Origin of the sequence: Vibrio sp. RE86 (assembly GCF_013114545.1) — a bacterium.
Taxonomy (GTDB): Bacteria; Pseudomonadota; Gammaproteobacteria; order Enterobacterales; family Vibrionaceae; genus Vibrio.
Window position 1 is genome coordinate 57,672 of record NZ_VTXI01000017.1, and the last position, 46,034, is coordinate 103,705.

General features: G+C 45.2%; 43 protein-coding genes and 1 tRNA gene (1 of these 44 only partly in view). 33 read left to right on the forward strand and 11 right to left on the reverse strand.

The genetic code is table 11. The features are described 5' to 3' along the window. From pyrH to F0231_RS15765, 19 genes are all read left to right on the forward strand, one after another. On the forward strand, positions 1 to 642 hold the 3' portion of the coding sequence (pyrH, locus tag F0231_RS15675) for a UMP kinase (RefSeq protein WP_171760642.1). The gene continues 90 nt to the left of window position 1, outside the view; 642 of the gene's 732 nt are visible here — the last part of the coding sequence; its start codon lies off the left edge, out of view; its stop codon occupies positions 640 to 642. A 96-nt stretch (positions 643 to 738) separates the two neighbouring features. After that, entirely contained in the window at positions 739 to 1,296 is a 558-nt protein-coding gene (gene frr / locus F0231_RS15680; RefSeq protein WP_171760643.1) for a ribosome recycling factor, read from the forward strand. Positions 1,297 to 1,392: 96 nt separating this feature from the next. Further along, positions 1,393 to 2,148 carry an isoprenyl transferase gene (locus tag F0231_RS15685; protein ID WP_171760644.1) on the forward strand — a complete coding sequence of 252 codons (756 nt, stop codon included), beginning with the start codon at positions 1,393 to 1,395 and terminating at the stop codon, positions 2,146 to 2,148. 11 nt (positions 2,149 to 2,159) lie between these two features. Continuing rightward, positions 2,160 to 3,002 (forward strand): phosphatidate cytidylyltransferase, encoded by an 843-nt coding sequence (locus tag F0231_RS15690; protein ID WP_171760645.1) that lies wholly within the window; start codon positions 2,160 to 2,162, stop codon positions 3,000 to 3,002. A 42-nt stretch (positions 3,003 to 3,044) separates the two neighbouring features. Next, the gene (gene ispC / locus F0231_RS15695) at positions 3,045 to 4,253 is read left to right on the forward strand and encodes a 1-deoxy-D-xylulose-5-phosphate reductoisomerase (protein WP_171760646.1); all 1,209 of its coding nucleotides are present in this window, start codon (positions 3,045 to 3,047) and stop codon (positions 4,251 to 4,253) included. Continuing rightward, complete coding sequence (gene rseP, locus F0231_RS15700; protein ID WP_171760647.1) at positions 4,250 to 5,608, forward strand: sigma E protease regulator RseP; 1,359 nt, start codon at positions 4,250 to 4,252, stop codon at positions 5,606 to 5,608. Before ispC ends, rseP begins: the two co-directional genes overlap by 4 nt. 37 nt (positions 5,609 to 5,645) lie before the next feature. Continuing rightward, a complete protein-coding gene (gene bamA, locus F0231_RS15705; protein WP_171760648.1) occupies positions 5,646 to 8,057 on the forward strand; it encodes an outer membrane protein assembly factor BamA in 2,412 nt (803 codons plus the stop codon). Positions 8,058 to 8,073: 16 nt separating this feature from the next. Next, positions 8,074 to 8,583 carry an OmpH family outer membrane protein gene (locus tag F0231_RS15710; RefSeq protein ID WP_171760649.1) on the forward strand — a complete coding sequence of 170 codons (510 nt, stop codon included), beginning with the start codon at positions 8,074 to 8,076 and terminating at the stop codon, positions 8,581 to 8,583. A gap of 8 nt (positions 8,584 to 8,591) precedes the next feature. After that, the gene (gene lpxD, locus F0231_RS15715; RefSeq protein ID WP_171760650.1) at positions 8,592 to 9,623 is read left to right on the forward strand and encodes a UDP-3-O-(3-hydroxymyristoyl)glucosamine N-acyltransferase; all 1,032 of its coding nucleotides are present in this window, start codon (positions 8,592 to 8,594) and stop codon (positions 9,621 to 9,623) included. A 148-nt stretch (positions 9,624 to 9,771) separates the two neighbouring features. Further along, complete coding sequence (gene fabZ, locus F0231_RS15720) at positions 9,772 to 10,224, forward strand: 3-hydroxyacyl-ACP dehydratase FabZ (RefSeq protein ID WP_171760651.1); 453 nt, start codon at positions 9,772 to 9,774, stop codon at positions 10,222 to 10,224. Between the two features lies 1 nt (position 10,225). Next, entirely contained in the window at positions 10,226 to 11,014 is a 789-nt protein-coding gene (lpxA, locus tag F0231_RS15725; protein ID WP_171760652.1) for an acyl-ACP--UDP-N-acetylglucosamine O-acyltransferase, read from the forward strand. A gap of 91 nt (positions 11,015 to 11,105) precedes the next feature. Continuing rightward, on the forward strand, positions 11,106 to 12,248 hold the full coding sequence (lpxB, locus tag F0231_RS15730) for a lipid-A-disaccharide synthase (RefSeq protein ID WP_171760653.1): 1,143 nt from the start codon (positions 11,106 to 11,108) through the stop codon (positions 12,246 to 12,248). Positions 12,249 to 12,252: 4 nt separating this feature from the next. Beyond that, a complete protein-coding gene (rnhB, locus tag F0231_RS15735; protein ID WP_171760654.1) occupies positions 12,253 to 12,870 on the forward strand; it encodes a ribonuclease HII in 618 nt (205 codons plus the stop codon). A gap of 90 nt (positions 12,871 to 12,960) precedes the next feature. Continuing rightward, entirely contained in the window at positions 12,961 to 16,440 is a 3,480-nt protein-coding gene (gene dnaE / locus F0231_RS15740; RefSeq protein ID WP_171760655.1) for a DNA polymerase III subunit alpha, read from the forward strand. A gap of 37 nt (positions 16,441 to 16,477) precedes the next feature. After that, a complete protein-coding gene (gene accA, locus F0231_RS15745) occupies positions 16,478 to 17,437 on the forward strand; it encodes an acetyl-CoA carboxylase carboxyl transferase subunit alpha (RefSeq protein ID WP_171760656.1) in 960 nt (319 codons plus the stop codon). A 95-nt stretch (positions 17,438 to 17,532) separates the two neighbouring features. Next, positions 17,533 to 18,852: a tRNA lysidine(34) synthetase TilS gene (gene tilS, locus F0231_RS15750; RefSeq protein WP_171760657.1), complete on the forward strand. Its 1,320-nt coding sequence runs from the start codon at positions 17,533 to 17,535 to the stop codon at positions 18,850 to 18,852. A 50-nt stretch (positions 18,853 to 18,902) separates the two neighbouring features. Continuing rightward, positions 18,903 to 19,217 carry a cytochrome c gene (locus F0231_RS15755; RefSeq protein WP_171760658.1) on the forward strand — a complete coding sequence of 105 codons (315 nt, stop codon included), beginning with the start codon at positions 18,903 to 18,905 and terminating at the stop codon, positions 19,215 to 19,217. 110 nt (positions 19,218 to 19,327) lie between these two features. Continuing rightward, on the forward strand, positions 19,328 to 19,666 hold the full coding sequence (gene glnB, locus F0231_RS15760; RefSeq protein WP_004415234.1) for a nitrogen regulatory protein P-II: 339 nt from the start codon (positions 19,328 to 19,330) through the stop codon (positions 19,664 to 19,666). Positions 19,667 to 19,721: 55 nt separating this feature from the next. After that, complete coding sequence (locus tag F0231_RS15765; protein WP_171760659.1) at positions 19,722 to 20,591, forward strand: endonuclease/exonuclease/phosphatase family protein; 870 nt, start codon at positions 19,722 to 19,724, stop codon at positions 20,589 to 20,591. On the opposite strand, the gene F0231_RS15770 is transcribed toward F0231_RS15765, so the two are convergent. The 3 genes from F0231_RS15770 to gloB form a co-directional block, all read right to left on the reverse strand. Further along, entirely contained in the window at positions 20,559 to 21,245 is a 687-nt protein-coding gene (locus F0231_RS15770; RefSeq protein ID WP_171760660.1) for a YIP1 family protein, read from the reverse strand. The two genes, F0231_RS15765 and F0231_RS15770, sit on opposite strands and share 33 nt — an antisense overlap. After that, entirely contained in the window at positions 21,242 to 22,801 is a 1,560-nt protein-coding gene (locus F0231_RS15775) for a LysM peptidoglycan-binding domain-containing protein (protein WP_171760661.1), read from the reverse strand. The genes F0231_RS15770 and F0231_RS15775 overlap by 4 nt, the downstream gene beginning before the upstream one ends. 70 nt (positions 22,802 to 22,871) lie before the next feature. Continuing rightward, on the reverse strand, positions 22,872 to 23,630 hold the full coding sequence (gloB, locus tag F0231_RS15780; protein WP_171760662.1) for a hydroxyacylglutathione hydrolase: 759 nt from the start codon (positions 23,628 to 23,630) through the stop codon (positions 22,872 to 22,874). 33 nt (positions 23,631 to 23,663) lie between these two features. Between gloB and F0231_RS15785 the strand changes: the two genes are divergently transcribed. After that, complete coding sequence (locus F0231_RS15785) at positions 23,664 to 24,404, forward strand: class I SAM-dependent methyltransferase (protein WP_171760663.1); 741 nt, start codon at positions 23,664 to 23,666, stop codon at positions 24,402 to 24,404. A gap of 10 nt (positions 24,405 to 24,414) precedes the next feature. Here the strand turns inward: F0231_RS15785 and rnhA are convergent, their stop codons facing one another. Further along, the gene (rnhA, locus tag F0231_RS15790) at positions 24,415 to 24,879 is read right to left on the reverse strand and encodes a ribonuclease HI (protein ID WP_171760664.1); all 465 of its coding nucleotides are present in this window, start codon (positions 24,877 to 24,879) and stop codon (positions 24,415 to 24,417) included. 56 nt (positions 24,880 to 24,935) lie between these two features. Between rnhA and dnaQ the strand changes: the two genes are divergently transcribed. Beyond that, entirely contained in the window at positions 24,936 to 25,670 is a 735-nt protein-coding gene (gene dnaQ / locus F0231_RS15795) for a DNA polymerase III subunit epsilon (RefSeq protein WP_171760665.1), read from the forward strand. An 8-nt stretch (positions 25,671 to 25,678) separates the two neighbouring features. Continuing rightward, positions 25,679 to 26,929, forward strand: a complete 1,251-nt coding sequence (locus tag F0231_RS15800; RefSeq protein WP_171760666.1) for a TIGR03503 family protein — start codon at positions 25,679 to 25,681, stop codon at positions 26,927 to 26,929. Positions 26,930 to 27,020: 91 nt separating this feature from the next. Here the strand turns inward: F0231_RS15800 and fadE are convergent, their stop codons facing one another. Then, the gene (gene fadE, locus F0231_RS15805; RefSeq protein ID WP_171760667.1) at positions 27,021 to 29,471 is read right to left on the reverse strand and encodes an acyl-CoA dehydrogenase FadE; all 2,451 of its coding nucleotides are present in this window, start codon (positions 29,469 to 29,471) and stop codon (positions 27,021 to 27,023) included. Between the two features lie 303 nt (positions 29,472 to 29,774). Here fadE and lpcA point away from each other — a divergent pair, with 303 nt between their 5' ends. Continuing rightward, positions 29,775 to 30,356, forward strand: a complete 582-nt coding sequence (gene lpcA / locus F0231_RS15810) for a D-sedoheptulose 7-phosphate isomerase (RefSeq protein WP_171760668.1) — start codon at positions 29,775 to 29,777, stop codon at positions 30,354 to 30,356. Positions 30,357 to 30,729: 373 nt separating this feature from the next. After that, positions 30,730 to 31,575 (forward strand): class II glutamine amidotransferase, encoded by an 846-nt coding sequence (locus F0231_RS15815; RefSeq protein ID WP_171760669.1) that lies wholly within the window; start codon positions 30,730 to 30,732, stop codon positions 31,573 to 31,575. 251 nt (positions 31,576 to 31,826) lie between these two features. On the opposite strand, the gene F0231_RS15820 is transcribed toward F0231_RS15815, so the two are convergent. Together F0231_RS15820 and tsaA are read right to left on the reverse strand one after the other, a co-directional pair. Then, entirely contained in the window at positions 31,827 to 33,542 is a 1,716-nt protein-coding gene (locus tag F0231_RS15820; RefSeq protein WP_171760670.1) for a proline--tRNA ligase, read from the reverse strand. An 85-nt stretch (positions 33,543 to 33,627) separates the two neighbouring features. Continuing rightward, positions 33,628 to 34,323 (reverse strand): tRNA (N6-threonylcarbamoyladenosine(37)-N6)-methyltransferase TrmO, encoded by a 696-nt coding sequence (gene tsaA / locus F0231_RS15825; protein ID WP_171760671.1) that lies wholly within the window; start codon positions 34,321 to 34,323, stop codon positions 33,628 to 33,630. Positions 34,324 to 34,441: 118 nt separating this feature from the next. Between tsaA and F0231_RS15830 the strand changes: the two genes are divergently transcribed. The 4 genes from F0231_RS15830 (at position 34,442) to F0231_RS15845 (ending at position 37,497) form a co-directional block, all read left to right on the forward strand. Further along, a complete protein-coding gene (locus F0231_RS15830) occupies positions 34,442 to 34,705 on the forward strand; it encodes a type B 50S ribosomal protein L31 (protein ID WP_171760672.1) in 264 nt (87 codons plus the stop codon). Beyond that, complete coding sequence (ykgO, locus tag F0231_RS15835; RefSeq protein WP_004744821.1) at positions 34,705 to 34,830, forward strand: type B 50S ribosomal protein L36; 126 nt, start codon at positions 34,705 to 34,707, stop codon at positions 34,828 to 34,830. The genes F0231_RS15830 and ykgO overlap by 1 nt, the downstream gene beginning before the upstream one ends. Before the next feature lie 387 nt (positions 34,831 to 35,217). After that, positions 35,218 to 36,804 carry an AbgT family transporter gene (locus tag F0231_RS15840; protein WP_171760673.1) on the forward strand — a complete coding sequence of 529 codons (1,587 nt, stop codon included), beginning with the start codon at positions 35,218 to 35,220 and terminating at the stop codon, positions 36,802 to 36,804. Positions 36,805 to 36,972: 168 nt separating this feature from the next. Beyond that, positions 36,973 to 37,497, forward strand: coding sequence for a cytochrome b (locus F0231_RS15845; RefSeq protein WP_171760674.1), 525 nt, complete (start codon positions 36,973 to 36,975; stop codon positions 37,495 to 37,497). A gap of 74 nt (positions 37,498 to 37,571) precedes the next feature. On the opposite strand, the gene F0231_RS15850 is transcribed toward F0231_RS15845, so the two are convergent. From F0231_RS15850 to metN, 3 genes are read right to left on the reverse strand one after another with little or no spacing between them, the layout of a single operon-like run. Then, the gene (locus F0231_RS15850) at positions 37,572 to 38,381 is read right to left on the reverse strand and encodes a MetQ/NlpA family lipoprotein (protein WP_171760675.1); all 810 of its coding nucleotides are present in this window, start codon (positions 38,379 to 38,381) and stop codon (positions 37,572 to 37,574) included. A 42-nt stretch (positions 38,382 to 38,423) separates the two neighbouring features. Then, positions 38,424 to 39,101, reverse strand: a complete 678-nt coding sequence (locus tag F0231_RS15855) for a methionine ABC transporter permease (protein ID WP_171760676.1) — start codon at positions 39,099 to 39,101, stop codon at positions 38,424 to 38,426. Further along, positions 39,091 to 40,125: a methionine ABC transporter ATP-binding protein MetN gene (gene metN, locus F0231_RS15860; protein WP_171760677.1), complete on the reverse strand. Its 1,035-nt coding sequence runs from the start codon at positions 40,123 to 40,125 to the stop codon at positions 39,091 to 39,093. The genes F0231_RS15855 and metN overlap by 11 nt, the downstream gene beginning before the upstream one ends. Before the next feature lie 350 nt (positions 40,126 to 40,475). Here metN and gmhB point away from each other — a divergent pair, with 350 nt between their 5' ends. The 5 genes from gmhB to treC all read left to right on the forward strand — a co-directional run bounded on the left by gmhB (position 40,476) and on the right by treC (position 45,803). Then, a complete protein-coding gene (gene gmhB, locus F0231_RS15865; RefSeq protein WP_171760678.1) occupies positions 40,476 to 41,027 on the forward strand; it encodes a D-glycero-beta-D-manno-heptose 1,7-bisphosphate 7-phosphatase in 552 nt (183 codons plus the stop codon). A 47-nt stretch (positions 41,028 to 41,074) separates the two neighbouring features. Further along, positions 41,075 to 41,419 carry an MliC family protein gene (locus F0231_RS15870; protein ID WP_171760679.1) on the forward strand — a complete coding sequence of 115 codons (345 nt, stop codon included), beginning with the start codon at positions 41,075 to 41,077 and terminating at the stop codon, positions 41,417 to 41,419. 67 nt (positions 41,420 to 41,486) lie between these two features. Next, a complete protein-coding gene (treR, locus tag F0231_RS15875; protein ID WP_171760680.1) occupies positions 41,487 to 42,434 on the forward strand; it encodes a trehalose operon repressor TreR in 948 nt (315 codons plus the stop codon). Positions 42,435 to 42,620: 186 nt separating this feature from the next. After that, positions 42,621 to 44,045, forward strand: a complete 1,425-nt coding sequence (gene treB / locus F0231_RS15880) for a PTS trehalose transporter subunit IIBC (RefSeq protein ID WP_171760681.1) — start codon at positions 42,621 to 42,623, stop codon at positions 44,043 to 44,045. 75 nt (positions 44,046 to 44,120) lie between these two features. Beyond that, on the forward strand, positions 44,121 to 45,803 hold the full coding sequence (gene treC, locus F0231_RS15885; protein WP_171760682.1) for an alpha,alpha-phosphotrehalase: 1,683 nt from the start codon (positions 44,121 to 44,123) through the stop codon (positions 45,801 to 45,803). Positions 45,804 to 45,930: 127 nt separating this feature from the next. Here treC and F0231_RS15890 read toward each other — a convergent pair. Continuing rightward, positions 45,931 to 46,015: transfer RNA gene (locus F0231_RS15890), tRNA-Tyr, on the reverse strand. Positions 46,016 to 46,034 lie beyond the last annotated feature (19 nt).

The following is a 46,034-nucleotide window of genomic DNA, read 5'->3' on the forward strand; positions in this document are numbered from 1 at the left end:
CCAGCGGTTCTTGATCGCATGGCACAAGAAGTAAAAGAGTTAGTTGAACTTGGTGTTCAAGTGGGTGTGGTTATCGGCGGTGGTAACCTATTCCGTGGTGCAGGCCTTGCTGAAGCAGGTATGAACCGCGTTGTTGGCGACCACATGGGTATGCTAGCAACAGTAATGAATGGCCTAGCAATGCGTGATGCGCTTCACCGTGCATACGTAAATGCTCGCGTAATGTCAGCAATCCCTCTAAAAGGTGTGTGTGACGACTACAACTGGGCAGACGCTATCCGCGAACTACGCCAGGGCCGTGTGGTTATCTTCTCAGCAGGTACTGGTAACCCATTCTTTACGACAGATTCTGCTGCGTGTCTACGTGGTATCGAAATCGAAGCTGACGTAGTTCTAAAAGCGACAAAAGTAGATGGTGTATTTACGGCTGACCCGGTAGCAAACCCAGACGCAGAGCTGTATGATAAGCTATCATTCAACGCTGTTCTTGAAAAAGAGCTGAAAGTGATGGATTTGGCAGCATTTACACTGGCTCGTGACCACAAAATGCCAATCCGCGTATTCAACATGAATAAACCAGGCGCACTTCGTCGCGTGGTAATGGGTGAAGCAGAAGGCACGCTAATCAGCGACGCAGAGTAATTCCAATCACCGCAGCACTGTGTTGCTGCGGTATTGCCTTTTGAAGACTCCCGAAAAGGCTTTCTTCGAGAAAGATTTACACATTAAGGTGATATTGTGATTAACGAAATCAAACAAGACGCTCAAGAGCGCATGGAAAAAAGCGTAGAAGCGCTAAAAAACAACCTGTCTAAAGTACGTACAGGCCGTGCACACCCAAGTCTACTTTCTGGTATTTCAGTAGAGTACTACGGTGCACCAACGCCTCTAAACCAAGTAGCAAACGTTGTTGCTGAAGATGCACGTACACTAGCAATCACAGTATTCGACAAAGAGCTAACGCCAAAAGTTGAAAAAGCGATCATGATGTCTGACCTAGGTCTAAACCCTATGTCTGCTGGCACCATCATCCGCGTTCCACTTCCACCGCTAACAGAAGAGCGTCGTAAAGACCTAGTTAAGATCGTTCGTGGTGAAGCTGAAGGTGGCCGTGTTGCTATCCGTAACATCCGTCGTGACGCTAACGGTGAACTAAAAGCACTTCTTAAAGATAAAGAAATCTCTGAAGACGAAGATCGTAAAGGTCAAGACGAGATTCAAAAGCTAACTGACGCAGCTGTTAAGCAGGTTGACGAAGTATTAGCATCAAAAGAAAAAGAGTTGATGGAAGTCTAATTCTCCATAATCTTTCTATATAAATAGCGCTGTGCTCGCAGCACAGCGTTTTTTTATGCTAGTCTTTGTCCCCTGCTGATTATCTATCAATGTTTTATGCATAACTCACAACTCTCCCCTGAATTACTCCCTAAACATATTGCAATCATCATGGATGGCAACGGCCGCTGGGCAAAAGCGCAAGGTAAACCTCGTGTCTTTGGTCACAAGAATGGTGTTGCAGCAGTCCGTAAAGCGATTTCTACATCGGCAAAACTAGGCATCAAAGCAATTACTTTATTTGCCTTTAGCAGTGAAAACTGGCGCCGCCCTGAAGAAGAAGTCGGTGTGCTTATGGAGTTGTTTATCACAGTGCTTTCTACGGAAGTAAAAAAACTGCACAAAAACAATTTACGCCTACGAGTGATTGGTGATACCTCACGCTTCAATGATCGCTTACAGAAAAAGATCGCTCAAGCTGAAGCAATGACGGAAGCGAACACTGGCATGGTTATCAATATTGCGGCTAACTATGGCGGCAAATGGGATATCATGCAGGCGACAAAAGCAATTTCAGCTAAGGTTGCCGCAGGTGAGTTGAATCAAGAAGATATTAGTGAAGAGCTAATTACTGAGCACCTCACAATGGCAGATTTACCTGAAGTTGATTTGATGATTCGAACCAGCGGAGAGTGCCGTATTAGCAACTTCATGTTGTGGCAGATGGCCTACGCTGAAATGTACTTTACGCCGATTTACTGGCCTGAATTCGACGAAAATAGCTTGATAGAAGCAGTGACTTGGTTTGTTAATTGTGAACGCCGTTTTGGCTGTACTGGTGAACAAGTTAAAGCTCTGATGGAAAGCGAATAAAGGATTAAAGTTTGAAACAACGAATTATAACCGCTCTTATCCTTGCTCCACTGGTCATTTTAGGGATCTTCAAACTCCCTCTGGCACTTTTTGTGGTTGCGATGGCCGCTGTGACCATGATTGGCTACTGGGAATGGACTCAGTTCGTTGATGCCAAGTCTCGTATTATGGCATTGATTCCAACGGTCGCAGTTAGCGCAGCCAGCCTTTGGGCTATCCCTTTTGATGCGCTAAGCCTAAATCTTGTGACTGACTCTCACTACGCAATTTTAGCGATTGGTTCAATATGGTGGCTAGCCGCGAGCGCGCTGGCGATCTCTTACCCTAAATCTTCCGCTCTTTGGCAAAACTCATCACTTTTACGCCACGCTTTTGGCGTGCTCACTCTGTTGCCATTTTTCTGGAGTGTCCTATTACTTAGAGCCGAAGGCATTCAGCTCGACCCTTACCATGGCGCTAAGTTAGTGCTTTATGTGTGCTTTATTGTATGGGCAGCTGATAGTGGTGCTTACTTTGCGGGTAAGAGCTTTGGTAAACATAAGATGGCCCCTCATGTGAGCCCAAATAAGACTATCGAAGGTCTGGTTGGCGGTATCATTACTGCTCTGTTGGTCGGTTGGGGCACTGCGCAGTGGTTTGATATTCAATTTAGCAGTGCTTTCGCGATGATCGGAATTACTTTGGTGACAGTGGTTATCTCTGTATTGGGTGATTTGGTTGAAAGTATGTTCAAACGTGTCTCTGGAATCAAAGACAGCAGCAACATTATTCCAGGCCACGGCGGAGTATTAGACCGAATCGACAGTCTAACAGCTGCGTTCCCTGTTTTTGCTTTCCTATACTTCATATTTTAAGGCAGGCTTCGGCCTGCTTTCGACTCAGCTTGGTTTCTTGCTATGCGTAAGCTAACGATTCTTGGTGCTACGGGCTCTATTGGTGCTAGCACTCTTAAAGTTATTGAACAAAACCCTGACAAGTTCACGATTGTCGCGCTCGCGGCTGGGCGTAATGTCGCCAAAATGCGTGAACTATGCCAAAAATGGCAGCCGAAATTTGCGGTGATGGCTGATGACAATGCAGCAAAAGCATTGAAGCTACAGCTAGCTGAACTCAAATTAAGCACTCAGGTTTTGTCTGGTGTGGATGCAATGTGCGAGATCTCTTCGATGGATGAGGTCGACACTGTGATGGCTGCTATTGTTGGGGCCGCAGGTTTGCTACCAACCATGGCTGCTGTCAAAGCGGGTAAACGCGTATTGCTGGCCAATAAAGAAGCCTTAGTGATGTCAGGGCAGCTGTTTATAGATGCCGTAGAGCAACATGGCGCTGAGCTAATGCCAGTCGACAGTGAGCATAATGCGATTTTTCAGTGCTTGCCGAGTGATATTCAAACCAACCTTGGTCGCTGCTCATTAGAAGAGCAAGGCATTCAACACATCCTTCTAACTGGCTCTGGTGGTCCGTTCCGCTATAGTGATATCGCAACGCTTAGCGATGTGACGCCAGAACAAGCCATTGCTCACCCTAACTGGTCTATGGGGCCTAAAATCTCAGTTGACTCGGCAACCATGATGAACAAGGGCTTAGAGTACATTGAAGCGAAATGGCTCTTTAATACTCGTCGTGAACAGTTGAAAGTCGTGATCCACCCTCAGTCGGTGATTCACTCAATGGTCCAATATCGTGACGGCTCTGTTTTAGCTCAGATGGGTGAGCCTGATATGGCAACTCCTATTGCTCTAACGCTCTCTTATCCTGAACGCGTCTCTGCGGGTGTCGCTCCTCTCGACTTTACTAAAGTGGGTGAGTTGACATTTTTAGAGCCTGACTTTGCTCGTTACCCATGTTTGAAGCTTGCCATTGATGCTTGTTATGAAGGCCAGCATGCAACGACGGCGTTGAATGCTGCGAATGAAGTTGCGGTTGATGCCTTCTTGAGCCGAAAGCTACGCTTTACTGACATCGCCGTAGTCAATGAATCTGTTGCTAACAAAATCTGTGCATCTAGCAGTCAGTCACAGTGCAGTGACTTGGAAAGCATTATAGAGCTAGATAGAATGGCGAGAGAGTTAGCGGTAACTATCGTAAGTGAGCGTAAGCTATGACAGGTATTTTGTGGAACTTTGCTTCCTTTATCGTTGCACTCGGCATTTTAGTTGCTGTCCATGAGTTTGGTCACTTTTGGGTTGCACGCCGTTGCGGTGTAAAAGTCGAAAAGTTTTCTATTGGCTTTGGTAAGTCGATTTGGAGTAAGGTCGGCTCCGATGGCACTGAATACAGTGTGTCCGTGATTCCTCTTGGTGGTTACGTTAAGATGCTCGATGGTCGTGTTGATGACCTTAAAGGTGACGAGCCTCTTTATGCATTCGACCGTAAGCCGCTTTGGAAACGTACAGCGATTGTAGCAGCAGGGCCAATATTTAATTTCTTGTTTGCCATCTTTGCCTACTGGCTGGTCTTCCTTATCGGTGTACCTGCTGTTAAGCCAGTGGTTGGGCTAGTAACGCCATATTCTATTGCTGCAGAAGCAGGCCTTGAATCAGGGATGGAACTTAAATCGGTTTCTGGCGTCAAAACTGCGGATTGGGAATCGGTGAATATGGGGTTAATTTCTCATATTGGTGATAAACAACTGACAATGACAGTCGCACCTGCCGATGGAGTTGGTGTTGAAGAGTTAAAAGTTTTCGACCTGACTGAGTGGAACTTTGACCCAGAAAAAGAGTCTGCTATGTCAGCACTCGGATTTGTTCCATTCACCCCAGAAATCACAGCTCGCTTAACCAATGTTTCTCAAGATGGAGCGGGTGCTCGCTCAGGCTTAGAGAGCGGCGATGTGATTACTGACATTGAGGGTGTGAAGATCGCGGATTGGCAGCAAGTTGTGGAAGCGATTCAGCAACATGCTAATACACCTTTGCAGATCCAAATTGAACGAAATGGTCAACCCGTTACGTTAACACTTACGCCAGACAGTCGAGAGCTTTCTGATGGACGAGTAATTGGTTTTGCGGGAATCGCACCTGAGGTCGCAGAATGGCCAGAAAATTATCGCTTCGACCTGCAATTTGGTGTAATTGATTCAATCGGGAAAGCGGTTGAAAAGACAGGTCAGGTCATTAGCCTGACAATCAGCATGTTGAAAAAGTTGATTGTTGGCGATGTTGGATTGAATAACTTAAGTGGACCTATCTCGATCGCAAAAGGAGCCGGTACGACTGCCGATTACGGCTTAGTCTACTTCTTAGGTTTCCTTGCATTAATCAGTGTGAACTTAGGGATTATTAACCTTGTACCGCTGCCTATGTTAGACGGCGGACATTTATTGTTTTTTGCTATTGAGGCTGTAATAAGACGTCCCGTCCCTGAAAAAATTCAGGAAATGGGTTACCGCGTTGGCGGTGCGATTATCTTCTCTCTTATGGCAGTGGCAATTTTCAATGATTTTGCTCGTTTGTAGTGAGCAAAGGTTGAAGTAAGGAATAACTAAAACAAATATGGCGATTAAAAATATTCTGTTTGCATCTTTGTTAGCGACAAGTGTCAGTGCAAACGGTGCCGAGAACTTCGTAGTTCAAGATATCCAGATTGAAGGTTTGCAGCGAGTCGCGCTCGGTGCTGCTCTTCTTAAAATGCCAGTTCGAATTGGCGATACTATCGATGGACAAGATGTCTCTGAGACGATTCGTGCGCTTTACGCAACGGGGAACTTCGAAGATATCAAAGTCCTACGTGATAATGATGTTCTTGTCGTTCAGGTAAAAGAACGACCAACGATTGCGAGTGTTTCGTTCTCTGGCAACAAAGCCATCAAAGAAGAACAACTTCAGCAAAACTTAGATGCATCAGGAATTCGTGTTGGTGAAGCATTAGACCGTACGACTCTCTCAACGATTGAGAAAGGCCTAGAAGACTTCTACTACAGTGTAGGTAAGTACAACGCAACCGTAAAAGCGGTTGTTACTCCACTTCCTCGTAACCGCTCTGATTTGAAGTTCGTCTTCACTGAAGGCGTGTCGGCAAAAATTAAGCAGATTAACTTTATTGGTAACACGGAATACACCGATGAAGAGCTTCTGAGCCGTTTTGATTTGAACGTGGATGTTGCATGGTGGAACTTCCTCGCCGACGACAAATATCAGAAGCAGGTACTAGCGGGTGATATCGAAGCGCTTAAGTCTTACTATCTCGATCGCGGTTATCTGAAGTTCCAGATTGACTCGACTCAAGTAGCGATCTCGCCAGACAAGAAAGGCGTTTACATCACTTTAGGGCTAAATGAAGGCCTCCCGTACAGTGTCAAAGATGTAAAATTCCGTGGTGAACTGCTGGATAAAGAAGCTGAGTTTGAAAACCTAGTCCCATTTGAGGCTGGTGAAACTTACAATGGCTCAGCGGTCACTTCTCTTGAAGAGGGGATCAAACGCGTACTTGGTGAAGCAGGCTACGCTTACCCACAGGTTCGAACGATTCCTGAATTTGATGATGAAAACCAATCGGTTTCACTTGTTGTCAATGTTGAAGCGGGCAAACGTATCTATGTTAGAGATATCCGTTTTGTCGGCAACAACTCAACTAAAGATGAAGTTCTACGTCGCGAAATGCGTCAGATGGAAGGCAGCTGGCTTAACTCGAAATCTATCGAAACCGGTAAGAGCCGTCTGAACCGACTCGGTTTCTTTGAAACGGTTGATGTACAAACAGTCCGCGTTCCTGGCAGTGAAGACCAAGTCGATCTTGTCTACAACGTCAAAGAAGCGAACTCAGGTAGCGTCAACTTTGGTGTTGGCTATGGTACAGAATCAGGTGTGAGCTTCCAGGTTGGTCTGCAGCAAGACAACTTTGTTGGTAGTGGTAATCGCGTTGGTATTAACGCGATGATGAACGACTACCAAAAGAATATTAGCTTAGACTACCGCGACCCATACTGGAACCTTGATGGTGTCAGTCTTGGCGGTAAGATCTTCTACAACATGTTTGAAGCATCTGAAGCGGGTATTGTTGACTATACCAACGAAAGTTATGGTGCGAGCTTAACGTGGGGCTTCCCGTTTGATGAGCTAAACCGCTTTGAGTTTGGTGTTGGTTACACACACAACAAGATTGGTAACGTACCAACCTATGACCAAGCTCAGTTGTTTGCACAAAGTATTAACCAAGCGGATGGTGATATCCTGACCAATGACTTTGATGTCAACATTTCTTGGACTCGAAATAACCTAAACCGTGGTTACTTCCCGACAGCGGGTAACTATCAGCGTGCATTTGCTAAAGCAACCGTACCTAGCTCTGACGCACAGTACTTTAAAGTGCAGTATGATGTTAGGCAGTATGTGCCAATTACCAAGAAGCATGAGTTTACTCTATTGATGCGTGGCCGTTTAGGTTACGGCAATGGTTATGGCCAAACGGATGGTAACGACAACTTATTCCCATTCTACGAAAACTACTACGCGGGTGGTTTCACTACGCTGCGTGGTTTTGGTTCGAACAGTGCGGGTCCTAAAGCGGTCTACACTACTGGCGGTAACCCAGGCAGCTGTAACAGTGCAAGTTGTGTATCAGCTACAGACGATTCAGTAGGTGGTAACGCTATTGCTCTTGCAAGTATGGAGCTGATTGTACCAACGCCATTTGCGTCTGAAGAAGTACGTAACCAAATTCGTACCAGTGTGTTTGTTGATGCGGCAAGTGTGTGGGATACAGAGTTCCAGTATGACCCAAGCTATGCAGGTGAGCGTTATTACGATGACTACTCTGATCCAATGAACATCCGTGCTTCTTATGGTGCGGCACTACAATGGATGTCACCAATGGGGCCATTAGTATTCTCGGTGGCGAAACCAATTGAAAGTTACGAAGGTGATGACGAAGAATTCTTCACTTTCACTATCGGCAGAACCTTCTAATACAAAGGAAATTAAAGTGAATAAAACAGTTAAAGCGGCTGGTCTTAGCCTTTTAGTTATGACGTCTTCTTTTTTTGCGAATGCGGCAGAAGCTGCGCAAAAGATTGGCTATGTAAATACCGCTCAAGTGTTCCAGGCACTTCCTCAACGTGAAGTGGTACTGCAGAACATGCAGGAAGAGTTTAAAGATAAAGCGGATGAGCTAAAAGCGATCCAAGCTGAAGCTAAGACTAAAATTGAAAAGCTTAAGCGTGACGGCGAACTGCTAGGTCAAGATGAAGTAGAGAAACTACGTATTGAGATCGGGCAGCTAGATAGCAAGTACAAGATCAAAGCTCAAGCTCTTGAGCAAGCGTCTGCTCGTCGTGAAGCGCAAGAGAAACAAAAGCTATTCAAAGTGATTCAGGATGCTGTGAAGAAAGTGGCTGATAAGCAAGGCTACGACATCATTATTGATATTCAAACAATGCAGTACGGCAAACCTGAATTCAATATTTCTGAAGACGTAATTAAAGCACTTAAATAATTAGAACTATGACAGTACTTTCTCTAGCCGAATTGGCAACGATTACCGGGGGCGAGCTACATGGTGATGCAAATGCAACAGTCACCATGGTTGCGCCAATGGATAAAGCACAGGAAGGTCATGTCACTTTCCTGTCTAACCCAAAATACGCGAAGCACCTAGGCGACTGTCAAGCGACACTTGTTATGGTAAAGGAAGCTCAGCGTGAACAGTGCAATGGAAATGTACTTGTTGTAGACGACCCTTATGTGGCGTTTGCGAAAGTGACTCAAGCATTAGATACCACGCCGGCACCAGCAAGCGAGATTGCCGCATCAGCTGTGATTGCTGAGAATGCAAAACTTGGTGAAAATGTATCGATCGGTGCAAATGCGGTTATCGAAACAGGTGTAGAGCTCGGTGATAACGTTGTTATCGGTTCTGGCTGTTTTGTTGGCAAGAACGCGAAAATCGGTGCTAATTCTAAGCTATGGTCAAACGTGAGTGTTTACCATGAAGTAATGATTGGTAGTGACTGTTTGATCCAAGCGAATACCGTGATTGGTTCTGATGGCTTTGGTTATGCAAACGAAAAAGGCGAGTGGATTAAAATTCCTCAGCTTGGTAGCGTGCGTATTGGCAACCGTGTAGAGATCGGTTCTTGTACAAGCATTGACCGTGGTGCACTTGATGATACTGTCATTGAAGACAATGTCATTTTAGACAATCAGATGCAGATCGCTCACAACGTACACATCGGATATGGTACAGCGATGGCTGGTGGTACGATTGTCGCTGGCAGTACTAAAATCGGTAAATACTGTATTATTGGTGGCGGTACGGTTATCAATGGTCATATCGAAATCGCTGATGGTGTGACCATCACGGGTATGGGCATGGTAATGCGTAGTATTGAAGAGAAAGGTATGTACTCTTCGGGCATCCCTCTTCAGCCTAACAAAGAGTGGCGTAAAACGGCTACTCGCGTTCATCGTATTGACGATATGAACAAACGCCTAAAAGCTGTTGAAAAGCAACTGGATCAGAAAGAGGAATCTTAATTCCACTTCTGACTAAAAAGGCTCGCCATTCGCGAGTCTTTTTGTCTATATATCCAACCAATTTTGGGGTGAGGTTACCCCTTGCCTAGACTTGAGTATATAATACTCGTCAGCAACCAAATTTAGCATTCAAAATAGGAATATGACTTTGACTACTGAACAGAAAACGATGAACATCACTGAAATTCAGGAATTGTTACCACATCGCTACCCATTCTTGCTAATCGACCGCGTGATTGATTTCCAGGAAGAGAAATACCTAACAGCGATCAAAAACGTTTCAGTGAATGAGCCTCAGTTTACAGGTCATTTCCCTCAACTACCTGTATTCCCTGGTGTATTGATTCTTGAAGCGATGGCTCAAGCGACAGGTCTATTAGCATTTAAATCGTTCGGTGCCCCTTCAGACAACGAACTGTACTACTTCGCAAGTGTGGACGGTGCCAAATTCCGTAAACCAGTTGTGCCAGGCGATCAGTTGATCATTGAAGTAGAATTTATCAAAGAGCGCCGCGGTATCGCTGCATTTAAAGGCACTGCGAAAGTTGACGGCGAAGTCGTATGTTCTGCGGAACTCAAATGTGCTCGTCGAGAGTTTTAATATGATTCATGAAACGGCTCAGATTCATCCTTCTGCTGTTATTGAAGGTGAAGTAAAGATTGCAGCAAACGTGACGGTTGGTCCTTTTACTTATATTTCAGGTAACATTGAAATTGGTGAAGGTACCGAAGTAATGTCTCACGTTGTGATTAAAGGTCACACTGCCATTGGTAAAGAAAACCGTATTTTTCCACATGCTGTGATTGGTGAAGAGAACCAAGATAAGAAGTATGGCGGTGAAGATACGACGGTTGTGATTGGTGACCGCAACGTGATTCGCGAAGCGGTTCAGATTCACCGTGGAACAACGCAAGATAAAGCAACAACGGTTATTGGTAACGATAACTTACTGTGTGTGAATGCGCACGTTGCTCATGACGTTATTGTTGGTAACCACACTCACATTGGTAACAATGCGATTCTTGGTGGCCATGTTACTGTCGGTGATTATGCAGGTGTGATGGCACTATCAGCGATTCACCCATTCTGTAACATCGGTGCGTACTCATACACGGGTGGTTGTTCAGCGGTTGTTCAAGATATTCTTCCATATGTACTTGCACAGGGTAACCATGCAACGCCATTTGGTTTGAATCTTGTTGGCCTGAAGCGAAATGGTTTTGAAAAGCCCGAGATTCGCGCGTTGCAAAAGGCATACAAAGAAATCTACCGTTCAGGTAAAACACTTGAAGAAGCGAAAGAGAGCCTAGTTGAAATGGCAAAAGAGTTTGAGTCAATCAAACCTATGCTTGAAATGCTAGAGATTTCAGAGCGCGGTATTATTCGCTAATAATAGTTGTTAAGCTGCTTAAAAGATCGCAATCTAACGGTTGCGGTCTTTTTTACTTTTTAAAGCAATAAATTAGATAGGTCATTCAGCAATGGAAAAGCCACTTCGAATTGGTATTGTCGCCGGTGAATTGTCAGGAGATACGCTTGGTGAAGGTTTCATCAGAGCGATAAAGCAGAAGTACCCTAATGCAGAGTTTGTCGGTATCGGCGGGCCAAAGATGATAGCACAAGGCTGCGAGTCTCTATTTGATATGGAAGAGCTTGCTGTTATGGGGCTTGTTGAAGTTCTTGGTCGACTGCCACGACTTTTGAAAGTCAAAGCCGAGTTAGTGAAGTACTTTACACAGAATCCCCCCGATGTCTTTATAGGTATTGATGCTCCTGATTTCAATCTACGTTTAGAACTCGATTTGAAAAACGCAGGAATCAAGACTGTCCATTATGTTAGTCCTTCTGTTTGGGCTTGGCGTCCGAAGCGAATCTTCAAAATTGATAAAGCGACGGATCTCGTTCTGGCATTCCTACCATTTGAAAAAGCGTTTTACGATAAGTACCAAGTGGCGTGTGAATTTGTTGGACACACATTGGCGGATGCAATTCCACTCGTACCAGACCAACAAGAAGCAAGAGAACTTCTTAATCTAGAGCAAGATAAGCAGTGGCTAGCGGTTTTGCCGGGCAGCCGAGGCGGTGAAGTGGGTTTAATCGCCGAGCCGTTTATTGAGTCCTGCCGTGAGATTAAAAAGAAGTTCCCTGACATTGGTTTCGTTGTGGCGGCGGTCAATGATAAGCGCAGACAGCAATTTGAAGAGATTTGGCAGCAAACCGCACCTGAGCTTGAATTTACGATTGTGCAAGATACTGCACGGAACGTGATTACAGCGTCTGATGCGGTGTTACTTGCTTCTGGTACGGTCGCACTGGAGTGTATGCTACTAAAAAGACCTATGGTGGTTGGGTACAAAGTCAATCGATTTACAGGTTGGCTGGTGCAAAAGCTGGCGATCACTGAATATGTTTCTCTACCTAATATTCTGGCTGGAGAAGAGTTGGTTAAAGAGTACATCTTAGATGAGTGTGACCCTCAGTACTTAGTACCTGCTGTTGAAAATATGCTTAGCACTAACAACGATGAGCTGATTGAACGCTTTACCGAAATGCACCATTTGATTCGTAAAGATGCCGATGTACAAGCGGCTAACGCAGTACTTCGTCTTATCGGCAAAGAGTAGAGTTATGACCAAAGAAAAAAAAGAACTGCCTCCTTTTGAATACCCACAAGGATATCACCGAGTGGCGGGTATCGATGAAGTTGGCCGTGGGCCATTGGTAGGTGATGTGGTTACCGCTGCCGTTATTCTTGACCCTAATAACCCAATCGAAGGGTTGAATGACTCCAAAAAGTTATCTGAGAAAAAGCGCTTAGCGTTGCTGCCTGAAATAAAGGAAAAAGCGTTGGCGTGGTCAGTCGGTCGTTGTTCACCTTCAGAAATCGATGAGCTGAATATTCTACAAGCGACAATGGTGGCTATGCAGCGCGCAATTGCGGGGCTTAAGGTCCAACCTGATTTAGCACTTATTGATGGCAACCGGTGCCCAGAGTTGTCAATGGATTCTCAAGCTGTCGTCAAAGGAGATTTGAGAGTCGCGGAAATCAGTGCTGCGTCGATCATTGCCAAAGTGGTTCGTGACCAAGAGATGGAAGAACTGGATAAGGTTCATCCTGAATTTGGTTTTGCTAAGCATAAAGGCTACCCAACCAAAGCGCATTTTGAAGCTATCGAGAAGCATGGTGTGATTGAAGAGCACCGTAAAAGCTTTAAACCCGTCAAACGTGCACTCGGTATCGAGTAGAAAGCACTTTCTTGGGGTATATAAGTCGTTACTTTTCACTTAAAATACCCCAATCAATCTCCAAATTAGTTACCTTTCTGGACCTTTTTCATGTCAGATCCAAAGTTTATCCACCTTCGAGTTCATAGTGACTTCTCCATGGTTGACGGCCTCTCTAAAGTGCCTCCCTTGGTCAAGAAAGTGGCCGAACTGGGCATGCCAGCGATGGCGTTGACCGATTTTACCAACCTGTGTGGCCTGGTTAAGTTTTATGGCACTGCACATGGTTGTGGTATCAAACCGATCATTGGTGCGGACTTTCTCATGCAGTCGCCAGAGTTTGGTGATGATCTGACCAAGTTAACGGTCATAGCCGCCGATAATACGGGTTACAAAAACCTAACTCTGCTGATCTCCAAAGCTTATTTACGCGGTCATGTTCAGCATCAACCTGTGATCGATAAAGCGTGGCTAGAAGAACTGTCTGAAGGGGTGATCCTTTTATCCGGTGGTAAAAGCGGCGAAATTGGTAAAGCGCTGCTTAAAGGCAACCAGAAAGTGGTTGATGAATGTGTTGAGTTCTATCAAACGCACTTCCCAAATCGATTTTATCTAGAGTTAGTTCGAACCGGACGCGCTGATGAAGAGACCTACCTGCACTTTGCGTTAGAACTGGCTGAAAACAGTGAACTACCGGTTGTAGCGACCAATGAAGTCGTGATTCTCGAAGAGTCTCTGTTTGACGCTCATGAAATTCGTGTGGCGATTCATGATGGTTATACTCTTGAAGATCCGCGTAGGCCAAAGAACTACAGCCCTCAGCAATATCTACGCACAGAAGAGGAGATGTGTGAACTCTTCTCTGATATTCCAGAAGCACTCGAAAACAGTGTCGAAATTGCTAAGCGTTGTAATGTAACGGTTCGTCTTCATGAATACTTCCTACCAGCTTTCCCAACCGATGGGATGGAAGAGACCGAGTTCCTTGTTAAGAAGTCTGAAGAGGGTCTAGAAGAACGCCTAGAGTTTCTATTCCCAGACCCGAAAGTGCGCGAAGAGCGCCGCCCGGAATATGACGATCGCCTGAAGATCGAACTTGAAGTAATCAATAACATGGGGTTCCCGGGTTACTTCTTGATCGTAATGGAGTTCATTCAGTGGTCAAAAGATAATGCGATCCCCGTTGGCCCTGGTCGAGGCTCAGGTGCAGGTTCTTTGGTGGCTTATGCACTTAAGATCACTGACCTCGATCCGCTTGAATACGATCTACTATTCGAACGATTTTTGAACCCTGAACGTGTCTCGATGCCCGATTTCGATGTCGACTTCTGTATGGATAAACGCGATCAGGTGATCGATCACGTTGCCGAAATGTATGGTCGAGATGCGGTATCGCAGATCATCACCTTCGGTACTATGGCAGCGAAGGCAGTTATTCGAGATGTAGGTCGAGTACTAGGTCATGGCTTTGGCTTTGTTGATCGCATTTCGAAGCTAGTTCCACCTGATCCGGGCATGACGCTCGAGAAAGCGTTTAAAGCAGAACCTGCTTTGCCTGAGCTTTACGAGAACGACGAAGAGATTAAAGAGCTTATCGATATGTGTCGCATCCTTGAAGGGTGTACACGAAATGCCGGTAAGCACGCTGGTGGTGTTGTAATTTCACCAACCACTATCACTGACTTTGCACCTATCTATGCTGATGCGGAAGGTCACTTCCCTGTTACTCAGTTTGATAAGAACGACGTTGAAACAGCGGGTCTGGTTAAGTTCGACTTCTTGGGTCTAAGAACATTAACCATCATTGACTGGGCACTTGGGTTGATAAACCCTCGCCTAGAGAAAGAAGGCAAACCGCCAGTCGCGATTGAATCAATCCCGCTGGAGGACCAAGCGTCATTTAACTTACTGCAAAACTCAGAAACGACTGCGGTATTCCAGTTGGAATCACGCGGTATGAAAGAGCTAATCAAGCGACTTCAGCCAGACTGTTTTGAAGATATCATCGCACTGGTAGCGCTGTTCCGCCCGGGCCCACTTCAGTCAGGCATGGTAGATAACTTTATCGACCGTAAACACGGGCGCGAAGCGGTTTCTTACCCAGATGAACAGTGGCAGCATGACTCGTTAAAAGAGATCCTTGAACCAACGTACGGCATTATCCTCTATCAGGAGCAGGTAATGCAGATTGCACAGGTACTGTCTGGCTATACGCTGGGTGGTGCGGACATGCTGCGTCGTGCGATGGGTAAGAAAAAGCCAGAAGAGATGGCCAAGCAACGTGCCACCTTTGAAGACGGTGCGATAGCTAACGGCGTTGATGGCGAACTGGCGATGAAAATCTTCGACTTGGTTGAGAAGTTCGCAGGTTATGGCTTTAACAAATCGCACTCAGCAGCTTATGCATTGGTCTCTTATCAAACCTTATGGCTAAAGACCCATTACCCAGCGGAATTTATGGCTGCGGTAATGACTGCGGATATGGATAACACAGAAAAAGTTGTCGGCCTGGTCGATGAGTGTTTCCGTATGAAGCTCAAAGTACTTCCGCCTGACATTAACTCAGGTCTGTACCGATTCAACGTCGATGAAGATGGTTCAATTGTGTATGGTATCGGTGCGATTAAAGGTGTAGGTGAAGGCCCGATTGAAGCGATTCTAGAATCGCGCAACAAAGATGGCCACTTTAAGGATCTGTTCGATTTCTGTGCGCGAATCGATCTAAAGAAAGTCAACAAGCGTGTCATCGAGAAGCTTATCTACGCAGGGGCACTTGATAGACTAGGTCCACATCGTGCAGCAATGATGGCATCACTCAATGATGCGGTTAAAGCGGCAAGCCAACATCACCAAGCCGAAGCCTTCGGTCAAAGTGACCTATTTGGTGTACTGACAGAAGCGCCAGAAGAAGTCGAGAATAAATACACCAAAGTCGAGCCGTGGCCAGAAAAGGTGTGGCTTGAGGGTGAACGTGATACGTTAGGCCTCTATCTAACGGGTCACCCAGTTAATGCGTATATTAAAGAGCTGGGTAAATACACTAGTTGCCGATTGAAAGATGCAACACCTACAAGGCGCGATCAAAGTGTCACCGTTGCGGGCTTAGTGATTGCATCTCGCGTGATGACGACGAAGCGCGGAACACGTATTGGTCTCATGACTCTGGACGATAGAAGTGGCCGAATGGAGGTCATGCTGTTCTCCGATGCGCTGGATCGATACGTAGAATTGTTAGAAAACGATAAAATTTTGGTGGTTTCTGGACAGGTCAGCTTTGATGATTTCAATGGTGGTCTTAAAATGTCCGCGCGCGAAGTTATGGATTTGGGAACAGCTCGTGAAAAATATGCACGAGGCTTATCAGTTTCCATCGATGAATCGAAAATCAATGACCGATTTTTTGAGCGCTTTAGTCAAATACTAGAGCCTCATCGGGCGGGAAGTGTCCCTGTCCATGTATACTACCAACGCTCCGATGCACGTGCGCGTTTGACATTAGGTACAGAATGGCGAGTAACGCCAAGTGACGCACTATTAGATGATTTAAAACAACTACTTGGCAAAGGCCAAGTGGAACTCGAATTTAACTAAGTTTGGTCAACCTGACCGAATAATAAAGGATCTATAGATGAGCCTGAACTTTTTAGAATTTGAAAAGCCAATCGCAGAGCTAGAAGCAAAAATTGAAGCACTACGTGATGTATCTCGTCACGGTGGTGAAGACGGCGTTGATCTTGATAAAGAGATTGAACAGCTAGAACAGAAAAGCTTAGAGCTTAAAAAGAAAACGTTCAGCGATCTTGGTGCTTGGGAAACTGCTCAGTTAGCTCGTCACCCACAGCGTCCTTACACGCTAGATTACATTGAACACGTTTTTACTGAATTTGACGAAATGGCGGGTGATCGCCATTACGCGGATGACAAAGCAATCGTTGGTGGTATGGCGCGTCTTAATGGCCGTCCAGTTATGATCATCGGTCATCAAAAAGGTCGTGAAACGAAAGAGAAAGTAAAACGTAACTTTGGTATGCCAAAGCCAGAAGGTTACCGTAAAGCTCTACGTCTAATGCAGACGGCTGAGCGTTTCAACATGCCAATCATTACCTTTATCGATACAGCAGGCGCATACCCAGGTGTTGGCGCTGAAGAGCGTGGCCAATCAGAAGCGATTGCGACAAACTTAAAAGTAATGGCTGGTCTTTCTGTACCGGTTATCTGTAACGTTGTCGGTGAAGGCGGTTCAGGTGGTGCACTAGCGATTGGTGTTGGTGACTACGTGAACATGCTTCAATACTCAACGTACTCTGTAATCTCTCCAGAGGGTTGTGCATCTATCCTTTGGCGTGACTCTGACAAAGCTCCACAAGCGGCTGAAGCGATGGGCCTAATCGCTCCACGCCTTAAAGAGCTTGAGCTGATTGATGAGATCATTGAAGAGCCACTAGGTGGCGCTCACCGTGATCACAAAAAGATGGCTGAGAACATGAAAGCGACACTCGTTCGCCAGCTTGAAGAGCTAGAGCAGTTTGATAACGACACGCTTCTAGAGCGTCGTTACCAGCGTCTAATGAGCTACGGTTACTGTTAATCAGAACCTATTGATTGAAAAGGCTGAACTTTGGTTCAGCCTTTTTTTGTTGTCGGTGATAAACTAAAGTCATTGTCGTTAACGTATCTTTTGCTATGAATCTTGAATCCACCTTTGAACATCCGCTTAGACCGTACAAATCCCACAATTACCGTTTGGTACTTGGACTAAGTGGTGGATTAGATTCTAGAGTCATGTTGCAACTTATGGCGAACTACCAAGCGGTTCATCGAGTAGAGTGCTTGGCTGTTCACGTTCATCATGGGCTGAGCCCTTTTGCTGATGAATGGGCAAAGCGGTGTGAAGGTTGGTGTAGAGAACTTGGCGTTGCATTTCGTCTTGAAAAAGTTTCTTTAGATCTCGAGGGGCGAAGCTTGGAAGAGAGTGCTCGTGAAGCCCGTTACCAAGCGTTAAAAAAACATCTATCTCATCAAGATGTGCTGTTGGTGGGGCAGCATGCCGACGACCAACTAGAAACCTTTTTGCTTGCGTTAAAACGGGGGAGTGGGCCTAAAGGACTCTCCTCTATGGCTCAAGTGATGCCATTTGGTGATTCACTGCTTATTCGGCCACTGTTGAATGCGACACGAGCTGATATTGAAAGTTTTGCGAAGGCGCATCAGCTTGACTGGGTTGAAGATGAAAGCAATCAAGACCAACGTTTTGAGCGCAACTTTGTACGCCATAGTATTACGCCAGTAATGACCGAGCGTTGGCCTCATATCAGGCAATCTATCCAGAGAAGTACCGAGCTTTGTGCAGAACAAGAACAGTTACTTGATGAGCTGATGCAGGAGAAACTCGTTAACACCCTGCACGCAGACGGCAGCCTTATCATCGACGTGTTAGAACAAAATAGTGCACTGGCCAGAATGCGTTTACTGCGTATGTGGATAGAGAAGGCTGGCCTAAAAATGCCGAGCCGTGTTCAGTTGACTAAAATTTGGCAAGAAGTCGCGATGTCTCAACAAGACGCCAATCCTCAATTAACGCTGTCAGAGGGGCAAATTAGGCGTTTTTCAAATCGACTCTATCTGGTGCAAGAGTGGCAATCTCTCGAGCAGTGGCAAACACCAATCAATTTGGATGAAAGAGTTACCTTGCCGGATGGACTTGGGACGATTACGTTGGCAGCGGATAAAGCTGAGGGTCTATCAATGGAGGCGTTAAGCCAAGCGCCTCTTTGGATCAGTTTTAACCCAGAGGGTCTTAGTGCCCACCCAGCCGATCGCACTCGTAGTAGAAAGCTCAAAAAACTTTTCCAAGAGTATGGTGTTCCTAGTTGGCTCCGCCGTAGAACCCCTATATTGATGTGTGGAGAGCAGGTAGTGGCTGTGGTGAATTTGTTTATTGATCGCCGTTTTATAGGTCAGGACTGTGAACTCATCTGGGACAAGCCAGCATCGTTTGTGTAAAACTGTATACATAAAAACGTACAATTAATGCGGAATTATAAGGAAGAGCAATGAAAAAAATCGCTATTGGATTGGTTATTGGTATGGGGCTGCTTAGTGGTCAGGCGCTAGCAGCGGGTGATGCGGCAGCTGGGCAAGCGAAAGCCGCAGTATGTGCAGCGTGTCACGGAGCGGATGGCATTGCAATGATCCCGGGTTACCCGAACCTTAAAGGACAAAACGAGCAGTACATCATCTCTTCAATCAATGCGTACAAAAACAAAGAGCGCACTGGTGGCTTAGCCGCCGTGATGCAGGCTCAAGCATCGATGTTGAGCGATCAAGACATTGCTAATCTCGCGGCTTACTATGCGAGCTTGAAGTAGTCGAATCTGATACTGCAACGAATTTCAGCCCGAGCATAGTGTGCTCGGGCTTTTTATTACCTAATGATCGTGGGATAATGAATTGAGTTACAACAGTTTAAGGGATGAACATGAAAAAGATTGAAGCCATTATTAAGCCATTTAAGTTAGACGATGTTCGAGAAGCATTGGCTGAAGTGGGCATTACCGGCATGACAGTATCTGAAGTGAAAGGCTTTGGTCGCCAAAAAGGTCATACCGAACTCTACCGTGGCGCGGAGTATATGGTTGATTTTCTGCCTAAAGTAAAATTAGAAATCGTTGTAACCGATGAAGTCGCTGATCAATGTGTTGATACCATTATTGAAACGGCACAAACAGGAAAAATCGGTGATGGTAAGATTTTTATTACCGACGTAGAACGTATTGTACGTATTCGTACTGGCGAAGAAGACGAAGACGCAATCTAAAAAACTAGTTTCGAAAAAGAGCCTATAGGCTCTTTTTTTGTTTTGGGGTAAAGCGATGAGAAAGCCACTATTAATCTCACTTCCGTTGATTATTGCTACTGTGACAGTGATTGGATATCACGCTATTTTTTCGTTGCCAGAGCGCGCGCAGGTGTCCGCAATATCGGCTGATAAAACTGAGTTAGCATTGCAGTGCTATAAGAGCAAAGACGCAGCAAGCATCGATAACAACGGTGAACTTAATATATTGGTTTGGAACATCTATAAGCAGAACCGAGACAATTGGAAACAAAGCCTAAACCAACTAATCCAAGGCAAGCAACTTGCTCTGTTTCAGGAAGCAAGCATGAGCGAAGAGCTCAAAGTGTGGATCGGTGAGCAAGGTTGGTTTGGCAGTCAAGTCGATGCATTTAAGGCATTTCAGACGACTGCAGGGGTGTTGAACCTCTCTTATAGCTCGCCTTTAAAAGCGTGTGCTTACACTGAACTTGAACCTTGGCTCAGATTGCCAAAGTCTGCGCTCTATGCGTTGTACCCACTCTCTAATGGTCAGCAATTGGCCGTGGTGAATATCCATGCGGTGAACTTCACTTATGGAACGGTAGAATATCAACGTCAGCTAGGCGTGTTGGTCGATGAGCTTGAGCAACATTCAGGGCCAATTATTGTTGCGGGTGACTTTAATAGCTGGAGTGAAGAAAGACTTGGTGTGATGCAGAGTGCGTTAAAACGCATTGGTGTGGCAGAAGTCGCGTTTAACCCCGATTATCGGACTGAGTTTGTCACTGGATTGGCTCTGGATCATGTGTTCTATCGAGGGCTTGTCCTAGAAACAGCAGAGGCGCCGCAATCGGACGCCTCTGATCATAATCCTTTATTGGTGCAATTCCGGTTAGAAAATCAGAATGTACAGAGCCCAAATTAAGTAGTACCCCACCCAAGGTAGGGCAGAGATTGCTAACGCTTGACCGCGTTCAAACTCTGTCCAAACGCCAATAGCGGCATAGCCTAAGGCAATATACCAAGGCAGTAGAAGTGGGAATGAGCTGGCAAATTGCGACCACTCGTTAGTCAGCGGTAGCTTTAATAGACCATTCAGGCTATTGAGGTCGGCAGCGTAAACCATCACTTGGCCGTGCTTGAGCAATACACTGATGTAGCTCGCTAGATCACCAATCACGGCAGGGAAGGTAATTACAGCGCCTGCTGCAAACCATTTCCAAAAACCATGTTGATGCTGACTAGGTTTAGTCGCAAGGTTGAACCAGAACGCTAGCATCAAGATCGTCAATGTACGGCCTGCCATATCACTGATAATTTCACTGGCCATTAAGGTATTGGCGTCCAGTAGCTCAAGCTGCTTTGGGTTAGTCTGCTCAAGCTGAAGGGTTAATGCGTCTTTTAACCATTCAAAATTGACCAAGTCAAAATACGAACCCCAAAATAAAAAGGGTGTTAGCAACAAAACAACGTAAGGCTGCCAACCCCAGGCTCCACGTTGGTAAAGTGCAAGGAAACACGCGCTCGGAGAGCGGAAAATATCTAACAGCATAACCAATGGGTTACTTGAGGGGGTCATACACTCACCTTAGTTACATCGACATATAGCTTCAGCTTTTGACCTGGTTTAAGGTACTTCTGTTTGCTGAGGTCGTTCCATTTCACGATGTCTTTTGACTTCACTTTGAACTTGCTTGCAATACCACTGATGGTATCGCCAGAACGAACGTTATAGAAAACGGTACGAATAATGGCGCCATCGGAGTTGTTCTTCCAAATCACGAGTTTTTGGCCGACGCGTAATGTATCTCTTGGACCCATACCATTCCATTTAGCTAGGGATTGGTGAGAGACTTTATTCTCTTTCGCAATTGACCAAAGACTGTCGCCAGAACGAACCGTGTGGGTCAATTTATATTGGCCACGACTCTTTGATTGCGTTTTTGCTAAGCGGTTCGTAGCACTTAATGCGTAAGCTTTATCATCTTGAGTGGATGTTGGGATCATCAGGTGCTGGCCAACACGAATGTTATTGTTGGTCATATTGTTCGCATTGCGAATCACACTTGAGGTTGTATTGTACGTTTGTGCCAACACGCTCAAGCTATCACCTGATTTGACCTTGTATCGAACCACCTTCATGCCTTTGCCACGATTTTTGTTCACCGCTATGGTGAATTGATCAACGCTTGATGTTGGTAGCAGCAGTTGATGGGGCCCTTCAGGTGCGGTTGCCCATTGATTGTAAGCTGGATTTAGGCCTTGAAGTTCTTTGACTGTAATGCCCGCATACTGGGCGGCAATAGCAAGATCAAGTTGCTCTTTCGGGTCGACGATCTCAACAACAGGTTTGTTGGCAATCGCAGGAATGTCGATGCCGTATTTTTCTTGGTTGGAGATCACGTCGGCCAATGCCAGTAGCTTTGGCACATAACCGCTGGTCTCTTTAGGTAAGTCTAGAGAAAAGAAATCAATAGGCTTGCCTAAGTTTTTGTTCTTGCGGATTGCACGTGAGACTCGACCACCACCACTATTGTAAGCGGCAATTGCGTGTGTCCATTCACCATCAAAACGTTTGTTCAGATACGTTAGGTAATCAAGCGCAGCGTCTGTCGAAGCAGGTACATCTCGACGGCCGTCATACCAAAAGTTTTGTTCGAGTCCTTGTTGTTTACCTGTTGCGGGCACGAATTGCCATAGACCTGCTGCGCTGCCATGAGAATAGGCAAAAGCATCAAAAGAGCTTTCTACAATAGGTAACAGAGCGAGTTCGAGGGGAAGATCTCGCTGCTCTATCTTTTCGGTAATCAGGTACAAAAATGGTTCAGCACGTTTTGACACTGTGCGTAAGTGACTTGGGTGCTTGAGGTACCAAGTACGGTAGTAATCCACCAACTTGTGGTTTGGAATCGGCATTTCTAGCTGCATTGCAATGCGCTGCCAGACATCTTCCTGAGCCTGAGGTGTGACCACTGGCTGTGGTTTTTCTACTGGTTTAGCAGGCTGAGTTGTAGACTCAGTTTGCTTTGGTGGTGTGTTTGTTTCTGGAGATACGGCTTCTCCAGAATCATTTGGCTGGGTAAGTTGACAGCCAGATAAGACTAGCGCTAATACCCAGCTGTGTTTAACTCGCATTTCACAGCCCTTTTTTTCTTTGGCTGCTGATAATACTTGTCACAATTAGCAAGTGACAAGCGGCAAAACGTTAAAATTCGTTCTTCCACTCACGTAATGCAGTAAAAATCGCTAATGAATCGGTTTCTGAGGTGCGGTTTGACACCGAACGAATGATGCTTGGTTCATCCGTTCGCAAAAATGGGTTGATCCATTTCTCTTGGCGAATGGTGGTTGGCAGCGTTGGTTTATTCTGAGCTCGCAGGCGGTTGACTTCGTCACGGTAGTTCTGAAGTTTTTCATTGTCAGGCTCGACTGCGAGTGCAAAGGCTAGGTTGCTGGCAGTGTACTCATGGGCACAAAAGACTTGAGTCTCTTCAGGGAGAGCGACAAGTTTACTCAATGAAGTGTGCATTTGCTCCATAGTACCTTCGAAAACACGGCCGCACCCGGCAGAGAACAACACATCGCCACAAAACAGCTTGCTGTCACCAACATAGCCGATATGACCGAGAGTATGACCCTCTAAACCCAAAACAAAGAACACCTCATCAAATAACTCTATTTGATCGCCTGCATTGACAGGAAGGGTCAAGGTAGGCACTGGCTCATCGGCTGGCCCCACAACATCAATGTTAGGAAATTGTCGAACCAATTCAGGCACACCACCAATGTGATCGTTGTGGTGGTGGGTGATCAGAATCGCTTCTAAACTGAGATCGTGCTCTTTTAGGTACGACAGTACAGGTGCAGCATCACCTGGATCAACAACCGCACAACGGCGATCGCTATTTTGAATCAGCCAGATGTAATTATCATTAAATGCGGGTATGCTTTTGATATTCAACATAGTTGTGTCTCCCAAGGGTGAAGCAGGTTAAACATGAAACCAGCACGTAGCGCTAAAAAGCTTGAAAAACCGCATTCGTGGTCTCAGCTGAAAAATGGCCAATGGGTTAGTGAATCCATTCAGACCCGCGTTGATGAGTGGTGCCCTAAGCTGTTTGGCTACCATTTACTCAAGCTGGGTGGTCTAAGCTGCGAGTTAACCAGCTTCAACTGTAACATTCAACATCAAGTTCAGTTAGATATCCAGAACCCTTTGCATAATGTGATTGCAGATGGTTACGATTTGCCCTTTTTAGAGAAAAGTTTTGATGCGGTCTTGATGGCGCACCAACTAGATTACTGTAATGACCCTCATAGGATGCTGCGTGAAGTCGACAGAGTTATGATGGATGACGGCTATCTTATCATCACGGGTTTTAATCCTATCAGCTTTACAGGGCTAGGAAGCTTGATGCCTTGGCGTCGAAATAATCTACCTTGGAGCGGGCGTATGTTTACACCAAATCGAGTGAAAGATTGGCTCGGGCTGTTGAATTTCCAAGTCATTGAGTGTGATAGCTACGCTCTTTTTCCGATGCAGAAGTATCGCACTATGTGGACATGGCTTGAGAACAGCTTAGGTGATTGGGCTTCACCGATGGGCAGTCTCTATTTTATTGTCGCGAGAAAGCGTACTTACCCACTAAAACCGATCAAACCCCACTGGAAGCTTAAACGAAAATTGACGCCCGTGAGCGTCAATTACAAAGTGTCTAATAAGCAGCGTTCAGACTGATCAACAGAGCCTAGCTTGGTTGGTAACCCGTGTCTTCTTCTGTCGGGTTTTCAGCTGCTTTACGTGCTAGTTCGTCACACATTTCGTTCTCTCTATGCCCAGCGTGGCCTTTTACCCAGCGCCAATCAACGGTGTGGCGTTCAGTTTCATTATCTAGAGCTTTCCATAGATCGGCATTTTTAACGGGTTTTTTATCGGCCGTTTTCCAGCCGCGTTTTTTCCAGTTGTGAATCCACTGAGTGATCCCCTGACGAACGTATTGGCTATCGGTGGTAAGAATGACATCACAAGGCTCTTTTAATGCTTGCAGTGCAACGATGGTTGCCAGCATTTCCATGCGGTTGTTGGTCGTCAGGGTGTAGCCTTTTGCTAAGGTCTTTTCTGTCTGCTTATAGCGAAGTACGACGCCATAGCCACCGGGTCCTGGGTTACCTAAACAAGAACCATCAGTGAAAATTTCCACTTGTTTCGTCATGATTTGATACTATTGGGTTAAGCACATTATTGGCATAGTCTGACACATATTTTGTTATGAATACTAGCAACAATTCTGAACAACATCGTATCGTCGTTCTCGATACGGAAACCACCGGTATGAACCAAGAAGGTGGCCCTCATTACCAAGGTCACCGAATCGTCGAAATCGGTGCGGTAGAAATCATCAATCGCAAATTAACAGGGCGTCACTTCCATTGTTACATCAAACCCGATCGTGATATTCAGCCCGAGGCGATTGGCGTTCATGGTATTACTGATGAATTCCTCGTTGATAAACCTGAGTACCGAGATGTCCATAAAGAGTTTTTAGATTTCATCAAAGGCTCTGAGCTGGTCGCTCACAATGCGCCCTTCGATACCGGCTTTATGGATTACGAATTTTCGATGCTCGATCCGAGCATTGGTAAAACGGACGACTTCTGTAAAGTGACCGATACGCTGGCCATGGCGAAAAAGATTTTCCCTGGCAAGCGAAACAACCTTGATGTGCTTTGTGATCGTTATGGCATCGATAACTCGCATCGTACTCTTCACGGGGCATTGCTCGATGCGGAGATCCTAGCGGACGTTTACCTGTTAATGACAGGTGGTCAAACGTCGCTCCAGTTTAATGCTGGTAACTCGGAAGGTGGTGGTGAAGAGATAAAACGTGCAGCAAATGGACGAAAAGCGCTAAAGATTCTGCGTGCAACGGCCGATGAAATAGAAGCCCATAATAATAGATTAGATATCGTCGAGAAAAACGGAAGTTGTCTCTGGCGTCAGTAGGAGAAAGGATGTTGAGGATTTGGATTGCCATTGTAGGTATTATTTTTAGCTCGTTAGGCTATGCCGCGACTGAATCCTCAATGTCACTGTTGGATAACCGATTCCGTGTTGATCCCTCCATTAAACAGATTACTTTTGTGATCTATCGAGCCAAAAGTTCTCAGCCAGTGGTTCTGGTTCGCCCTGATGGTAAAAAGTACTATGCATGGCGTGCACCAGATAATGTCCGTTGGTATCAAGAATCCTCAATGGACATCGTTTCTATCGATAATCCTATGCCGGGGCCGTGGCAAGCGGTAGGCAAAGTGACACCGAAGAATAAGATTAAGCTTATTTCGCACTTAGAGCTGTCGACGGATCAACTGCCTAACCGTTTGTATCTTGGTGAAGCGATCAAATTCAGTGCTCGTTTGACTTCAGATGGTCAGCCGTTGGTACTTCGAGATTTTCTCGACCGAGTGAAATTGAAAGTCACGTTCACCAAGTACATTGAAAACGAAGAGACGTTAATCAAAGAAGCACGCCCTATTCCAGAAGTGATTGGTGAGTTTGCCGATGATGGTCGCGACCTTGATGAAGTAGCTGGAGATGGTGTGTTTACTGTCTCATTACCTATTACGAGCGAGCCAGGAAAGTACCGAGTTCGAATTACTTCAGGCAATGGCGTTTTCTTACGCGCTCAAGAACAAGAAGTCCTCGTTTATCCGAGGCCGCTGCAATCAACGTTTATTCAGTCACGCAAAGACGGTGAACCTCATACTGTGGTCGTGACGGGTGAGCAAGGAATGATTAAGCCTGGTACAGTTGCGGCGCATATTGAGCATATTGGCCCAAGTGGTGACATGATTACCGTGCAGGGGAGTGCTAATGCAGAGAGCCAAAAGGTTGAGCTATCAATCCCGTATGATGGGAAATATGGCAACTATTCTTGGTCTGGCAAGGCATTTGCGACTGAGTCCGGTTCTGAGCGACCACTGATGTTTGAGATTTCTCAGCAAACATACAGTGTGGTTGAAGAAATCGATATGGCGGAAACCCGTCGTTTACAAGAGCAAGAACGCTTAGAGCAGCAGAAGCGCTTAGAAGAGATGCAAATGCTCCAAATGCGAGAAGAGAAAAAGACGCGCACTATGATTTTTATTATTGTCGGCAATGTCGTCGTATTAATTCTTGGTTTGGTTATTTGGTTTGTGATGCGCAAGCTAAAGGCGAAGAAGCAGGCTATGCCAGAAATGCAGCTAGAAATGCCGAAGAAATAGCAGGTCTTACCAATAGAAAGGGGCTGAAGACAGCCCCTTTTTAGTTTCTGATTTTAGTCTCTATAGTGACTAACTTTGTCACGCAATGTATCTATGCCACCGCATCCATTGAAGGAACTGTGGTTTGTGGCTTTGCCGCTAGCTCTTGTGGATCAAAGTCATCAACATTAATTACGTATAAGCGGTGCTCTTCTGCATCTCTAAGAAGTTGTGCTTCCTCGTTAGTAATCAGGCCTTTCTCTAATCCCAACTCAGCGACTAAATCTAAGCGTAAGAATGGGCGACGTTGTTTAACGGCTTTGCATACCTTGTCAAAGATTGGCTCGGCTTCAAGAATCACGTGCAGTGCTTGTTCAATCTTACCAACGGCATTAAATTCACTCGCCGCAAAGTATTGATGACGACCGATACGAGTACGAGTTTCACTCGGCGTTTGCAGGATTTGTGCAATCTGGCTATCTAACTGATCACTTGGCGCTTTGCGAATACGGCCAAATGGCATGATAACCAAGCGAAGCATTTTACCTAACGCTTTATTTGGGAAGTTAGCTAGGAATTCATCGATTGCTTGCTCTGTTTGTTTCAAGCTATCTTGCAGACCCCAGTGCACGAGTGGCAGATCATCGGCAATACGGCCTTCACTCTCATAACGTTTTAGCGTCGCAGAGCTTAGGTAAAGTTGGCTGAGAATATCACCTAAGCGCGCGGATAGACGCTCTTTACGTTTCAGTGAACCACCAAGAACGGCCATTGAAATGTCCGATAGAAAAGCGATATTAGCACTGTAGCGGTTGAGCTGCTGGTAGTAGCGCGTAGTGGTGTCTTTCACTGGCGCGTCAGAGAAACGTCCGTCGGTTAACCCTAACCATAGGCTTCGAACAAGGTTACTCATAGTAAAAGCAACGTGGCCCGCGAGTGCTTTGTCAAATTTGTCGATAGCATCAGAGCTGTCCGAGTATGCGGCATTCATTTCTTCGAGCACGTAAGGGTGGCAACGAATCGCGCCTTGTCCGAAGATGATCATTGAGCGAGTCAGGATGTTCGCGCCTTCTACAGTGACCGCGATTGGGGCACCTTGATAACCACGAGCTAAGAAGTTCGATGGCCCCATACAAATACCTTTACCACCGACAATATCCATTGCATCAATCACACTGCGTTGCATGCGATGAGTACAGTGGTATTTTACAATCGCTGAGATCACAGATGGCTTCTCGCCAAGATCAATACCAGCAACGGTTAGGGTACTCGCTGCATCCATCACATAAGCATTACCGCCCAAACGTGCTAATGGTTCTTCCACCCCTTCCATATGGCCAATAGGTTGCTTAAATTGGCGACGAATACGAGCATACGCACCCGTTGCAAGTGCTGCGGTCTTGATTCCGCCAGTAGAGTTTGAAGGGAGTGTAATACCACGACCAACCGATAGACATTCAACCAGCATACGCCAACCTTGACCTGCCATCTTTGGTCCACCGATGATGAAATCTAGTGGTACAAACAACTCGTTTGCGCGGGTAGGGCCATTTTGGAATGGGACATTGAGAGGGAAGTGTCGATTACCAATATCCACGCCTTTTAGATGGGTTGGGATTAACGCACAAGTGATACCAATCTCTTGTTGCTCACCCAATAAACCCTCAGGATCGCGCAGCTTGAACGCTAAACCCAGTACGGTTGCTACTGGAGCTAAAGTGATGTAACGCTTATTCCATGTCAGGCGCATGCCTAAGACTTCTTTGCCTTCCCACTCACCTTTACAAACCACACCAAAATCGGGGATAGAGCCAGCATCTGAGCCTGCTTCTGGGCTAGTCAGTGCGAAACATGGGATCTCCTTACCTTCAGCAAGACGTGGAAGGTAGTAGTCTTTCTGATCGTTAGTACCGTAGTGTTGTAATAGTTCACCTGGGCCCAAAGAGTTTGGTACGCCTACTGTTGAAGATAGAACACTAGAGACACCCGTTAATTTTTGCAGTACCAGAGATTGCGCGTAAGCAGAAAACTCTAAGCCGCCATATTTCTTTTTGATGATCATCGCAAAGAACTTGTGATCTTTAAGGAATTGCCATACTTCAGGTGGCAGATCGGCAAGTTCATGTGTCACTTGATAGTCGTTAACCATCGCACAGACTTCACTGACTGGACCATCTAGGAAAGCTTGTTCTTCTACACTCAGCTTTGGATCTTTGATGGCATGAAGTTGTTTCCAGTTCGGTTTGCCTTTGAAAAGCTCCGCTTCCCACCACACAGTACCCGCATCCAGTGCTTCTTTCTCTGTTTGAGACATTGCAGGAAGTACTTTCTTAAAGAGGGAAAGTGCTTTTTTACTGATTAGAGATTGGCGCACGCTAGGAATGGTAAGAATGACAACCGCGGCAATGAATAGGGACCAACTGAAGATGCCAGCACTGCCAAATAGCGAGAGTACGACCATAGTTGCGGTTAGGGTTGTTACCGAGATTAGCACCGAGTATCGATGATACAAGCAAACAGAGACCACCGCGGTAAAACCAATGAGGGAGAGCAAGATGTCCATATATTGTTCCTTTTATGACGCTATGATGTTTTTGCACGTCATTTACTAGTAAGAGGTCTAACCAGTTAAGTGTAATCAAAGTATTAATAAAATGTAAAATCCCAACATGCTCAAAAAGTGATCTAAGTAGAGTGAAAGTTCTAAAATTGTTAGTTGAGGCCGGGTTTGAGCGCTAAGAATTGCAATAAAAGAGTAAATGTCAGAGTCGAGCTATCGACAGTGAGAATTGTTTGAGTAAACTCTGTAGATAATGTTTTCTGTTTTTACACAGAACTATCTATTACAACAATTAGAGATAAACCTATGTATCAGGATCTAATCAAAAACGAATTGACCGAAGCTGCTGACGTGCTTAACAAGTTTTTGAGTGATGAACATAACATCGCTCAAATTGAAGCGGCGGCAAAAATGATTGCCGACTCATTTAAGCAGGGTGGTAAAGTTCTATCTTGCGGCAACGGTGGCTCTCACTGTGATGCCATGCACTTTGCTGAAGAATTGACGGGCCGCTACCGTGAAAATCGCCCAGGTCTTCCAGGTATTGCGATCTCAGATCCTAGTCACTTATCTTGTGTTAGTAATGACTTTGGCTACGACTTTGTTTTCTCTCGTTACGTTGAAGCGGTTGGCTCAAAAGGTGATGTACTGTTTGGTTTATCAACGTCTGGCAACTCTGGCAACATCCTAAAAGCGATTGAAGCAGCGCAAGCGAAAGGCATGAAGACGATTGCTCTTACAGGTAAAGACGGTGGCAAGATGGCTGGTTGTGCTGATATCGAAATTCGTGTTCCTCACTTTGGCTACGCTGACCGTATTCAAGAGATTCACATTAAGATCATCCACATCGTGATTCAGTTGATTGAGAAGGAAATGGAAAACGCTTAATTGCTAGGGTCTATTAACCTTTTAAGCTGACTTTTGCAGTAATTTGTAGGTTCTTTATACAAGGCAGAGGCTTTGAATTGTAGAAACCTACTAGATAAGCCGATAACGCAGTAGAAAGGGCCTACAAATACTGCCCGAAGGGTTCGGCTAAAAGCGTTTTTCTCTTTGTTGAGAGGTATTTTGCTTAGAATAACTAGGCGGCAAACCTCTCGCCGCGATTAAAACGCTTTTATCTCGAACAAAATTTAACCTTAAAAGGCTAATAGACCCTTATACCATTTACTATCTTATAACGATAAGCGCTAGCAATATTGCTGGCGCTTATGTTATTAAAGAGAGAGTAAACACAAGGAATAAGGGAGTTTGCTAGACCATGTGTGAATTGCTCGGAATGAGCGCCAACGTTCCAACCGATATCTGTTTTAGTTTTACTGGCTTGATGCAGCGAGGCGGCAATACTGGCCCGCATCGAGATGGCTGGGGAATCACTTTTTACGAAGGCAAAGGCTTTCGTACGTTCAAAGATCCTAACCCAAGTTGCGACTCTAAAATTGCAGAGCTTGTGCAAAACTATCCGATTAAGAGTCGAGCGGTGATCAGTCACATTCGACAAGCAAATCGCGGTGGCGTGAATCTTGAGAATACCCATCCATTTACTCGGGAACTATGGGGACGCTATTGGACCTTTGCGCACAATGGTCAGTTGTCAGACTACCAAGACTTCCATACAGGCAGGCATCGTCCTGTCGGCCAAACAGACAGTGAGCTGTCATTTTGTTGGTTGTTAAAACAGATGGAAGACCGATACCCAGAACCACCACAAGACATGGTCGGCGTCTTTCGCTTTATTGCAGAGTGTTGTGACAAACTGCGTGAGAAAGGCGTTTTTAACATGCTGCTCTCAGACGGCGAGTATGTAATGACTTACTGTACCAACCACCTCTATTGGATCACTCGTCGCGCTCCGTTTGGTAAGGCATCATTGATTGATGAAGATGTGACGATCAACTTTCAAGAAGAGACAACGCCAAATGATGTCGTGTCTGTGGTTGCGACTCAGCCATTAACAGATAATGAAACTTGGCATCGAATGAAGCCGGGTGAGTTCGGTATTTTTCATTTTGGTGAGTTGATTGATGGTAATGCTGATGAGCTGGTGGATGTCGCTTATGCGCCAAAGAAAGTAGCGAGCCAAGCCCCAACGGAGCCGTTAGAGTAGGGTGCGACTGCTTCAGAGATTCCCAACTCAGTCGTTCATCCCTTTCGGGAATGACAGTTTAATTTATTGAAATAAAAAGGCCGATGTTTCAAACATCGGCCTTTTTTCTATCTAAAATATCTATACCCAAAATAATTGGAGTTGCAGCGCGACAACAAGCCAATTTAGCCCTATGAGCATAGATGCTCTATGTGATTAGGGTAAATTGGCGCAGTTAACAAAGCTGCAGCTTCAAGTATGAAGGGTATATATTAAGCAAATTTAGACGTAACGTGCTCAACAATGTCTGCTATTGCTACCGCTTCTTTAGTGCCTTCACGACGGTTCTTGTACTCGAAGTTACCTTCTTTCATTGAACGGTCACCGATCACGATAGTGTGAGGGATACCAACGAGCTCCATATCTGAGAACATTACGCCTGGGCGCTCTTTACGGTCATCGAATAGAACTTCAATGCCCATTGCTGTTAGTTCTGCGTATAGCTTCTCAGCCGCTTCTTTAACTTCTTCAGACTTGTGCATGTTCATTGGCACGATAGCAACCTGGAAAGGTGCTAGTGCTTCTGGCCAGATGATGCCGTATTTGTCGTGGTTCTGTTCGATTGCAGATGCAACAACACGAGAAACACCAATACCGTAACAACCCATCTCTAGGATAGTGTTCTTACCGTCAGGACCAAGTACAGCAGCATTCATTGCTTTAGAGTAAGTGTTACCAAGCTGGAAGATGTGACCAACTTCAATACCACGCTTAAGTTGGATAACGCCTTGGCCACATGGGCTTGGGTCACCTTCAACTACGTTACGCAGGTCAGCGACTTTACCTAGTTCAACATCACGACCCCAGTTGATACCGAAGTAGTGCTTGCCATCAACGTTTGCGCCAGCGCCGAAGTCGCTTGCAACTGCTGCTGCGCGATCAACGATGAATGGTAGTTCAAGGCCTACAGGGCCTAGTGAACCAGGACCAGCATTAACAAGAGCACGAATCTCTTCTTCTGTTGCCATCTCTAGTGGAGAAGCAACTTCAGCTAGGTTCTCTGCTTTGATTTCGTTTAGCTCGTGGTCGCCACGAATAATAAGCGCGATGATGTCTGCTTCAACTTCATCAGATGCTTTAACGAATAGTGTCTTAACCGTTTTCTCGATTGCTACACCGTGTTGCTCAACTAGCTCATCGATAGTTTTCGCGTTTGGTGTATCAACCAGTGTCATCTCTTGAGTCGCTGCGTCAGCTTCAGCCGCTGGTGCAAGTGCTTCAGCTTTTTCGATGTTAGCTGCGTAGTCCGACTCAGAAGAGAATGCGATTAGGTCTTCACCGCTCTCTGCCAGAACGTGGAACTCGTGAGAGCCGTTACCACCGATAGCGCCCGTGTCAGCCAGTACTGGACGGTAATCAAGACCCATGCGATCGAATGCTTTACAGTAAGCCGCGTGCATCTTGTCGTAAGATTTTTCTAGACCTTCTTTGTCTAGGTCGAAGCTGTACGCATCCATCATTGAGAATTCACGAGCACGCATTACGCCGAAACGTGGACGGCGCTCATCACGGAATTTAGTCTGGATTTGGTACAGGTTCAGTGGAAGCTGCTTGTAAGAGTTAACTTCGTTACGTACAAGTGCTGTTACCACTTCTTCAGCAGTTGGGCTTAGTACAAATGGGCTGTCATGACGATCAGTGAAACGAAGTAGTTCTGCACCCATTTTCTCAGAGCGGCCAGTCTCTTCCCATAGATCAAACGGCTGCACTACGGGCATCAAAGTCTCAATTGCACCTGCATTATCGATCTCTTGGCGAACGATATTTTCGACTTTACGCAGTACACGCAGACCGGTAGGTAGCCAAGTGTATAGACCTGAAGCTAGCTTACGGATCATACCTGCACGTAGCATCAGCTGGTGGCTGGTTACTACTGCGTCGTTTGGAGTCTCTTTCAGAGTAGAAAGAAGGTAGTTACTGGTACGCATTCTATGGTATCCGTTTCATCATGATTTAAAGAACTCCTCAGAGGTGAGGAGGAAAGCCCTCTATAATATCAGCCAATTGCTTTTGTCAAAAGCGTTCTATCGCGCTTACCGTGACTAAGTTGTCGCTCACGGTAAACTTCACATTCATATCGAACAGATTTACCGCATATTCTTTGCTGTCAGGTTTGTTTTTCTTATAAGCAGGGCGAGGATCTTGAGCCAAAACTTGAGTAATCACCTCTTTTTCCATCTCTCCCTGCTGGCGATTTTGGAGTGCTGAACTGGCTTTGTCAGAATAGGTAACGTCACACGTTTGAGGCTCTTGATCTGCATAGCCACCTTTGGCCATGTCTACGGCGTCGGAATAGGGGATATAAGGTTTGATATCAACGATTGGCGTACCGTCGACAAGATCTACGTTGCCGAGATCAAGGTAGACTTGATCGCCTTTTTGCGTCACGCCTTTAACTTCAACCGCTGACATACCAATGCCGTTCGGTCTGAATGTCGCCCTAGAAGCAAACACGCCAACACGTTCATTCCCACCTAAACGAGGAGGGCGAACGGTAGGCTTCCAGCCCGCCTCAAGGTTTTTATCAAACAAGAACAAAATCCACACATGACTGAATTGCTCGATACCGCGAAGTGACTCCAAGCAGTTTGCTTCACCAATAAGTCGCACTCTGGATGTGGCAGCAGTGACTAAGCTAGGTTGTCTAGGCACTGCAAACTTCTCTTTATAAGGGCTTTCGATATAGCCAATCGGTTCTAATGAATACATACAAAATGTTTGGTCAACGGTGAGTGGAGTTAAAACTAGCACAAACACGTTGCAAACTCACTTGATAATAATTATCATTTGATATGTTATAACATTAATTATTCCGAAGGAGTTAACAATGCAAGAAGGAATTCATCCTGAGTACCGTAAGGTCATATTCCACGACACGAGCGTAGATAAGTACTTTATTATTGGCTCAACGCTTCTAACTGACCGCACTATCGAGTGGGAAGACGGCAAGACCTATCCATATTACGCACTCGATGTCTCTTCTGAGTCCCACCCTTATTACACTGGTAAACAGCGTGTCGTTAACAAGGAAGGCCGTGTCGCTAACTTCAATCGTCGTTTTGCTCAATTTAAGAAGGGAGGAGAGGAATAATGAAGGTTGTTAAATCATTAAAGAGTGCTAAGAATCGTCACCCTGATTGTCAGATTGTAAAGAGAAGAGGGCGTCTTTACGTGATCTGCAAAACCAACCCAAGGTTTAAAGCAGTACAAAAATAGAGCAAATCCGAGTGTGAAGATTATGTAACTATGGCGAGTTTTATGTACTCTTCTGACTTTGGGTGAATTATTGAACGATTTTGCGGTGAAAGTGCCTGCAGCGGTGAGGATTTAATCCGTGGCGGAAATCTCACCGCAATTGAATCAAGAGGTTACTTGTTAACTTATTAACAGAATGAATGTGTTTATATGAATTATAAAACCATTTTTATTATATAATTTAGTGATATTTGCTAATTTATTGTTCATTTGGCGTTAAATAATATGATTAAACACACACTTTGTAACATTTTGCATTTCTAATTGACTCTTTTGTCGAGTACCCTGCGCTGGCATTTGGAACATATTTGTCACAATTGCACAGGAATAACTACAAGGAGGGAACTGATGAGTTCATCAGCTTCAATTAAGAACAACTCGCCAAAGAAACCTATTTTTACCCGCTTTCTCGATGGCGTTGAGTATTTGGGGAACCTTTTACCCCACCCGATCACTCTTTTCGCACTCTTCTGTGTCGCAATTCTAATTACTTCAGGTATCGCAGGTTACTTTGAAGTTTCTGTTATGGATCCTCGTCCAGAAGGTGCTAAAGGTCGTGCTGCAGATGGCATGATCCACGTTGTAAGTCTACTAAACGCTGAAGGCTTACAGCTTATCGTTACTAACTTAGTTAAGAACTTTGTTGGCTTTGCTCCGCTAGGTACTGTACTAGTCGCAATGCTTGGTGTAGCTATCGCTGAACACTCAGGCCTTCTATCTGCTGCAATGCGTGGCATGGTAATGGGTGCGTCTAAGCGCATGGTTACGGTAACCGTTGTATTTGCTGGTATCATTTCTAATACGGCATCTGAGCTTGGTTACGTAGTACTTATCCCACTAGCGGCAATGCTATTCCACTCTTTAGGTCGTCACCCGCTTGCCGGTCTTGCGGCTGCATTTGCTGGTGTATCTGGTGGTTACTCTGCAAACCTTCTAATCGGTACGGTTGATCCACTGCTTTCTGGTATCACAGAAACTGCAGCGCAAATGATTGACCCATCTTACACAGTAGGTCCTGAGTCAAACTGGTACTTCATGTTTGTTTCAACGTTCTTCATTGCGATTACAGGTGCATTTGTAACTGAGAAAATCGTTGAGCCTAAACTTGGCAAATACAATGATGAAGAAGCGTCTGAAGACCTATCTAACGATTCAATGGGCAAACTAACTGACATTGAAAAGAAAGGTCTTAAACTTGCAGGTCTAGCGGTTCTAGCTGTGTCAGCGCTTCTTGCTTGGACGATTGTTCCTGAAGACGGTGTTCTACGTTCAGCAACAGGTACTGTAGCAGGCTCTCCATTCCTGAAAAGTATCGTAGCATTCATCTTCGTATTCTTTGCTGTTCCGGGTTTTGTTTACGGTAAAGTAACAGGCTCAATGAAGACTGACCGTGACGTGATTGACGCAATGGCGAAGTCTATGTCTTCTATGGGCATGTACATCGTACTTGTATTCTTCGCAGCTCAGTTCGTTGCGTTCTTCAAGTGGACTAACTTCGGTCAGGTATTTGCTGTAGCAGGCGCAAGCTTCCTACAAGAGATTGGTTTAACTGGTCCTATGTTGTTCTTCGCATTTATCCTAATGTGTGGCTTCATTAACCTAATGATCGGTTCAGCATCTGCACAGTGGGCTGTAACAGCGCCTATCTTTGTACCTATGCTAATGCTTGTTGGTTACGCACCAGAGACGATTCAGGCTGCTTACCGTATCGGTGATTCAACCACGAACATCATTACACCAATGATGAGCTACTTCGGTCTTATCCTTGCTGTAGCGACTCGTTACATGAAGAATCTAGGTATTGGTACCCTAATCGCAACGATGCTACCGTATTCAATCTGCTTCATCGTAGGTTGGAGTGTACTGTTCTACCTTTGGGTATTCGTATTCGGTTTACCAGTAGGTCCAGGTGCAGCAACGTACTACACGCCTTAAGTACGCTAGGCAATATGTTTAAAAAACCAGAGCTTCGGCTCTGGTTTTTTTATGTCTGTCGAATGCGATGTTCTTTTTACGTTTCTTTACGCTTTGTTCTCTAGAACTTTACACAAACCGGAATGATAATTATGACATCGAATACGCTAACTGTTAGAGCATGTCACCATGAGTAAATCACTATCGAAGCAAACCATCTTATTACATTGGCTAACGGGACTGACGTTTATCGCAGTGTTTGCCTTAGGGTATTACCTTGAAGGGCTGCCCCGAAGCCCTGAGAAAGGAGAATTGATCGGTATTCATAAGTCATTGGGTGTCATTGTTCTCGTTATAGCGATCGTGCGATTGGCTTGGCGACTGTTCGAAGGACAAATATCAAGTGTTGCGAAACTAACGAAAACCCAAGAGCTAGGTGCAAAAGCTATCCACCTTTTCTTGCTTGTTGCGACGTTAGCTATGCCTATTTCGGGTATTGCTATGAGTTACGGAGGCGGTCGAGCGATTGAGGTATTTGGGGTAGAGCTACTTGCTGCCGGTGATAAAATTGAATGGTTAGCGAATGCTGGTGGAGCGGTGCATGGGTTGAGCGTTAATCTCATCATCGTTGCTTTGTTACTTCACGTAGGCGCTGCAATTAAGCACCAAGTCATCGATAAAGACGGCACATTGAGTCGAATGTTGGGCAAGTAACCTAGAGATACAATAGAGATAAAAAAAGGGCTGACGCATACACGTCAGCCCTTGTTGTTTTATTAAGTAAGGTATTACCAACCTTTAACTACGCCACCTTGGAAGATGTCTGATGCTGCAGAGTAAACCTCTTCAGTTTGGTATGAACTAACGAAGTTTTGCACGTTTTCAGCGTTTAGGTTCTCTTCACGTGACACGATTAGGTTTACGTATGGAGACTCTTTATCTTCAACAAAAATACCGTCTTTTTGCGGTGTTAGGTTGATAGAGCTTGCGTAAGTTGTGTTGATTACAGACAGTGCAACGTCGTCTAGTGAACGAGGTAGTTGAGCGGCATCCAGTTCAACAATAGTGATGTTCTTTGGATTTTCAACGATGTCACGAACTGTCGCCAGTAGACCAACACCTTCACGCAGTTTTAGAAGACCTTGTTGCTCTAGAAGAATCAGAGAGCGACCTAGGTTAGTTGGATCGTTAGGTACTGCGATACGAGCGCCGTCTTGGATCTCTTCAACAGATTTAACTTGCTTTGAGTAACCTGCGATTGGGTAAACAAACGTGTTACCAGCGATTGTTAGTTTGTAACCACGGTCAGCAACTTGCTGATCTAGGTATGGCTTGTGCTGGAATGCGTTGATGTCGATAGAGCCATCATCCAGAGCTGCGTTTGGTGTTACGTAGTCAGTGAAAGTTACAAGTTCAACATCCAGGCCGTACTTCTCTTTCGCTACCTTCGCTGCAACTTCAGCAACTTGTGCTTCTGCACCAGCCATAACGCCGACTTTGATTTTGCTTGTATCTGCTTCTTTCTCACCACAACCAGCAAGAACCAGTGCAGACGCTGCTGCTGCGATAGTCAGTAGACCTTTAAGACTGAATTTCATCACTATCTCCTTATAAATAAATCTGTGAATTAGTTTTTGTCTCTAGCGGTGATCAACGCGACGAACGATCGCATCACCGATAGATTGAATAATTTGTACCAGTACAATCAACATGACGACGGTAACAGCCATGATCACGACATCGTAACGGTGGAAACCGTAGCGAATTGCGACATCTCCGAGCCCGCCGCCACCAACGGTACCCGCCATTGCTGAGTAGCTAACCAGTGTTACAAGTGTAATCGTTACTGAGTTAACAATGGTTGGCATTGCTTCAGGAAGCAAAACCTTTGAAATAATTTGGATTGGCGTTGCACCCATCGACTGTGCAGCTTCGACAAGACCGGTTGGGACTTCAAGCAGTGCGCCTTCGATTAAGCGAGCTACGAAAGGAATCGCACCAATCGTCAGTGGCACGATTGCCGCAGTTGTACCGATGAAAGTACCGACTAAAATCTTAGTTACTGGGATGATAGCCACCATCAATACTAAGAACGGAACAGAACGACCAATGTTAACGATCGCACCAAGAATGCCGTTGAGTTTAGTATTTTCCAGTAGACCGCCTTTCTTAGTAATGTGAAGAATAACGCCAAGAGGAATACCCACAGCAAAGCCAACAATACCCGCAACAGCAACCATGTAGAGTGTTTCCCATGTTGCGCCTAGTAGTAGGTTACCGTTTAGGCTTAGCCAGTCTGAAATAGTATTAAAGGACATAACCAAGCACCTCTACTTTTACGTTGTGTTCTCGTAGGAACTCAATAGCAGCGTTATCGTCTGCTTCGTTACCAAATAGCTCAGCGACCATCATGCCGAACTTCACGCCACCTGCGTAATCAAGATCAGAGCTTAAGATGCTGACATCAATATTAAACTTGCGAGCAATTTGCGTCATCAGAGGAGCATCAACCGTTGCGCCAGTGAATTCTAATCGCACTAATGGGTAGCTGCCTTCTACTCGAGTTTCTTGCAGACGAGCTTGGTAATCTTCTGGAATAGAGAGGTCGAGTGTTGAGCGAATAAACTCATGAGCCAATTCTGTTTTCGGATGAGCGAAAATCTCACCGACCGTGCCTTTCTCAACCAGTTCACCGCCGCCAATGATCGCCACTTCATGACAGATGCTTTTGACTACATCCATTTCGTGAGTGATGAGTAGCATAGTGATGTTTAGCTTACGATTGATCTCTTTTAGCAGCTCTAAAATTGACTGCGTTGTTGCTGGATCAAGCGCGCTGGTCGCTTCATCACACAGCAGAACTTTCGGATCAGAAGCTAGGGCACGAGCGATTGCAACACGTTGCTTTTGACCACCACTTAGATTTGATGGGTAGCTTTCATGTTTGTCTGCCAGGCCAACGAGCTTGAGAAGCTCGGTCACTTTCTCAGTAATCGCAGCTTTATCTTTACCTGCCAATTCTAGAGGCAGCGCGACATTGTCGAACACGGTACGAGATGACAGTAAGTTGAAATGCTGGAAGATCATGCCGATATTACGGCGTGCTTCGCTAAGCTGTGATTTGGTTAGCGTGGTTAGATCAACACCATCAACAACAATGGAACCTGTTGTTGGTGCTTCTAGCATGTTTACACAACGAATAAGCGTACTTTTCCCTGCTCCAGATGAGCCAATAACACCGAATATGTTTCCCTGAGGAATCGCTAGGTTTATCTCTTTCAAGGCATGAATTTCCTTATTACCTTGATAGAACACCTTATTTACTTGATTAATTTCAATCATCGCAAGACTCAAAAGCTGTTTTAGGAGCAGTAGATTATTTTGAACTATATCTCATTTAGTAGAGGATGCTATGGTTTTGTGCGTAAGGTGTCAATAGATATTTTTACGTCTAGACGTCTAAACGTATTTTTGAACTAATCGTTTACTTATTAGATAGAGAAGAAAGCGATAAGAAGAGAATAGGGCGGATTGAGAACTGGAAATATTGGTGGCTAAACCGTTACCGAAAGACCCTTCATTAAGGTCAGCGCTGCGTTATCAAACATGCAGTAACCTACTGTGAATATGGCATATTGACACCACTTGGGTATAATCATTCTTTAGATAACGTAAATAATGAGAAGCATATTTTGGCAAAACCAGCAGTCTTTTTGGATCGTGATGGTGTAATTAACGTCGATCACGGTTATGTGCATGATGAGCACGATTTTGAGTTTATTGAAGGTGTCTTTGAAGCGACAAAGAAACTCAAAGAAATGGGCTACATGCTTGTGCTTGTAACTAACCAGTCTGGTATTGCTCGTGGAAAGTTCACTGAAGATCGTTTTTTAGATTTAACTCAGTGGATGGATTGGAACTTTGTCGATAACGGTGTCGAGTTTGATGGCTTCTACTACTGCCCACATCACCCAGAGCATGGCCAAGGTAAGTACAAAGAAGATTGTGAATGCCGTAAGCCAAAGCCAGGTATGTTTATCTCAGCGCGTGATTTCTTAAAAATCGACATGGCTAAATCGGTTATGGTCGGTGATAAAGCTGAAGATTTGATGGCAGCAGAAGCGGCGGGTGTGACAACCAAGATACTTGTACGTACAGGTAAGCCTGTCACTGAGCGAGGCGAATCAATTGCATCGGTTGTGTTAGACAGCATTAAAGATGTGCCAGCATATCTTGCTAACTAATCCATATTAGGTCGCCATGTGCGGCCTTTATTATGTTTGGAGGTCTTATGAAATTTCGTATTTTATCAGCAGCAGTGCTGAGTAGTGCTTTGATGGGGTGTTCATTCAGCGCCATTGAAAGTCAAAGCGATTACCAAGGTGAGTTTACGACTTACTCGTGCCAAGAAAATAAAAGCTTCAAAGTAGCGTTCATGCCCAATGAGCCTAAAGCGCTGCTTCGTTTACCAGAGAATGACTACCGTTTAGCGCGAGTACGTTCAGGCTCTGGAGCTAAATACATTCTGGATGATGGGACGTCAGAAACGATTAATCCAGTAACGCTTTTCACAAAAGGAAATGAAGCGCGCTTAGAGCTTGGCCGTGTTATCTATAAAAATTGTGAAACCGAATAAAGACTTATCTGAATGAAAGAGGTCAAATAGGCCTCTTATCTCTCCTTCTAACCTCTAGTAGTTCCCTATGAGCAAAAAACTAACCATTCTTGATATCGCCAAGTTATCTGGTGTCGGCAAATCGACCGTATCACGCGTGTTAACCAATGACCCGAAAGTGAAGCCAGAAACACGTGAAAAAGTAGAGCGTGTGATTCAAGAGTCGGGCTATGTGCCTTCTAAGTCAGCTCAGGCTATGCGTGGTGGGAGTCAAAAGGTAGTCGGTGTCATTATTTCTCGTCTGGATTCGCCATCCGAAAACAAAGCCGTGGGAAGCATGCTAAACACCCTCTATGGCGCTGGTTATGATGTGGTGATCATGGAAAGTCAGTTTGATCGAGAGAAAACCAATGAGCACCTCGATGTTCTGAAAAAGCGCAATGTCGACGGGGTGATTGTATTTGGTTTCAGTGACTTCGATCTTGATAAACTTGAAAGCTGGTACAACCGTTCAGTCGTCATCGCGATGGATACTGATGTGGTGTCATCGATCAACTATGATAACCAACAGGTGATAGTCAAAGCCTTAGAGTTCTTACATCAAAAGTCACTAGAACATATTGCCTTTATCGGAGTCGATCCAAGCGACAAAACGACGGGGCAATTGCGTTTAAATGCCTACCTGAATTGGATTAAGGGGCAAGGGATCACACCAAACTACCAGACGGGCCAACTTAACCATGAAAGTGCTTATTTATTGGTAGATAAGGTTTTGAACTCGAAGACGCAAGCCATTGTTTGTGCCAGTGATACCCTCGCATTAGGCGTTATTAAAAGGCTTCAAGAGCTTAACCGAGAAGATGTTGTCGTCACAGGCGTTGGTGGTAATGAGCTGCTGTCGTTCCTCTTTCCTAAAGTATTCAGCATTGATCCTGGTTATGCACTAGCCGGCGAAAAAGCTGCTAACGTATTGATTTCCCATATAAATGGTGAGTCAGGACAGATTCATATCACTCAAGAACCCCTCTCTCTTTAAGTCATTATTTATAAAGTGATTTAAAATTATACTGTGATCGCATTCAATTAATGGGACTGTTCCCATTTTTATTTAAAATAAGATCTGACAATATAATAGCCATAAATGGGAATGTTCCCATAAATATAAAAACTACAAGCTAGTCAGTTTGAAACGAATTTGAATCCAATTAAGGTGGACAAGGATATGAGTAAGATTGCGAAACAAGAAGTTGAGCGTCTCATTGAGTTAGTCGGCGGACGCGACAATATTGCGAGCGTGAGCCACTGTTTAACGCGTTTGCGCTTCGTACTGAATGACACAGATAAAGCAGACGAAAAGGCGCTAGAGTCTTTACCGTTAGTAAAAGGCTGTTTTACCAACGCAGGCCAATTCCAGGTAGTGATTGGTACGGAAGTCGATGAAGTTTACAAAGTGTTGATTGAGTTGTCTGGCAAGTCAGAAGCTTCTAAAGACGAGTCAAAACAAGCTGCACGTCAAAACATGAATGTGCTGGAACGCGGTATTTCCCATCTTGCTGAAATCTTTGTACCGCTGCTACCAGCCATTATTACGGGTGGTCTAATTCTTGGCTTCCGCAACGTGATTGGTGACATCAAGATGTTTGATGGTCAATCATTGACGGAAATCAGCCAGTTTTGGGCTACAGTACACAGCTTCTTGTGGTTGATTGGCGAAGCGATCTTCTTCTTCCTACCAGTGGGCGTTTGTTGGTCTACGGTGAAAAAGCTTGGTGGTACACCAATTCTGGGTATTACACTCGGTGTGACTTTAGTCTCTCCTCAGTTGATGAACGCGTACTTGATCGGTAAAGAGGTGCCTGAAGTTTGGGACTTTGGTTTGTTCGTGATTGAAAAAGTCGGTTATCAAGCTCAAGTCATTCCAGCGATGTTAGCGGGTGTGGCACTGGCCTTTATCGAAACCAACCTTAAACGAATTGTTCCTTCTTACTTGTACCTAGTTGTCGTTCCATTTGTTTCTATCATTCTGTCTGTGATCCTTGCTCATTCACTCATTGGTCCATTTGGTCGAGTGTTAGGTGATGGTGTGGCTTTTGCGGCAAAAGCAGCAATGACAGGTGACTTTGCCATGATTGGTTCAATGGTATTTGGCTTCTTGTACGCGCCATTGGTTATTACTGGTATTCACCACACAACCAACGCCGTTGATCTTCAGTTAATGCAAGAGCTAGGTGGCACGCCAATCTGGCCATTGATTGCACTTTCAAATATTGCACAGGCATCTGCTGTTGTAGGCATCATCATCATCAGCAAAAAACATGGCGAACGAGATATCTCAGTACCAGCAGCTATCTCTGCTTATCTGGGTGTGACTGAGCCTGCGATGTACGGCATCAACTTGAAATACAAATTCCCGATGTTAAGCGCAATGATCGGTAGTGCAGTGGCTGCTGCGATCTGTGGTAGTGCTGGTGTGATGGCGAATGGTATCGGTGTCGGTGGTCTACCTGGCATCTTGTCTATTCAACCACAGTTCTGGGGCATCTTTGCTATCGCAATGCTAGTGGCTATGGCTATTCCAGCACTGCTGACGTTGTTCTTCTATAAGCGCGCACAAATGAAAGGCGAACTTGAGCCAGTAAACGCGTAATCACAATGCTTAGTTTGGAGCGATGAATTGTCGCTCCCTTTTTAACGATTTTTATTTTGGTAAGTGAGTTCAGTCATGACAGCAATGGTTAATGATGCAAATTGGTGGAAAACAGCGTCTATCTACCAAATCTACCCGAAGAGTTTCTGTGATAGCGGCAGTAAAGGGACTGGCGATATCCAAGGCATTATCTCTAAGCTTGATTACTTAAAGCTTCTTGGGGTTGATGCGATTTGGTTAACGCCAGTCTACCAATCACCAATGATTGATAATGGCTACGATATTTCGGATTACTACGCGATTAATCCTGACTTTGGCACTATGGCAGATTTTGACCAATTGTTGTCCGAAGCGCATCAGCGTGGGATTCGAATCATCATGGATATTGTGGTTAACCATACTTCGACAGAACATCAATGGTTCCAATCTGCGCTAGGTGACAAGAATAGTCCGTACCGTGATTACTACATTTGGAAAGATCCAGTGGAAGGCGATATTCCTAACAACTGGCAATCAAAATTTGGCGGTAGTGCGTGGGAGCTCGACGAACCGACGGGTCAATACTTCTTGCACCTGTTTGCAAAAGAGCAAGCAGACCTTAACTGGGAAAACCCAAAGGTACGAGAAGAGGTCAAAGAGGTCATTAGCTTTTGGGCGGAAAAGGGCGTTGATGGCTTCCGCTTGGATGTGATTAACCTCATCTCAAAACAACAAGATTTTCCGAGTGATAAAGTAGGCGATGGTCGCCGCTTTTATACCGATGGTCCTCGCGTTCATGAGTACCTAAAAGAGATCAGCGAAGCGGTATTCCAAAAGTATGGCAGTGTGACTGTCGGTGAAATGTCTTCGACGACATTAGAACACTGTCAGCAATATTCCTCTTTAGATAACAAAGAGCTTTCGATGGTGTTCAATTTCCACCACCTTAAAGTCGATTATCCAAATGGAGAAAAGTGGACTAAGGCTCCATTTGATTTCCTACAACTGAAGCAAATTTTCAATCATTGGCAGACTGGGCTAAATGGCAAAGGTTGGGGGGCACTGTTTTGGTGTAACCATGACCAACCTCGTGTTGTGAGCCGCTTAGGCAATGATAAACAATACCGTGTTGAAGCGGCGAAAATGCTGGGGGTTTCTGTCCACATGATGCAAGGCACGCCGTATATTTATCAAGGCGAAGAGATCGGTATGACCAACCCAGGCTATACCTCGATTGAGCAGTACCGCGATGTTGAAAGCACTAACATGTATGACATCATGGTGAACCAGCAAGGTGTTAGCCATGAAGATATGATGGCCATCCTAGCGCAGAAATCTCGCGACAATTCACGCACGCCAATGCAGTGGAATAGTGATGAATTTGCTGGTTTCTCGAAAGGGCAACCGTGGCTTGATGTCGCAAGTAACTATCCGCAGATCAATGCAAATCAAGCGGTGGATGACCAAGACTCAGTCTTTTACTTTTACCAAAAACTGATTCAGTTACGTAAAGAGTTAGAAGTGATCACTACGGGTGACTATTTGGATCTTTATCCTGACCATAAGGCGATCTTTGGCTATCAGCGTAAGTCTGACAATCAAACACTGATCTGCTTAAATAACTACTATGGTGAAGAGGCAGAGTGTGTATTACCAGAAGTGTTTGATTGTGAACAAGCGCATTATGTTCTAGGTAACTACCCGCAGCTTGATGAGAAAGTGTCACAGCATCAAGTGCTTCGCCCATACGAAACTCGCATTATTCTGTTAAACAACTAACTCCCCCTATAAAGTTAGTTATCGCCTCGGCCTTTGGTCGGGGCTTTTTTATATGAGGGGGAGATTGGCAAGTTATTAGAATGCAGAAACGAAAAAAGCCAACTCAATGAGTTGGCTTTCTTGTGTGTGGTGGAGGGGGACGGATTCGAACCATCGAAGGCAGTGCCAGCAGATTTACAGTCTGATCCCTTTGGCCACTCGGGAACCCCTCCAGGGTATTTTTATACTTAA

Bases quoted from the DNA above. Each gene is read 5' to 3' on its own strand.
- tsaA (WP_171760671.1), bottom strand. From the start codon at position 34,323: ATGTATTCATTAGAACCGATTGGCTATATCGAAAGCCCTTATAAAGAG.
- F0231_RS15775 (WP_171760661.1), bottom strand. From the start codon at position 22,801: ATGCGAGTTAAACACAGCTGGGTATTAGCGCTAGTCTTATCTGGCTGT.
- F0231_RS15685 (WP_171760644.1), top strand. From the start codon at position 1,393: ATGCATAACTCACAACTCTCCCCTGAATTACTCCCTAAACATATTGCA.
- F0231_RS15855 (WP_171760676.1), bottom strand. From the start codon at position 39,101: ATGTCCTTTAATACTATTTCAGACTGGCTAAGCCTAAACGGTAACCTA.
- rnhB (WP_171760654.1), top strand. From the start codon at position 12,253: ATGACCAAAGAAAAAAAAGAACTGCCTCCTTTTGAATACCCACAAGGA.
- F0231_RS15850 (WP_171760675.1), bottom strand. From the start codon at position 38,381: ATGAAATTCAGTCTTAAAGGTCTACTGACTATCGCAGCAGCAGCGTCT.
- F0231_RS15815 (WP_171760669.1), top strand. From the start codon at position 30,730: ATGTGTGAATTGCTCGGAATGAGCGCCAACGTTCCAACCGATATCTGT.
- fadE (WP_171760667.1), bottom strand. From the start codon at position 29,471: ATGGACATCTTGCTCTCCCTCATTGGTTTTACCGCGGTGGTCTCTGTT.
- ykgO (WP_004744821.1), top strand. From the start codon at position 34,705: ATGAAGGTTGTTAAATCATTAAAGAGTGCTAAGAATCGTCACCCTGAT.
- treR (WP_171760680.1), top strand. From the start codon at position 41,487: ATGAGCAAAAAACTAACCATTCTTGATATCGCCAAGTTATCTGGTGTC.
- tilS (WP_171760657.1), top strand. From the start codon at position 17,533: ATGAATCTTGAATCCACCTTTGAACATCCGCTTAGACCGTACAAATCC.
- rseP (WP_171760647.1), top strand. From the start codon at position 4,250: ATGACAGGTATTTTGTGGAACTTTGCTTCCTTTATCGTTGCACTCGGC.
- lpxA (WP_171760652.1), top strand. From the start codon at position 10,226: ATGATTCATGAAACGGCTCAGATTCATCCTTCTGCTGTTATTGAAGGT.
- lpcA (WP_171760668.1), top strand. From the start codon at position 29,775: ATGTATCAGGATCTAATCAAAAACGAATTGACCGAAGCTGCTGACGTG.
- rnhA (WP_171760664.1), bottom strand. From the start codon at position 24,879: ATGACGAAACAAGTGGAAATTTTCACTGATGGTTCTTGTTTAGGTAAC.
- metN (WP_171760677.1), bottom strand. From the start codon at position 40,125: ATGATTGAAATTAATCAAGTAAATAAGGTGTTCTATCAAGGTAATAAG.
- F0231_RS15870 (WP_171760679.1), top strand. From the start codon at position 41,075: ATGAAATTTCGTATTTTATCAGCAGCAGTGCTGAGTAGTGCTTTGATG.
- F0231_RS15820 (WP_171760670.1), bottom strand. From the start codon at position 33,542: ATGCGTACCAGTAACTACCTTCTTTCTACTCTGAAAGAGACTCCAAAC.
- F0231_RS15765 (WP_171760659.1), top strand. From the start codon at position 19,722: ATGAGAAAGCCACTATTAATCTCACTTCCGTTGATTATTGCTACTGTG.
- F0231_RS15830 (WP_171760672.1), top strand. From the start codon at position 34,442: ATGCAAGAAGGAATTCATCCTGAGTACCGTAAGGTCATATTCCACGAC.
- ispC (WP_171760646.1), top strand. From the start codon at position 3,045: ATGCGTAAGCTAACGATTCTTGGTGCTACGGGCTCTATTGGTGCTAGC.
- treC (WP_171760682.1), top strand. From the start codon at position 44,121: ATGACAGCAATGGTTAATGATGCAAATTGGTGGAAAACAGCGTCTATC.
- glnB (WP_004415234.1), top strand. From the start codon at position 19,328: ATGAAAAAGATTGAAGCCATTATTAAGCCATTTAAGTTAGACGATGTT.
- lpxB (WP_171760653.1), top strand. From the start codon at position 11,106: ATGGAAAAGCCACTTCGAATTGGTATTGTCGCCGGTGAATTGTCAGGA.
- F0231_RS15845 (WP_171760674.1), top strand. From the start codon at position 36,973: ATGAGTAAATCACTATCGAAGCAAACCATCTTATTACATTGGCTAACG.
- dnaQ (WP_171760665.1), top strand. From the start codon at position 24,936: ATGAATACTAGCAACAATTCTGAACAACATCGTATCGTCGTTCTCGAT.
- dnaE (WP_171760655.1), top strand. From the start codon at position 12,961: ATGTCAGATCCAAAGTTTATCCACCTTCGAGTTCATAGTGACTTCTCC.
- gloB (WP_171760662.1), bottom strand. From the start codon at position 23,630: ATGTTGAATATCAAAAGCATACCCGCATTTAATGATAATTACATCTGG.
- accA (WP_171760656.1), top strand. From the start codon at position 16,478: ATGAGCCTGAACTTTTTAGAATTTGAAAAGCCAATCGCAGAGCTAGAA.
- F0231_RS15755 (WP_171760658.1), top strand. From the start codon at position 18,903: ATGAAAAAAATCGCTATTGGATTGGTTATTGGTATGGGGCTGCTTAGT.
- F0231_RS15800 (WP_171760666.1), top strand. From the start codon at position 25,679: ATGTTGAGGATTTGGATTGCCATTGTAGGTATTATTTTTAGCTCGTTA.
- F0231_RS15840 (WP_171760673.1), top strand. From the start codon at position 35,218: ATGAGTTCATCAGCTTCAATTAAGAACAACTCGCCAAAGAAACCTATT.
- lpxD (WP_171760650.1), top strand. From the start codon at position 8,592: ATGACAGTACTTTCTCTAGCCGAATTGGCAACGATTACCGGGGGCGAG.
- treB (WP_171760681.1), top strand. From the start codon at position 42,621: ATGAGTAAGATTGCGAAACAAGAAGTTGAGCGTCTCATTGAGTTAGTC.
- F0231_RS15785 (WP_171760663.1), top strand. From the start codon at position 23,664: ATGAAACCAGCACGTAGCGCTAAAAAGCTTGAAAAACCGCATTCGTGG.
- F0231_RS15770 (WP_171760660.1), bottom strand. From the start codon at position 21,245: ATGACCCCCTCAAGTAACCCATTGGTTATGCTGTTAGATATTTTCCGC.
- bamA (WP_171760648.1), top strand. From the start codon at position 5,646: ATGGCGATTAAAAATATTCTGTTTGCATCTTTGTTAGCGACAAGTGTC.